Source organism: Limisphaera ngatamarikiensis (assembly GCF_011044775.1).
In the GTDB taxonomy this organism is placed as follows: Bacteria; Verrucomicrobiota; Verrucomicrobiia; order Limisphaerales; family Limisphaeraceae; genus Limisphaera; species Limisphaera ngatamarikiensis.
Window position 1 is genome coordinate 50,294 of the sequence record NZ_JAAKYA010000077.1, and the last position, 57,671, is coordinate 107,964.

Annotated in this window: 47 protein-coding genes (1 of these 47 cut by a window edge); 24 read left to right on the forward strand and 23 right to left on the reverse strand. The window is 64.4% G+C overall.

Annotated features, from left to right (window positions below):
- On the reverse strand, positions 1-1,415 hold a 1,415-nt coding region (locus G4L39_RS11250; RefSeq protein ID WP_205880969.1), incomplete at its 3' end, for a two-component regulator propeller domain-containing protein.
- Between the two features lie 135 nt (positions 1,416-1,550).
- Positions 1,551-2,927 carry an MFS transporter gene (locus tag G4L39_RS11255; RefSeq protein WP_165108276.1) on the reverse strand — a complete coding sequence of 459 codons (1,377 nt, stop codon included), beginning with the start codon at positions 2,925-2,927 and terminating at the stop codon, positions 1,551-1,553.
- Between the two features lie 309 nt (positions 2,928-3,236).
- Here G4L39_RS11255 and pheT point away from each other — a divergent pair, with 309 nt between their 5' ends.
- The 4 genes from pheT to gatA all read left to right on the forward strand — a co-directional run bounded on the left by pheT (position 3,237) and on the right by gatA (position 8,093).
- The gene (gene pheT, locus G4L39_RS11260) at positions 3,237-5,678 is read left to right on the forward strand and encodes a phenylalanine--tRNA ligase subunit beta (protein WP_165108277.1); all 2,442 of its coding nucleotides are present in this window, start codon (positions 3,237-3,239) and stop codon (positions 5,676-5,678) included.
- Between the two features lie 177 nt (positions 5,679-5,855).
- Entirely contained in the window at positions 5,856-6,020 is a 165-nt protein-coding gene (locus G4L39_RS11265; protein WP_165108278.1) for a hypothetical protein, read from the forward strand.
- A 31-nt stretch (positions 6,021-6,051) separates the two neighbouring features.
- Complete coding sequence (dtd, locus tag G4L39_RS11270; protein ID WP_165108279.1) at positions 6,052-6,504, forward strand: D-aminoacyl-tRNA deacylase; 453 nt, start codon at positions 6,052-6,054, stop codon at positions 6,502-6,504.
- A gap of 116 nt (positions 6,505-6,620) precedes the next feature.
- Positions 6,621-8,093 carry an Asp-tRNA(Asn)/Glu-tRNA(Gln) amidotransferase subunit GatA gene (gene gatA, locus G4L39_RS11275; protein ID WP_165108280.1) on the forward strand — a complete coding sequence of 491 codons (1,473 nt, stop codon included), beginning with the start codon at positions 6,621-6,623 and terminating at the stop codon, positions 8,091-8,093.
- A 94-nt stretch (positions 8,094-8,187) separates the two neighbouring features.
- Here gatA and lacZ read toward each other — a convergent pair whose 3' ends face one another.
- The 5 genes from lacZ to G4L39_RS11300 all read right to left on the reverse strand — a co-directional run bounded on the left by lacZ (position 8,188) and on the right by G4L39_RS11300 (position 17,096).
- Positions 8,188-11,424 carry a beta-galactosidase, LacZ type gene (gene lacZ, locus G4L39_RS11280; RefSeq protein ID WP_165108281.1) on the reverse strand — a complete coding sequence of 1,079 codons (3,237 nt, stop codon included), beginning with the start codon at positions 11,422-11,424 and terminating at the stop codon, positions 8,188-8,190.
- Positions 11,425-11,460: 36 nt separating this feature from the next.
- The gene (locus G4L39_RS11285; RefSeq protein ID WP_240893955.1) at positions 11,461-12,582 is read right to left on the reverse strand and encodes a UDP-glucose--hexose-1-phosphate uridylyltransferase; all 1,122 of its coding nucleotides are present in this window, start codon (positions 12,580-12,582) and stop codon (positions 11,461-11,463) included.
- 33 nt (positions 12,583-12,615) lie between these two features.
- On the reverse strand, positions 12,616-13,782 hold the full coding sequence (galK, locus tag G4L39_RS11290; protein ID WP_165108282.1) for a galactokinase: 1,167 nt from the start codon (positions 13,780-13,782) through the stop codon (positions 12,616-12,618).
- 63 nt (positions 13,783-13,845) lie between these two features.
- Entirely contained in the window at positions 13,846-14,997 is a 1,152-nt protein-coding gene (locus G4L39_RS11295) for a galactose-1-epimerase (RefSeq protein WP_165108283.1), read from the reverse strand.
- Positions 14,998-15,053: 56 nt separating this feature from the next.
- A complete protein-coding gene (locus G4L39_RS11300; RefSeq protein ID WP_165108284.1) occupies positions 15,054-17,096 on the reverse strand; it encodes a sodium:solute symporter family transporter in 2,043 nt (680 codons plus the stop codon).
- Positions 17,097-17,741: 645 nt separating this feature from the next.
- Between G4L39_RS11300 and G4L39_RS11305 the strand changes: the two genes are divergently transcribed.
- Positions 17,742-18,587: an RluA family pseudouridine synthase gene (locus G4L39_RS11305; RefSeq protein ID WP_165108285.1), complete on the forward strand. Its 846-nt coding sequence runs from the start codon at positions 17,742-17,744 to the stop codon at positions 18,585-18,587.
- A 21-nt stretch (positions 18,588-18,608) separates the two neighbouring features.
- On the opposite strand, the gene G4L39_RS11310 is transcribed toward G4L39_RS11305, so the two are convergent.
- Positions 18,609-19,607, reverse strand: coding sequence for a glycoside hydrolase family 5 protein (locus tag G4L39_RS11310; protein ID WP_165108286.1), 999 nt, complete (start codon positions 19,605-19,607; stop codon positions 18,609-18,611).
- Between the two features lie 185 nt (positions 19,608-19,792).
- Here G4L39_RS11310 and G4L39_RS11315 point away from each other — a divergent pair, with 185 nt between their 5' ends.
- A complete protein-coding gene (locus G4L39_RS11315; protein WP_165108287.1) occupies positions 19,793-20,596 on the forward strand; it encodes a TatD family hydrolase in 804 nt (267 codons plus the stop codon).
- Here G4L39_RS11315 and G4L39_RS15935 read toward each other — a convergent pair.
- The gene (locus G4L39_RS15935; RefSeq protein ID WP_165108288.1) at positions 20,520-21,053 is read right to left on the reverse strand and encodes a thiol-disulfide oxidoreductase DCC family protein; all 534 of its coding nucleotides are present in this window, start codon (positions 21,051-21,053) and stop codon (positions 20,520-20,522) included. The genes G4L39_RS11315 and G4L39_RS15935 overlap by 77 nt on opposite strands.
- A 262-nt stretch (positions 21,054-21,315) precedes the next feature.
- Positions 21,316-23,112, reverse strand: a complete 1,797-nt coding sequence (locus tag G4L39_RS11325; protein WP_165108289.1) for a YhjD/YihY/BrkB family envelope integrity protein — start codon at positions 23,110-23,112, stop codon at positions 21,316-21,318.
- A gap of 235 nt (positions 23,113-23,347) precedes the next feature.
- Here G4L39_RS11325 and G4L39_RS11330 point away from each other — a divergent pair, with 235 nt between their 5' ends.
- A complete protein-coding gene (locus G4L39_RS11330; RefSeq protein WP_165108290.1) occupies positions 23,348-24,142 on the forward strand; it encodes a ComF family protein in 795 nt (264 codons plus the stop codon).
- A gap of 4 nt (positions 24,143-24,146) precedes the next feature.
- Here G4L39_RS11330 and G4L39_RS15185 read toward each other — a convergent pair whose 3' ends face one another.
- Entirely contained in the window at positions 24,147-24,389 is a 243-nt protein-coding gene (locus G4L39_RS15185) for a hypothetical protein (protein WP_240893971.1), read from the reverse strand.
- On the opposite strand from G4L39_RS15185, the gene accD reads away from it, so the two are divergent.
- The 4 genes from accD to G4L39_RS11350 all read left to right on the forward strand — a co-directional run bounded on the left by accD (position 24,304) and on the right by G4L39_RS11350 (position 29,142).
- Positions 24,304-25,158 carry an acetyl-CoA carboxylase, carboxyltransferase subunit beta gene (gene accD / locus G4L39_RS11335; RefSeq protein ID WP_343203335.1) on the forward strand — a complete coding sequence of 285 codons (855 nt, stop codon included), beginning with the start codon at positions 24,304-24,306 and terminating at the stop codon, positions 25,156-25,158. The genes G4L39_RS15185 and accD overlap by 86 nt on opposite strands.
- A gap of 17 nt (positions 25,159-25,175) precedes the next feature.
- Positions 25,176-26,357 (forward strand): aldo/keto reductase, encoded by a 1,182-nt coding sequence (locus G4L39_RS11340; protein WP_165108292.1) that lies wholly within the window; start codon positions 25,176-25,178, stop codon positions 26,355-26,357.
- 88 nt (positions 26,358-26,445) lie between these two features.
- On the forward strand, positions 26,446-28,401 hold the full coding sequence (gene speA / locus G4L39_RS11345; protein WP_165108293.1) for a biosynthetic arginine decarboxylase: 1,956 nt from the start codon (positions 26,446-26,448) through the stop codon (positions 28,399-28,401).
- A 51-nt stretch (positions 28,402-28,452) separates the two neighbouring features.
- A complete protein-coding gene (locus G4L39_RS11350; protein WP_165108294.1) occupies positions 28,453-29,142 on the forward strand; it encodes a hypothetical protein in 690 nt (229 codons plus the stop codon).
- An 18-nt stretch (positions 29,143-29,160) separates the two neighbouring features.
- On the opposite strand, the gene G4L39_RS11355 is transcribed toward G4L39_RS11350, so the two are convergent.
- The 3 genes from G4L39_RS11355 to G4L39_RS11365 form a co-directional block, all read right to left on the reverse strand.
- A complete protein-coding gene (locus tag G4L39_RS11355; RefSeq protein ID WP_165108295.1) occupies positions 29,161-29,406 on the reverse strand; it encodes an FmdB family zinc ribbon protein in 246 nt (81 codons plus the stop codon).
- Between the two features lie 144 nt (positions 29,407-29,550).
- On the reverse strand, positions 29,551-30,336 hold the full coding sequence (locus G4L39_RS11360; protein ID WP_165108296.1) for a slipin family protein: 786 nt from the start codon (positions 30,334-30,336) through the stop codon (positions 29,551-29,553).
- A 69-nt stretch (positions 30,337-30,405) separates the two neighbouring features.
- Positions 30,406-31,713, reverse strand: coding sequence for an NfeD family protein (locus tag G4L39_RS11365; protein ID WP_240893957.1), 1,308 nt, complete (start codon positions 31,711-31,713; stop codon positions 30,406-30,408).
- 481 nt (positions 31,714-32,194) lie between these two features.
- Between G4L39_RS11365 and G4L39_RS11370 the strand changes: the two genes are divergently transcribed.
- From G4L39_RS11370 to aat, 5 genes are all read left to right on the forward strand, one after another.
- Positions 32,195-33,409 carry a glycosyl hydrolase gene (locus tag G4L39_RS11370; protein ID WP_165108297.1) on the forward strand — a complete coding sequence of 405 codons (1,215 nt, stop codon included), beginning with the start codon at positions 32,195-32,197 and terminating at the stop codon, positions 33,407-33,409.
- Between the two features lie 147 nt (positions 33,410-33,556).
- Positions 33,557-35,569 carry a SpoIIE family protein phosphatase gene (locus G4L39_RS11375; protein WP_165108298.1) on the forward strand — a complete coding sequence of 671 codons (2,013 nt, stop codon included), beginning with the start codon at positions 33,557-33,559 and terminating at the stop codon, positions 35,567-35,569.
- A 54-nt stretch (positions 35,570-35,623) separates the two neighbouring features.
- On the forward strand, positions 35,624-35,932 hold the full coding sequence (gene clpS, locus G4L39_RS11380) for an ATP-dependent Clp protease adapter ClpS (RefSeq protein WP_165108299.1): 309 nt from the start codon (positions 35,624-35,626) through the stop codon (positions 35,930-35,932).
- Positions 35,929-36,411, forward strand: a complete 483-nt coding sequence (locus G4L39_RS11385; RefSeq protein WP_165108300.1) for a DUF2017 family protein — start codon at positions 35,929-35,931, stop codon at positions 36,409-36,411. The genes clpS and G4L39_RS11385 overlap by 4 nt, the downstream gene beginning before the upstream one ends.
- Positions 36,412-36,430: 19 nt before the next feature.
- Positions 36,431-37,102 (forward strand): leucyl/phenylalanyl-tRNA--protein transferase, encoded by a 672-nt coding sequence (gene aat, locus G4L39_RS11390; protein ID WP_165108301.1) that lies wholly within the window; start codon positions 36,431-36,433, stop codon positions 37,100-37,102.
- 141 nt (positions 37,103-37,243) lie between these two features.
- Here aat and G4L39_RS11395 read toward each other — a convergent pair whose 3' ends face one another.
- The gene (locus G4L39_RS11395; RefSeq protein WP_165108302.1) at positions 37,244-37,906 is read right to left on the reverse strand and encodes a PEP-CTERM sorting domain-containing protein; all 663 of its coding nucleotides are present in this window, start codon (positions 37,904-37,906) and stop codon (positions 37,244-37,246) included.
- Between the two features lie 104 nt (positions 37,907-38,010).
- A complete protein-coding gene (locus G4L39_RS11400; RefSeq protein ID WP_165108303.1) occupies positions 38,011-39,222 on the reverse strand; it encodes an AGE family epimerase/isomerase in 1,212 nt (403 codons plus the stop codon).
- A gap of 175 nt (positions 39,223-39,397) precedes the next feature.
- Here G4L39_RS11400 and G4L39_RS11405 point away from each other — a divergent pair, with 175 nt between their 5' ends.
- Positions 39,398-40,537 (forward strand): phosphotransferase enzyme family protein, encoded by a 1,140-nt coding sequence (locus G4L39_RS11405; RefSeq protein WP_205880971.1) that lies wholly within the window; start codon positions 39,398-39,400, stop codon positions 40,535-40,537.
- Positions 40,538-40,587: 50 nt separating this feature from the next.
- Here the strand turns inward: G4L39_RS11405 and G4L39_RS11410 are convergent, their stop codons facing one another.
- Entirely contained in the window at positions 40,588-41,700 is a 1,113-nt protein-coding gene (locus G4L39_RS11410) for an ATP-binding response regulator (protein WP_165108304.1), read from the reverse strand.
- 193 nt (positions 41,701-41,893) lie between these two features.
- The gene (locus G4L39_RS11415) at positions 41,894-42,886 is read right to left on the reverse strand and encodes an FAD:protein FMN transferase (protein WP_240893970.1); all 993 of its coding nucleotides are present in this window, start codon (positions 42,884-42,886) and stop codon (positions 41,894-41,896) included.
- Between the two features lie 890 nt (positions 42,887-43,776).
- Between G4L39_RS11415 and leuS the strand changes: the two genes are divergently transcribed.
- From leuS to G4L39_RS11435, 4 genes are all read left to right on the forward strand, one after another.
- Positions 43,777-46,563: a leucine--tRNA ligase gene (leuS, locus tag G4L39_RS11420; protein ID WP_165108306.1), complete on the forward strand. Its 2,787-nt coding sequence runs from the start codon at positions 43,777-43,779 to the stop codon at positions 46,561-46,563.
- A gap of 22 nt (positions 46,564-46,585) precedes the next feature.
- Complete coding sequence (locus tag G4L39_RS11425) at positions 46,586-46,723, forward strand: hypothetical protein (protein ID WP_165108307.1); 138 nt, start codon at positions 46,586-46,588, stop codon at positions 46,721-46,723.
- A 5-nt stretch (positions 46,724-46,728) separates the two neighbouring features.
- Positions 46,729-47,172: a Minf_1886 family protein gene (locus G4L39_RS11430; protein ID WP_165108308.1), complete on the forward strand. Its 444-nt coding sequence runs from the start codon at positions 46,729-46,731 to the stop codon at positions 47,170-47,172.
- A 189-nt stretch (positions 47,173-47,361) separates the two neighbouring features.
- Positions 47,362-49,959 carry a M16 family metallopeptidase gene (locus G4L39_RS11435; RefSeq protein ID WP_205880972.1) on the forward strand — a complete coding sequence of 866 codons (2,598 nt, stop codon included), beginning with the start codon at positions 47,362-47,364 and terminating at the stop codon, positions 49,957-49,959.
- 13 nt (positions 49,960-49,972) lie between these two features.
- Here the strand turns inward: G4L39_RS11435 and G4L39_RS11440 are convergent, their stop codons facing one another.
- On the reverse strand, positions 49,973-51,652 hold the full coding sequence (locus G4L39_RS11440) for a FlgD immunoglobulin-like domain containing protein (RefSeq protein WP_165108310.1): 1,680 nt from the start codon (positions 51,650-51,652) through the stop codon (positions 49,973-49,975).
- A gap of 206 nt (positions 51,653-51,858) precedes the next feature.
- Here G4L39_RS11440 and trpS point away from each other — a divergent pair, with 206 nt between their 5' ends.
- The 3 genes from trpS (at position 51,859) to mnmA (ending at position 54,929) form a co-directional block, all read left to right on the forward strand.
- Positions 51,859-52,824: a tryptophan--tRNA ligase gene (gene trpS / locus G4L39_RS11445; RefSeq protein WP_165108311.1), complete on the forward strand. Its 966-nt coding sequence runs from the start codon at positions 51,859-51,861 to the stop codon at positions 52,822-52,824.
- Between the two features lie 25 nt (positions 52,825-52,849).
- Positions 52,850-53,731: an acetylglutamate kinase gene (argB, locus tag G4L39_RS11450; protein WP_165108312.1), complete on the forward strand. Its 882-nt coding sequence runs from the start codon at positions 52,850-52,852 to the stop codon at positions 53,729-53,731.
- Between the two features lie 112 nt (positions 53,732-53,843).
- Positions 53,844-54,929: a tRNA 2-thiouridine(34) synthase MnmA gene (gene mnmA / locus G4L39_RS11455; RefSeq protein WP_240893958.1), complete on the forward strand. Its 1,086-nt coding sequence runs from the start codon at positions 53,844-53,846 to the stop codon at positions 54,927-54,929.
- 94 nt (positions 54,930-55,023) lie between these two features.
- On the opposite strand, the gene rfbB is transcribed toward mnmA, so the two are convergent.
- The 4 genes in view from rfbB to rfbA are tightly spaced (at most 29 nt apart) and all read right to left on the reverse strand, a layout consistent with a single transcriptional unit that may run on beyond the window.
- Entirely contained in the window at positions 55,024-56,085 is a 1,062-nt protein-coding gene (gene rfbB / locus G4L39_RS11460; RefSeq protein ID WP_165108313.1) for a dTDP-glucose 4,6-dehydratase, read from the reverse strand.
- 29 nt (positions 56,086-56,114) lie between these two features.
- A complete protein-coding gene (rfbD, locus tag G4L39_RS11465) occupies positions 56,115-57,011 on the reverse strand; it encodes a dTDP-4-dehydrorhamnose reductase (protein ID WP_165108314.1) in 897 nt (298 codons plus the stop codon).
- Entirely contained in the window at positions 57,008-57,556 is a 549-nt protein-coding gene (gene rfbC / locus G4L39_RS11470; RefSeq protein WP_165108315.1) for a dTDP-4-dehydrorhamnose 3,5-epimerase, read from the reverse strand. Before rfbC ends, rfbD begins: the two co-directional genes overlap by 4 nt.
- Positions 57,553-57,671, reverse strand: the end of a protein-coding gene (rfbA, locus tag G4L39_RS11475; RefSeq protein WP_165108316.1) for a glucose-1-phosphate thymidylyltransferase RfbA. 760 nt of this gene lie beyond the right edge of the window; only the last 119 of its 879 coding nucleotides appear in the window; its start codon lies beyond the right edge, outside the window; its stop codon occupies positions 57,553-57,555. The genes rfbC and rfbA overlap by 4 nt, the downstream gene beginning before the upstream one ends.

The following is a 57,671-nucleotide window of genomic DNA, read 5'->3' on the forward strand; positions in this document are numbered from 1 at the left end:
GGTCCCTGCGGCGGGCGCCACCACTGCCAGTTGTTTCCCGAACGGCTCACCAGCCCTGCATGAGTCCCCACCCACAGCTGGCCCTTCCGGTCCTCGAAGATGACGTTGACAGCGGTCAACAAGGCCGGTGGCCCCGGTACGCGTTCAAACCGATTGCCGGTCCGGCGGAAAAGCCCACTACCGGTGCCCACCCAGAGCTGCTGCTGTTGGTCCAACCAGAGCGCGGACACGTTTTGTTCAAAGGGCGTGCGCAGGCCGTGTTCGGGACCGAACTCCTGCGGGCCGCCCGGTTGCCAGAGGACCAAACCACGCGTGAAACCCGTCCACACGCCGCCACTTGGATCGCTGCATACGGTTTGTGCCACCACGGCCCGCCCCAGCACATGGCGTTGGAACCGTTTTCGCTGCACCCGGTGCAGGCCGCCGCCGTCGGTTCCCACCCACAGATTGCCTTCGCGGTCCATGAGCAGCGCCAGGATGCCCTCCGTCGTCAACCCCTCCGCCCGACCGATGCGAGTGGCCCGGCCGGCTGGATCAAACCAATAGACCCCATCGCCACTCGTCTCATCCAGGGTGCCGACGATCAGGTTCCCATCCAGGTCTTCACAAGCGGCCGAGGGGCGGGCGTTGGATCGCCAGGGATAGGGTCCCAGGTCTTTTACCAGCTCGTTTCCCCGGCAGAGCAGTATTCGGCCGTTGAGCAGGCGCCAGTGCCCGCCCTTGCGGCTCGGGATTATGAGGTCCAACCGCGGCACGGGCAAAACCAACTGGATTGGCAGGCGGGGTGGTTCGATGGCCCTGAGCGGGCCCACCGCGGTGAGTTGCTGGTCCGAGCCCACCCACAGGAGATCTTCTTCGGCTGCCAGGGCACGGCACACGCCCGGCACCTCGGCCGGCATCCGCCAGACGTTCACCTGACCGGCTGTGTATCGTCCCAGGTAACCGTCCTCCGTGTAAAGCCATACCCCTCCATGAGGGTCCTCCACAACCGCACGCAGTCGGCCTTCGCGGGTTTTCTGGCCCACGTCCACCGGCCGCAAGCCGTCGGGCCGCGCAAGGAAGACGCCGGCCGTTTCGGTGCCGATCCACAGCTGGCCCTCCCGATCCTCGTACAGCAACACGATCCGGCTGCTTTCCAGTCCCGGGGTGTTGACTGCGTCGAACACGGTGAAACGAAGGCCGTCGAACCGGACCAGGCCGTTCAAGGTGCCGGCCCAGAGATATCCGTGGCGATCCTGCAACAACGTGAGGACGGAGCTTTGCGGCAGCCCTTCACTCGTGCTCCAGTTTTCCACCAGGAAGGGCGAGTCCGGCGGAGAAGTCACTGCAGCCTCCCCCGTACGAACCCCGGGGAGACCGTGGAGTCCTGCCCACACCGCCCATGCGATGGCACGATACCAACGGCCCAGACGCACAACGGACATTGTCCGGACCGGGCTTTCAATGTAAAGCCGGGTGCCGGCCAACCTCCCCTGCCCTGGCGTCGTCGCCGGGCTGAATGCCAAGGGCGCGGCTGTACGTCAGGGGAGGCCCATCCGGAGCTCGCTGGATCAGGTCTCGGCGAGCTTGGCGGGCTCAAGCCGGGGCACCAACAGGTGAATGATCAGCAGCGCCACCAAATACGTGCAGCCGGCCATGATAAAAACGGGGATGTAACTCTGGGTGGCCTGTAACACCGCGCCGACCAACATGGCGATAAACATCCCGCCCACGGCGCCGGCCGTGCCTCCGATGCCCACAACCGATCCCACCGCCTTGCGTGGGAACATGTCGGAAGTAAGCGTGAAGAGGTTGGCCGACCATCCCTGGTGCGCAGCGGCGGCCAGGGAGATGAGCCCCACGGCAAGCCACAGGTCCTTCACGTTGGCCGCAAATGCCACCGGCACCACGCAGGCAGCGCACAGGAACATGGCTGTTTTGCGCGCCCGGTTGGCGGTCCAGCCCTTCTTCATCAACCAGCCCGAGATCCAGCCTCCGCCGATGCTCCCCACGTCAGCGACCAGATAAATGATGACCAAGGGCAAACCGATCCGCTTCAAATCCAGCCCGTGGTTCCGGTGCAAAAAGTCCGGGATCCAGAACAGGTACAGCCACCAGATCGGGTCGGTCATGAACTTGCCGATCGCGAATGCCCAGGTTTGTCGGTGCGGCAGGAGCGTCCGCCACGGGATCCGCACCGGCAGGTCGGGAGGATCACTCCGAATATAGGCAAGCTCGGCGGGTTTGAGACGGGGATGATGAGCCGGGTCACGGTACAGCCACAACCAGGCAGCGACCCAGGTGAAGCCAATGGCTCCGGTGAGAATGAACGCCCACTGCCAACCCAGGTGTACCGTAATCCACGGCACGGCCAGAGGCGTGACCAGGGCGCCCACGTTCGTCCCCGCGTTGAAAATTCCGGTGGCCAGAGCCCGCTCGCGTCGGGGAAACCATTCGGCCACGGTTTTGATGGAAGCCGGAAAAGCTCCGGATTCACCAAGGCCGAGTGCAAAACGTGCCAGGGCCAGCCCCACCGCACCTCCCGTCAACGTCACCCAGGCAAACCCCGTATTGGCATCCAGGTTCAGCATGGGCAGCCGCCAACCTTCCGGAACCAGACCTGCGAAACCATGCGCCATGGCGGCAAGGCTCCAAAGAGAAACGGAGGTGGCGAAGCCCACCCGCACACCCACGGCATCCATGAAGCGTCCAGCCAGCACGAAGCCGACAGCATACGCCAATTGAAACGCGAACACGATGGACGAGTAGATTCGCTCGTCAGACCAGTGGAACACCTCGGTCAAGGTGGGTTTGAGAATGCCGATGACCTGTCGGTCCACGTAGTTGATGACGGCCGCAAAAAGAAGCAACGCACAGATCGTCCACCGAAAATAGCCCCCGCTGGTGGGCGATCCCTGCACGGATGCGGTCTGCGAAGCATCGTTCATACGGATTGCCTGATAAGGATCATTGGGGCCGGTGTCAAAACCTTGCACCCCGGGAAATGTGCACCGCGCCCCTCGAAATTTGCCCGGCCCGGCGGGGCGCATCCGAAAGCACCGGTAGCGACATTGAGCCTCCCGAATGGGCCTGCCCCACCCTGAGGCGGTGTGCCAAATCGGCCCCCGAACCGGACCCTGCGGCCGCGCCCGAACTTGCCCGCCGGTCCGGGGGCGCTTAGTTTGGCGTTCCCGGGTTCGGCACCCTTCGACCGGCAGCCGATGGCGCCAAGTCGGCGGGTGGACCCGGCCGATCCCATGAGAATCACGCTCAATTGGCTGCGACAGTACGTGGATGTGGAGGAAACGCCCGAGGCCCTCGCTGAGCGACTGACGATGCTCGGCCTGGAGGTCGAGGGTATCCGGCGCATTGCCGGCGAACTGGAAGGCGTGGTCATTGCCCAGATCCGAAGCCGCGATCCGGTGCCGGGCTCGGATAAATTGTCCGTGTGCCGCGTGTTTGACGGCCAGCAGGAGCGCACGATCATTTGCGGTGCGCAGAATCACAAGCCCGGCGACAAGGTGGCCCTGATCCTGCCGGGCCATGCCCTGCCGCTCAAACCCGGTGAGAAGGAACCCTTGGTGATCCGTGAACGGAAGGTATTTGGCATCCTGAGCCAGGGCATGATGTGTTCGCCCCGTGAGCTGGGGCTGTCGGAGGACGGTGAAGGGCTGCTCATCCTGCCCGAAGACGCTCCTGTGGGTAGGCCATTGGCGGAGTATCTCGGCCGCCCCGGCGGGGATGTGGTGTTTGATCTGGAGCTGACGCCGAACCGCCCGGACCTGGCCGGGGTGATCGGCATCGCGCGGGAATTGGCTGCCGCCACCGGTCGCGAGCTCCGGCTTCCTCCGGTGGGCGACCTGGGTGAATACCAACAAGACCCGTCCGCACAGGCACAGGTGGACCTGCAGGTGGAGGAGCCTGAACTCTGCCCCCGTTATGTGGCCCGGCTGATCCGCAACGTGCGCATCGGGCCCAGCCCGGACTGGCTTCGGCAGATGCTGGAACGGGTGGGCATGCGCAGCATCAACAACGTGGTGGATGTCACCAACTACGTGATGTTGGAATGCGGCCAGCCGCTGCATGCGTTCGATGCGGATTTGCTGGCAAGGGACGAGTCCGGTCGGATCACCCTGCGGGTACGACGGGCACGGCCGGGCGAGCGATTTGTCACCCTGGACGGTCAGGAACACGAACTTCAATCGGACATGCTCCTCATTGCCGACGCGGGCAAGGGGGTGGCCCTGGCGGGTATCATGGGCGGTCAGAATTCCGAGGTTCGCCCCGAGACCAAGCATATTCTGCTGGAGAGTGCCTGGTTCCTGCCGACCAACATCCGGCGGACCAGCAAGCGGCTGGGTTTGCGAAGCGAATCTAGCTATCGGTTCGAACGAGGGGCAGACCCGGGGATCACGGAATGGGCCAGCCGGCGCGCCGCCCAGTTGATCCTGCAACTGGCCGGGGGCGAACTGGCCCGGGGCCATGTGGAGTTCCATCCCTCCCCTGCCCCGCCCCGCCGGATTCGCCTGCGGTATGATCGCACCACCCGGATCCTGGGCGTCACCATCCCGCCCGAGCAACAACGGCGTCACCTCGAGGCGCTCCAGTTGCGGACCGTGGCCCACGACGAACAGTCGGCCACCTTCGAGATTCCGAGCTGGCGCCATGATCTCAAGCGGGAAATCGATCTCATCGAGGAGATCGAGCGCCTTTACGGCGTGGAACGTGTGCCGGCCACGCCGCCACGGGGCGCGCTCGGGTCCCACCCGGCGGACGAGGAATTCGACCAGCTCAGCCGGATCCGCCGCCTTTGTTGCGGCCTGGGACTGGATGAGGCCCAGGGCCAAACGTTGATTTCGGACAGGGCGGCGCTGTTGACCGGGGCGGAATCGGCCCTGGTCAAGCTGGCCAATCCGTTGAGCAGCGACATGAACACCCTGCGGCCCAGTCTGTTGCCGGGGTTGTTGGATTCGTTGCGGCACAACGTCACGCGGAAAAATCCGGACGTCGCCCTGTTTGAGATCGGCCGGGTGTTCTGTCGAGACAACGGTTCCGTACGCGAGGAACGGCGCCTGGGGCTGGCCCTCACCGGGCGACGGCACCCCGTCTTTTGGACCGGCGAGGGCCGTGAGGCAAAGTACGACCTTGCCGATGTGCGAGGGGTCCTTGACGAACTGTTTGATCATCTGGGCCTGCGCGGCATCAGCTTCCACCGCCGTGCCGAGATGACGCCGCTGTTTGTGGAGTCGGCGACCATTCAACAGGGCCGGCAGGTCGTGGGTGAACTGGGGTTGGTATCGCCGTTGGTGGCCCGAGAATACGACCTTCGGGACCCTGTAATCCTGGCCGAGGTCAACCTCGATTGGCTGCTGGCCCGGCGCTGCGATAAGCGCACGTTCCAACCGTTGCCGCTTTATCCCGCCATCCGCCGCGACGTCGCCATGGTGGTGCCCGAAACGGTCACGCATGCGGATGTGCTGCGCGTGGTGCAGCAGGCCCGGGTGGAACACCTGGAGCAGGTGCAGGTGTTCGATGTGTTCCGCGGCGGATCGATCCCGGCCGGCTGCAAGAGTCTGGCGTACGCGTTCACGTACCGTGCGGCCGATCGCACGCTCACCGACGCCGAGGCCAACGCACTGCATGCCCGGGTGGTGGAGGCGTTGCGGCGCGGCCTGCAGGCCACCATTCGGGAGGGTTGACGGCGCCCGGGCACACTCCCGCCGCGATCGCAGCCGCGCCAGGTCGGCCCCTTCCCGGGACATGGCGCAACTGTACCGGAAGGCCGGCAGCGGCATGTCCAATGACGCCCATCGGAAGCGAGCCGTGCGAGTTGTGGGTTCTTGCATTCCCACGCAGGCCGGTACATTTTCGCGGGCATGAAGTTTTGGCTGGCCTGGCTCGCATACGCGTTGTTTGCAGTCCTTCTGGCGGCAGGAATGATCCTGGCGCACGCGGGCAACTTTTGGTTGTTGCTGTTTGCCGTTGCGCTGTACGGGATCATGCTGTGGCGGTTCGGACTCACCCAGGGTCCCTCGCATTAGCCGCGTCGATCCCCTCATTCCGAGCCCAGCCATGCGGGCGGTGGTCCAACGCGTTCGCGAAGCAGCCGTCCAGATTGATGGACAATGGCACAGCCGGATCGGTCCCGGTCTGCTGGTGTTGCTCGGGGTGGAAAATGGCGATACCGCCGGGGACCTCGAATGGTTGGCGGGCAAGATTGCGCGGTTGCGCGTTTTTCCTGATGGCGAGGGAGTGATGAACCTTTCCGTGCAGGAAGCCGGCGGCCGGGTGATGGTGGTCAGTCAGTTTACCCTGTTGGCCAGCACGCGGAAGGGCAACCGGCCGTCGTACAGTCGCGCCGCGCCGCCGGAAACTGCCGAGCCGCTGTACGAACAATTCGTGCGGACCTTGTCCCAGTTGCTGGGCCAGTCGGTGGCCACCGGCAAGTTTGGAGCCATGATGCAAGTGCATCTGGTCAACGACGGTCCGGTAACTCTCATCATCGACAGCCGTCTCCGGGAATGAGTCGCCGAGCTGACAGGAGCGCTCTGTTTTCCGCATTTGTTCCCGGGTGCGGCCCCGGCCCGTCCGCCACACCGTATGAAAGGCTCCGGGTCTGACGAAGCCCTGCTTCCCCGGCCATGAACGAGCGATTGACCCTCAAACGTTGTCAGGAATTGCTCCGGCGCCGCGAGGTTTCGGCCCGGGACCTCACGCAACATTTTCTCCGACGGATCGAACGCCTGGAGCCCTCTGTCCATAGTTTTCTGGAGTGGGATGCAGCGGACGCACTGGCGCAGGCGGAAACTGCCGACCGGGCCCTTGCAGACGGTGCCACTCACCAAAAGCAGCCGCTGCTGGGGATCCCGGTGGCCATCAAGGACAACATCGCGGTCAAGGGACAGCCATTGCGCTGTGCCTCCCGCATCCTGGGCGACTTCCGTTCGCCCTATGACGCCACCGTGGTGGAAAGACTGCGCCAAGCGGGCGCGATCCTGCTGGGACGGCTGAACATGGATGAATTCGCCATGGGCAGCTCCACCGAAAACTCGGCGTTTGGGCCGACACGGAATCCCTGGGATCTTGACCGGACCCCGGGCGGCTCTTCCGGCGGATCGGCTGCGGCTGTGGCAGCCGAGGAGGTTCCGGCGGCCCTGGGCTCGGACACCGGTGGTTCCATCCGGCAGCCGGCGGCGTTTTGTGGCTGCGTGGGGTTGAAACCCACGTACGGAAGGGTCTCCCGTTACGGTTTGGTGGCCTTTGCCTCGTCCCTGGATCAGATCGGTCCCCTGACCGCCACCGTGGAGGACGCGGCGCTCTTGCTCGGGGTGATCGCCGGTCATGATCCCCGGGACGCCACCAGTCTTCCAGATCCGGCACTTGACCCGGACCTTGAAGGAGAACCCGGCCTGCGCGGGATTCGGCTCGGGCTTCCGCGCGAGTATTTCGGGAGCGGACTGGCCCCGGAGGTGGAACAGGCGGTCCATTCCGCCATTCGACATTTGGAGGGGTTGGGCGCGGAAATCCGGGAAGTGTCGTTGCCCCACACGCCCTATGCCCTGGCGACCTACTACGTCATTGCCACGGCCGAGGCGTCGGCCAACCTGGCCCGATTTGACGGGATCCGCTACGGACTGCGGGTGGACGGCCAGGACCCCATTGAACTGTACAAGCGCACCCGCGGTCGGGGCTTTGGGCCCGAGGTCAAGCGCCGCATCATTCTGGGGACCTTCGTCCTCAGCAGCGGTTATTACGACGCGTATTACCTGCGCGCGCAGAAGGTCCGAACCCTCATTCGAAACGATTTCCTTGATGCCTTTCGCCGGGTGGACCTGTTGGTGACACCGGTGACGCCAACCCCGGCCTTCCGGTTGGGAGAAAAGGTCTCGGATCCCTTGCAAATGTATCTCTCGGACGTGTTCACCCTGTCCTGCAACCTGGCGGGCATTTGCGGCATCAGTGTGCCATGCGGGTTCACGGAGTCACCGCGGCTGCCCATCGGCCTTCAACTGTTGGGGCCACCCCTGGGTGAAGCCACCCTGTTGCGTGTGGCGCATGCCTACCAACAGACCACCAATTGGCACAAAGAACGGTCCCCCTTGGCGCTGGCCTGAGGCCGAGCGGTGCCGCCCCGTCCGACCTGGCCGGGCCGGCGATGAGTAGGAGTCCCCCGTCCAACGGGGCGCGGCTGCACACCCGAACCAAGGTTCAATCCACACGCTGCCGTGCCCTTCGCCCCGGATCCTGGCCGGGCTCCAAGGGTTCGAGTCGGAATTGGTAGGACGCCGGCTGGCAGGGAATCAGGTACTGCGGATGCGGCCATGCGCCCCAACTGTTGTCTCCGCCCACCCCCTGCTGCATCAGGTCCACGTTCAACACCACAAAATCGCGCACCGGCAGCTCGAACGGATGCGCAACGGATTGCAGGTCATCGGTGGTGTGGTGCATGGCATTGAGGCTGAGCAGCGGTTGGGCCACCACCAGAATGCCACTGCCGCGACGATCGGTCAGAGCGGCCCAGCGCACGTCCACCTTGTTGCCGCTTTCACCCGGTTCGGTGTAGTCGTAGCAGAATTGCTCCCGTACGCTGCCACGGTAACGTCCCACCCGGGCGTCTTTGCGGTCGCAGTAGGTCTCCTGCGGCCCCGGCCCCAGCCATTGAATTTGGTTGAAACGGTTGGGCAGGGTCATTTGCAGACCGAGCCGTGGCAGTGGCGGCAGATTCGTGCGTCCGGGTTCAAAGGATGCCCTCACCTCCACGACGCCGTCGGCCAGCACGCGATAGGTCATGCCCCAGTGGGCCTCCACCGTTGGCAGGAACCAGCGTGCGGTGACGTCGACCGATTCCCCGCCGGGTTGCGATCGGACCTCGAACGCCCGGAGCTCCGCGTTTTCGTGTGCCCTGCGCCAGATGCCCTGGGACCGTTCCATGTTCCGGCCCCGGTCGTTGTCCGTGGGCGCCCGCCAGAAGTCAGGTCGCAACGGCGTGCGGATGCGTTCCATGCCGCGATGGTTCCACGAAATCCACTGGCCGTTGGTGCGGTCAAACACCAGCCGGAACCGGTCGCCCTCGATTTGGACCTGGTTCCCCTGCTCCATCACGCGCAGCGGGGCTTTGGCAACTGCGGGCCGTGGCGCGGCCGGTGCGGCTTCCGGCAGTCGGAACTGGTCCCATGCGACTTCATGGCCCCGGTCGGCCCACGCCGTTGCGCGTTTGAGAACGAATCGAACCTCCAGGAAGTACTCCACGCCGGGCTCGGGCTCCCACGGCCGGACCGGGATTTTGACGTGGGCAGAGGCACCCGGCGGTACATCCAGCTCCGGCAAGGTCCCTGACTGGAGCCGGCGCCCGTCGCCGCTCAGTTGCCATTCGCCCCTCAGCAGGTCTTTGAGGTTCAGAAAGTCGTAGCCGTTGTGGATTTCCACCTCTCTCTGGGCCGCATCCACCAGTCGCACGCGAACGGGCTGGTATACGTGCTTGACCTCGTACAAGGTGGGATGAGGCCGGCGATCGGGGCTGACCAGGCCATTGCAGCAGAAGTTCTGATCCGAAGGTGTGCCGGGCGGGCCGAAATCCCCGCCAAAAGCCCAAAAGGTGGGACGCCCCTTGCGCACCGGTTCGAATCGGGGCTTGGGCAACGGCCCCTGCTCCTGTCGCAGCCCCTGGTCCACCCAATCCCAGATGAAGCCTCCCTGGAGGTGTGGCCGGGAGTAGATGAGGTCCCAGTACAACCAAAGGTTTCCACAACTGTTGCCCATGGCATGCGCGTATTCGCACATGATCAGGGGTCGTGTTTGTGGCTGCGCGGCGTATCTGGCCAGTTCCGAGGGCGGCGGGTACATCGGGCACACGATGTCGGTGTGCGGCCGCAGGCCTGCCTGTTCGTAGTGGACCGGACGCGAGGGATCCCGTTGTTTGATCCAGGCGGAGGTGGCCTCAAAGTTGGGGCCGTCGCCGGCCTCGTTACCCAGCGACCAGATGATGACCGAAGGATGGTTCTTGTCCCGCTCGACCATGCGACGCGTCCGGTCGAGGTGCGCCTCCTTCCATTCCGGCCGCCGTGCCAGGGTGCGTTCGCCGTAACCCATGCCGTGGCTTTCGATGTTTGCCTCATCAATCAGGTACAGGCCGAACCGGTCGCAAAGGTCATACCAGGCGGGCTGGTTCGGGTAATGGCTGGTCCGGACGGCGTTGATGTTGTGCTGTTTCATGAGCCGGATGTCGCGGATCATGCTCTCCACGGTAATGGCCTGACCCCGATCCGGGTCGTGTTCGTGGCGGTTCACGCCCTTGATGAGGATCCGGCGGCCGTTGACCAGGAGGTTGCCGTCGCGGATTTCCACCTTCCGAAAGCCGACATTGGCGGGGATGACCTCGAGCACCCGGCCCTGTTCGTCTTTCAGGGTGAGCAACAGTTTGTAGAGCCAGGGAGTCTCGGCCGACCACAATCGCGGGCGGGTGATGGTTTGCGACAGCGTGGCCTGGCCGCCCCGGCCATCCGGTTCCACCGCGAGGCTCATCCGGGCCTGAGCCACGGGCCGGTCCTCGGGATCCAACAACTCCCACTCCGCGGTCACCGGCGCGGTCCGCCCCGAATGATTCTCCACCTCAAGGATGACCTGCAGGGTGGCGTCCCGGTACTGATCGTCCAGGTCCGTTCGGATTTCGAAATCCCGCACGTGCACCAGGGGCGGTGACCACAGGTAAACATCCCGGAAAATGCCGCTCAGGCGCCAGAAATCCTGATCTTCCAGATACGACGCGTCGCACCAGCGATAGTTCTCGACCGCCAGCAGGTTTTTGCCGGGTTTGACATGGGCCGTGATATCGAACTCCACCGGGGTGCGACTGTCCTTGCCCAGGCCGACCCAGTGGCCGTTCACCCAGACCTGGAAACCGCTGTTGACGCCGTCAAAGGTCAGAACGACCCTGCGTCCCTGCCACGAGGCCGGCACGGTGAACTCGCGCCGGTATTGGTTTACGGTGTTGTTTGGGTCCTCGCGGGGTACCTCGGGCGGATTCCAGGGTTCCGGCCACGGATAACGGATGTTGACGTAAATGGGGATGCCGTACCCGTGCATTTCCACGTTGGAAGGCACCGGCAGCTCGGGCCAGGTGCGGTCGTCAAAGTCCGGCTTCCAAAAATCCGGGATTCTGGCCAGGTGATTCGAGGCGTAATGGTACTTCCACCGACCGTTGAGGGACCGGTACCAGGGGGACTTGACCCGTTCGTCGTTGCCCACCGGCCCGATTTGGAGGGCCGTACGGCGGTCGGGGCAGATGACCATGGTCGCGTGCGGGGGCAGATGATTGCGCCCGGTCACCTGCGGATTTTGGAAATCGGCCCAGTAGTCCGACCCGGGCTGTGCCCGGCCGACGACCGCAGTCATCCCCATGACCGGGATCCACCACAGGCGGGATACGGTACGGAACTGTGTTTTCATACGCTGGCCCCAAGGATTGTTTCTACCTGCCACGGGTCAGCCCTGCACGGGGGCAAAACTCGCGGAGGACTCCCACTGCTGCCGCCGTTTATAATACACCGTGGGCAGGGAACGCAAACGTTCCGCCGCCTGTTCCGGCGTCAGATCCCGTTGCGGCTCGGCCAGCATTTCGTAGCCGACCATGAACTTTTTGACCGTGGCGGACCGCAGCAGGGGCGGGTAAAAGTGCGCGTGCAACTGCCAGTGGGGCTGCGGTCGATCCTGATCCGGTCCGGTCGGTGCCCCGTGCCATCCCATCGAATAGGGGAAGGATACCTCGAAAAGGTTGTCATATCGGATCAGCAGGTCTTGCAAGATCTCCGCCAGGGCCCGCCGCTCCTCGTCGGTGAGGTCCGGCAGCCGTTGGACGGGCCGCAGCGGCATCAGCAGGACCTCAAAGGGCCACACCGCCCACCACGGCACCACCCCCACCCAGTGCGCATTGACCGCCACCACACGTTCTCCCGAGTCCAGCTCGCGCCGGGCGTAGTCCAGCAGCAGGGGCCGTCCGTGTGTTTCATACCATCGGCCCTGCTGTTCGTCCTCCGCAGCCGCCTCGCGGGGCAGGAAATCGCCGGCCCAAACCTGCCCGTGGGGGTGCGGATTTGAACATCCCATGATGGCACCCTTGTTTTCGAACACTTGCACCCAGCGATACCGCGTCCCCAGGTCGGTGATTTGATCCGACCACATGTCCACCACCCGGGCGATTTCCTCCACGGTCATCTCCGCCAGGGTCAAATCGTGCCGCGGCGAGAAACAGAGAACGCGGCATTCGCCACGGACCGGCATGGCACGCAGCAAGGGGTCGGCGCTCTCTTCCAATCCGGGCGCGTCCGGCAACAGGGCGGCAAAATCGTTGGGAAAGACAAACGTGCCCGTGTACGGCGGATTGACCGCCCCGGAGGCGCGGCGGTTGCCCGGGCAGAGGTAACAGTGCGGATCGTACGCCGGTCGTTCCTCGGCCGGCGGTTTCTCGGTTTGTCCCAACCACGGCCGCCGGGTCCGGTGTGGCGATACAAGCACCCAACGGCCCTGCAACAGGTCGAAGCGGCGGTGCGGCCAGTCCGCCAATTTCGGCCGCGTGTGTTCCCCCATCATGCCCCTGCTCTGGTCCATGTATCCACCAGTGCCCATGCGGTCGCCGTGTTCTCAGGAAACAATCCGCGCACCCTCGCCCGGGCGCGACACAAACAGCATGGGCTCGATCCCGGTGCGCCGTTTGTATGCGTCGTGGATGTGCGTTTGCACAGCCGCCACCGCATCGGTCCGCACCAGGGCCACGGCGCACCCGCCAAAGCCGCCCCCGGTCATCCGGCAGCCGTAAACCCCCGCCTCCAAGCCGAGCTGTTGCGCGAGTTCCACCACCAGGTCCAGCTCCTGACAACTCACCTCGTAATCGTCACGCAGGGAGGCGTGGCTGGCGTACATCAATTGGCCGGCGCGAACCCAGTCGCCCTGACGGAATGCCTCGGCCGCCTGGAGCGTACGTTCGATTTCGCCGATGACGTGCCGGGCGCGCCGGTAGACCACCGGATCCAAACGTGACCGTGCGCCTTCAAGCTGCTCGCGGGTGGCATCGCGCAGGGACGGCACACCCAGCGCGGCGGCGGCCGTTTCACACTGTTTGCGACGCGTGGGATACTCACTGCCGGTCAACTCGTGTTTAACCTGTGTGTTGATGATCAGGACGGACACGTTCGGGTCCTCCATCGGCACGTGTTCGTACCAGCGACTCCGGCAGTCCAGCAGCAGCGCGTGATTGGCGCGTCCCAACACCGCGATGAACTGGTCCATGATTCCGCAGGGCATACCGGCGAAGCGGTGCTCCGCCTGTTGACACAGCAGCGCCTTTTCCACGGGATCGAGTCGGACACCGAGAGCGGCCTCCAACAGTGTGGCCATCGCCACCTCCAGGGCCGCGCTGCTGGACAACCCGCCGCCCAGTGGCACGGAGGAGTGCACCAACACGTTCATGCCCGGCAGGCGTTGCACCCTCTCGCGGAACCCGGCCAGAACACCCAGGGAATAGTTGCCCCAAAAACCGCGCGGTCCGGGTTCCAGCGGGCCATGGGCCGCCACGTCCACCGATGGAGCTGCTTCCAGACTGGCGATCTGGATACGGTCATCAGGGCGGGGAGCCCCCAGCGCCACGGTGTACCGCTCCAACGCCATCGGAAACACGAACCCGTCATTGTAATCCGTGTGTTCCCCGATCAGATTGACCCGGCCCGGTGCAACCGCCGTCCATCGGGGCCGGCTGCCGTATCGGGCCTGAAACGCCGCGTTCGCTTCTGCCAACAACTGGTCCCAGTGCATAAAGCCGCTTGAAGTACCTCCCTGATTCTCCGGGCCCGCCGTTGCCCCTGTCGGCGACCCTGATCAAGAGCCCTCGTCCACCGTGCCAAACCGATAAATTGTGGTTTGACGGTAGATCCGACCCGGCCGGAGGATGACGCCGGGGAAGTGTGGGAGGTTCACTGCATTCGGAAAGTGCTGGGTTTCCAGACACAGTCCGGCGTGGCGTTCGTATCGCCAGCCGCCCTTCCCCACGAGTGAGCCGTCCAGCCAGTTGCCGGTGTACAATTGCACGCCCGGCTCCGTGGTCCACACTTCCATCACACGTCCACTGTGCGGTTCTTCCACCCTCGCGCAGAAGGCCGGGCAGTCGGGTCTGCCGCCCCAAACCTCCGTATGATTCCAACCCTCGGGATCACCCCGCAGGACGAAGTTATGGTCATACCCGGGGGGCTGTTCACCCAGCTGGTCCAATCGTGCCCCGATGCAGGTCGGTTCGCGGAAATCCAGTGGGGTGCCCGCCACGGACCGAATCTCGCCGGTGGGCACGTGGTCAGGCCGCTTGGGCGTGTAAAAATCCGCGGCGATCATCAGCCGGTGCTGCAGCACCGTGCCCTGCCCTGCCAGATTGAAATAGCCGTGGTGCGTCAGGTTGACAGGGGTGGGCCGGTCGGTCCGGGCGCGGTACTCAAACCGCAATGCGTTGTCCTCGGTCAGGGTGAGCGTCAGGATCACGTCCAATCTTCCGGGAAACCCCTGATCCCCATCCGGGCTGATGTGGCGGAAGCGAACCGACGCCGGGCCGACAACCCGCGCCCGCCAGAGTGCCTTGTCAAATCCTATGGGCCCCCCATGCAGGCAATTGCGGCCCTCATTGGCCGGCAATTCGAAGACCTGACCGTCCAGGACAAACCGGGCTCCGGCAATCCGGTTGGCCACGCGCCCCACCGTGCATCCGAAATAGGGATGGCCGGCCAGATACGACTCCAACCGGTCAAACCCCAAAACCACGTCGGCCAGCCGACCTCGCGAGTCGGGCACGTGCAACTCGGTCACGATGGTGCCGTAGTTGGTGACCTTGACGACCATACCGCGCCGGTTGCGCAACGTGAACAACCTGGCCACGCGGCCATCCGGCAATCGGCCAAACGTCTCTGTTTCCACCTTCCTTTCAGCGTGCGTTGTTCCCGCCCGGCCGGAACCGACCGCGGCAGCGCTCATTCCCCGATTCTTCATCCATCCTCCCTGGCATTGGGTGCAGGAACCGGAACGGTCGCCCCCCGATCCGGCCATCAGCGGGCCACGCCCCATGGACTGAACACCGCGTACAATGTGAGGGTGATCAAAACCACGACCAGCCCCGCGACCTTGGCGCCCCGTGAAGTCTCCAGTGCAATGGCCGACTGTTGTTTGAACTCCACCGGCTGCGGGAGGGGCCGTGCGGCTGTGATCAACCCCATCACCAAGAGACACAGGCCGAAGCAAACCGCCATCCGATTGAGAAACTGCAGGTCGGGCACCAGCCATTTCAAGGCTCCATAAGCCACGATGTTCGTGACCAGGCCCGTCGCGCCGCAGATGGCCGGCCCGCGCCGCACGATCAGACCAAACACAAACACCGCCAGGATGCCGGGCGAGATGAATCCCTGGCTTTCCTGGATGATGGTAAAAATGCTGTTGCTGATCCTGGGATTGCCCAACTGCGGGGCCACCAGCACCGCCACGGCGGTAAAGACCACCACCGACACGCGACCCACCCACACAACCCTTTCCTGCGGAGCCTGCGGGGCCAGGAACTTCTTGAAAACGTCCATGGCGAAGATCGTCGAAGCCGCATTGAGCATGGCCGCCAGCGAACTGACCACCGCTCCCAGCAACGCGGCCATGACGAATCCCACCAGGCCCACCCCTTGGGGCAGGACGTGACCGAGCAATTGCGCCAGTGCGGTGTCGTACTTGAACGCGATCAGCTTGTCCACGGCCACTGGCTGGCCCGCCTGCCGGGCTTCCTGCACCACCCGGGCGTTGTATTCGTCCAGCTCCCGGGCCAGCTCCGGATGAACCGCCCGCCACGAGTGATCCTCCGTGGTGAAGATTTGGTACCGGGCCGGTCGAACGGCCTCAAAACGCTCCTTCGCCAACGGCAACACCCACGGGTTTTGAACCCGGAGCTGGCGGATGTCGGCTTCATCCGGATAAATGGCCAGCAGATAGCGGCCGGCCGGCCAGGAGGCGAGCTGCTCGGGCGCCGGTGCCTCCGCCACCTGCACAAACCGCGTTTGCGGGTTGGCCTTGTAGTAAAGGGCCATGGACCTGGCCGTGTCGGCCACCGCAGCAAGTCGCATCTCCGTGCTGTACAGGTTGAAGGCAATGATCCCCGGGATGACAATCACGAAGGGAATCAACAACTTCATGAAGGCGGCGAACACGATGCCCTTCTGTCCCTGGGCCAGCGAGGCCGACCCCAATGTCCTCTGGGTGATGTACTGGTTGAGCCCCCAGTAATAGAAGTTCGGAATCCAGAGCCCCAGGAGCAGCGCCGTCCACGGAAGGACATTGTCCGTGGCGGGAAGAAACATGTTCATGCGCGGACGGTTGAGTTCCCAGAACCTTTCCACCGGTCCCGCTTCGGGGCTCAGAGTCACCATGGCCACCGCACCCGTTTCCGGACTGACCACTGTGGCAGCCTCCGTGACCATCCCGAGCTTCTGAAAGGCAAAGACCATGATTACCGCGCCCCCGATGATCAGGGCGCTACCCTGGATCAGGTCGGCCCAGGCACAGGCTTTCAGCCCACCTGCCGTCACATAAAGCATGGCGATCAGCCCGATGATCAGGGCCCCCGTCGCCAGGGTCAGGTGATAACCGGCTTGGGCGGCCAACGTCTGGATGGTCAATGCCCCCGAGTAGGTCACCGAACCCAGGAGAAGCAGGTAGATGAAGATGGTGGCCACCGCCATGATGGTGCGAGCGGCGGCGTTGTAACGGTACTCCAGGAACTCCGGCATGGTGTAGATGCCGGCGCGCAGGAAATACGGGAGGAACCCAAACGCCACCACCACCAGCGTGATCGCGGCCATCCACTCATAACTGGCAATGGCCAGGCCCACGTGGCTGGCCGCGTTGCCGCTCATTCCGACGAACTGCTCCGTCGAAATGTTCGCTGCGATCAGGGAAAATCCAATCAACCACCACCGGAGGCCGCGTCCGGCCAGGAAGTAATCTTCACTCCCCTTTTCATCGCGGCTTTTCCAGAGACCCACCCCGACCACGGCCACGACGAAGAGAACGAAAATTGTCAAGTCCAACCAGGTGATTTGGAATCCGCCGCTCATAATCTGTCCTCTTCGGCCGCAAGCCCCACCTGCCGGCATGTCAATGTCTGGCGTGCGGTTCACTCCCGTCCCAGCTGCCGGCCGGCTGCCCGCCCGGGTGAACCGTTCCGTTAAGTTGAGCGGGGGCGCCCGAAGGGGTGGACGCCCCCGCCGAACCAGTTAGTCCTCAACCATTAACCTCCTTGGCAAATCCGCTCTGTGCGCTGTGGCAATTCCAAGCTGCGCACCGGATCGGGGCTCGGAGCCCACGCGCAGCTCCGGGCGGTCTTGAGCTGCCTGGGCCAACCGACCTCGAATCCTTCGACGCGATTATTCTACTGGGCCGGGTTCCGGCCGCAAGGTGTCCTTTTGTTCCTTTTTTTGAAGAAATCAGGTCAACCCCAGGCGCGTCGGCTGGTGCGCTCCCGGTCTCAAAAACCGGCGATGACGGAGCCGCTGCGGTTGTATCATGCTGATTGCCAACGGGTTGTGGATCATCTTCGGAGAGCCGTTCGTTTGCAGGCCACGGGGCAACGCATTCTTCGGAACGGCCCATGAGATCCCGCCCACAGCCCGGAGAGCAGCCGGAAACGGAGTTGGAACGATCAAGCGTGGTCCGGCCCGGCTTGACACCGGGACGATCGGTTGCGACGAACTTCGCGGGCGATGAGCACAACCATAAAACTTTCAGCTCCCGGGTCCGGTTATTGGGAGGTTCAGGTGCTTTACGAGGACGACCACTTGCTGGCCATTGACAAGCCGGCGGGGCTGTTGACGTCGCCCGATCGGTACGATCCCAACCGACCGAATCTGATGCGGCTGTTGCACGAGGGGATTGCCCAGAGGAAGCCGTGGGCGGCGGCTCGTGGTTTGGAATACCTGGCCAATGTGCATCGGCTGGATTTTGAGACGAGCGGGGTTTTGCTGCTGACGAAGGACAAGGCGTCGCTGACGCATCTGACCCGCCAGTTTGAGTCCGGTCAAACGGAGAAACAGTACGTGGCCCTGGTGGAAGGGGCGGTTTCGGACGAAGAGTTCCGCGTCTCGGCGCGGTTGGCGCCCGATCCTGCCCGACCCGAACGCATGTGTGTGGTCCGGAAACGGGGCAAGGAATCCGTCACGGAGTTTTCCGTGTTGGAGCGGTTTCTCGGCTACACGTTGCTGCAGTGCCGGCCCTTGACGGGCAGGACCCATCAGATCCGGGTGCATTTGGCGCATCGCGGGTGTCCGGTGGTTGGGGACAAACTGTATGGCGGTTCCCCCTTGTGGCTCTCCCGGATCAAGGTGGGGTACCGATTGAGGAAGGGCGAAACCGAGCGGCCGCTTCTGGAGCGGCTGGCGTTGCATGCGGAGCGGCTCGTGGTGTTGCATCCGGTGACCGGCCAAACCGTGGAGATTGTGGCGCCCTGGCCCAAAGACCTGCAGGCAGCGGTCAAACAGCTGCGTCGGCACGCCCCGATGCCCGGATCGGCGTACCGGCCGGCCTCTCAAAAAGCCGGGGGCGATCTGTGATGAGTTCTCCGGCAGGTGGATTCAGCGCGCGGGCGGGATCAGGGCGTCCAGGATCGGTTGAACCCACGCATCGCGCTGCATGTCCCATACGATGAAGTCTCCGTCGAACTGCCAATACGCCCAACTCCATCCCCGGGCTTCCGCCTCTCGTGCCACGGTGCGAATGTATCGAACCCGTGCGTCCATCGGGGCGCGGTCGTACGCGCCAAATTCGCCCAGGAACACAGGAAGGTTGCGGCGTCGCGCCCAGTCGGCGACCTTGTCGAAGTCCTGTCGGATGGCGTTCACCTCCTCCTCCGTGCCGCGCCAGTCGATGCCGACCTTGTCCTGTTGACCTGTCCAGGCGGCCCCCTGATGGGTGAACGCCATGGGCTTGTAATAATGGACGGTCAGGATGAGGGCGCGGTCTTCCGGGGGAAGGTCGAGTTCCTCCAAATGGTCCACGGAGTTCCAAAACGCCGGTCCGATGATGACCGGGCGCTGTGGATGCCGGTTCCGGACGATGGCCAGCCCTTCGCGCAACCACTGGTTCCACATTGCAGGTGTCAGCTTTTTGCACGGCTCGTTCAGCAGCTCGAAATAAACGGTGTCCGGCCACGATTGCGCGCTGATCTGGCGCCAGAAGGACAAAAACCGGTCCTTGTGTCCATCGGGATCGTCTCCGATGGCGTTGAATTCGTGAAGGTCGAGGATCACGGTCAGGCCCCGGGCGGTGGCGTTGCTGACGGCCCAGTGCAAGGTGGCCCACCATTCCGGGCGCAGGGCCCAGTCACGGTCGCGGTCCATGTGCCGAAACGGATGCAGGTTGATCCGCACGGAGTGAAATCCGGCGTCGCGGATCAACTGGAAGTGACGTTCCTGGAAGCGGGCGCGGGCGCGGTCCCGCCAGATGGGGTCGTAACCCAGGATGTTCACGCCCCGGCCGAGGCGCTTGTTCTGGTCAAACACGTCTGCCCCGGCGTAGGGCACGGCCAGGCAGAGACCCAGCAGGATCCACGTGAAAAGGCTGGTCGGTTTCATCTCAACGCACGACGTACCGCGTCCGGCTGGCATTCAAACCGCCGGCAGCGCCCACGGGCTGAATTCGGAATTGCCAAACGGCGGCATGGGGCGCGCGGCCGCCACGGTCTCTCGTCAGACCCGAAGCCGGTCATTGCCTTGCCGCCTGCCCCGCCCCATGTTGACGGGCGGAACGAGCACCGAACATGGCGACGTTTTACGACACACACGCACATTTGGCAGACGGGGCGTTTGCCTCCGACCTTGAAGCCGTGCTGAATCGCGCCCGCTCTGCGGGCGTCAGCCGGATTGTGGTGATTGCCACGGATTTCGACGACAGCCGCCGTTGCATCGAATTGGCCGAGAAGCATGCCGAGCTGTATGCCACGGTGGGGTGGCATCCCAACGAAGCGCTGCGCGCACCTGCCGATTTGAGGCCGCAACTGCGCGATTGGGCCCGGCATCCCAAGGTGGTGGGCCTGGGCGAGACCGGGATGGACGCCTTTCGGTTGCCCGTCGACCCGGCCCGGCGCGAGCCGGTTTTGCAGGTGCAGGAGCGACTGTTCCGGCAACATCTGGAGGTGGCGGCCGAGACGGGGCTGGCATGTGTCATCCATCAGCGTGCCGTGTTTGAACGCACGCTGGCCGTGTACAGCGAATATGCCCCCCATGTGCGGGCCGTGTTCCATTGCTTTGCCGAGAGTCCGGCTCACCTGCAGAAGGTCCTGGCAACCGGCGCCCTCGTGAGTTTCACCGGGCTGGTCACGTTCCGCAACGGCCAGGCGATTCGGGAAACCGTGGCCGCCACGCCCGTGACGGTCTTCATGCTTGAAACGGATTCACCCTATTTGGCGCCGGAACCGTACCGGGGCCGGCGCTGCGAACCGGCTCACGTGGTGGAAACGGCCAAAACAATCGCCGCGGTCAAAGGGATCACCCTGGAGCAGCTAGCCCGGGAGACCTGTCAGGTGGCGGAACGGTTTTTCCCTCGGATGGCCCCTGCGGCCTGATCGGCTCCACTGCCCCCGGGCGTTCGGGCGGATGCAGTTCGCACGCGACTGTATCCCGGAACCGGTGTCGGGCCCACATCCGGTAGACGACGCCGCTCAGAGCTCGGAGCCCGGGAATGCCCAACAAGAGACCGACCGGCCATAACCACCAGACGCGTCGGCAGAGATAGCCCAGGGCATCCACACCGCCGAGGCAGCGGCCATCGGGCAGGAGGAGTTTCATTTCGTCGGGTTCTCCGCAAACTTCCAGTTGCGGGACGTGGCGTACCCAAGCCTCGTGGAATGCAGCCAGGACGAAGCCGCGCCGGGTCCAAATCGGCCCCCAACGGGCGGCCCAACCACGGCAGCTCGGGCATTGTCCGTCATAAATGATCCATCCACGGGATCCCGCACTGGACGCAACGGCGCCCCACTCCCCCGGACCTGGCCGGGGCCGGCCGCGCGAGGGATTGGGCATCCCTGCGCACGGGGGAGAACTCCGCGGACATGGCGATTGCTCCCTGTCGGGTGGTGCGTCAGCTGGCCACGCGCATTGCACGTACCAACGCTGGCACGGAACGGGTTTGTGTGCAAACGGCGCGGGGACGAACCGAATGAGGTGCGGACTGATTGGGGTAACTTCCCATTTCGTGGACAAAGCACCGGAGGAGCTCACCTCCCCGGGAGCGGGCGATGGACCCAACACGAACCAGAGCTTCTACAAGCGGGCTTCTGGCCGGCTAAAGGGGGAAGTCCGGCTCGGAAGGAGCGGCAGGGCGCGGGTTTGGTTTTTCGGAGGCCGCAGGTTGAACCTCGCGGGCGTCGTGCGTGGGCTCGGGCCCGGCATCGGCAGGATCCACAGAGACGGAGGCCGCGTGTTCTGCAGCGGGGAAACCGGTCTGATTCGGCGGGTGCATGGCTGCGCCATCCTCCAGCTGGCGGGTGGCACCGGGCATCAGTACCGGCCGGGAACCCATGCGTGCGACCAGCTCCCGCAGGGTCACGGCGGAGGCCACCTGTTCTTCGGCGGCCAGAACGCGTTCGTACTCGCTCCACACCTCGTGGGTCGGATCGGGCCGGATCGATGTCCACTCCGACCCGTTGCCGGACCGAAGCGCGCGCAACACATCGTGGAGTGTGATGGTCTCGAGGGGGCGCGCGGGGACGTACGCGGGTTCTGTACCCGCCAGCTCCAGGATCAATCCGGCGCGTTTGAGCTGGTCCAGGACCTCGCTGCAGATTCGCGGGACGGCTCCGGAGGCGCGGGCAAGGTCATCCACCGATGGTGGAGGCTCGGCTTGTTGGAAGGCGCGGCCAACCAGGGCCATCACCCGCAGCGCCAACAACTCGCGGCCGCGTTGATCCAGCGCTCCCACCAGGCTGCCCTGCAACACGTGTGCGCGGTGCTGCCATGTGTAGGCGACCTGGGCGCCCAACAGCACGATCACCCACGCCACATACAGCCCGACCATGAACACGGGCACCAGGCCGAGGCTGCCGTAGATTTTGAAGTTGGTCACCACCCGTGAGACGTAGAGCACATTCAGCAGGTTGTTCAGGTGCCAGAGCGAGGCGGCAAAAGCGCCACCGACCAGGGCGGCGGACCACTCCACATGAGTGTTGGGTACCAGACGATACAGCCCCATGAATAAAACCCAGAGCATCAGCAATGGAAGCGCGCGGAAAACAAGCTCGCCCACCACCGGCGTCCGCAACAGCCATTCCCTGGGGGTTTCCCAATACGGACCGGATGCCAGGGCCACCGCCCCCACGATCAGCAGCGGCGCCAGCGTCAGGCAGGCCCAGTACAGCACCACCCGCATGAACCACGGGCGCCCCTCGGGCACGCCCCAGATATCGTTCATGGTGTTTTCCACCCGTGCCAGAAGAAGAATGGCCATGAGCAGCAGGCCGATGCTGCCGCTGACGCCCAGCTCGGCACTGCGCGTGTGCTGGATGAATTCGCGCAGTCGCGCGGCCACCACCCGCCGCAGATCCTGCTGTGGGACAACTGACGCTTGAACCGTTGGCTTTTCGGCTGCGGCGGCGGGTCCGGTGCCGGTCGGCACCGGCCCGTTGGTGTTCCCGGGATCCGAGTCCGAGCCGGGCGGCCTGGTGGGCAGCGCAAGGGTCAGTCCCGGTGCCCACCACTGTGCGTGCATCTCGTGAATCCAGAACTCGGCCTGCAGGGCCGGCGGCAGGTTGGTGGGCGCGGCAGGAGGAACGACCACCTGGACCAGCCGGTCCACAAAGGCCTCGATCTGGGCTTCGGTTCGGCCTTTCAGCACGGTGCTGGTCACCCCGAGGACCAGTGCCAACAAGGGAACCAGCGAAAGCAATGTGGCGTAGGACAGCGCGGCCGCCCGGACAAATCCCCGGTTGCGGTTGAAGTCACGCAGCACGGCGCCGCAAAACCGCAGCGCCCGCCAACCGAGAGACTCCCGGGCGTCGGCCTCCCCGACTTCGCCTTGCCACGCCCGCCACAGGTGCCGGTACCAGACCGTCTGCCGGGCGCCTCTTCCCTCCGGGCTTCGCACACCGGGACGCTAACAAACGCCCCTGCCGTGTCAATGGCACGACCCGGGGTTATGGGTTTGGGCCCGCGATACGGCGGATTTCGTTCCTGCGATGGGCTCGCAACCGCGCGGATCGGCCGGCGCCGGTTGGGCCTTGCCCTGCACCGCGCCGCCCCGGCTGTTGTCCCGTGCGCATCACCTTGCTGCAGGGGCACGTACGTGGAACAATCCGGTGCCACCACAGGGCTTTCGGCACATGAAACAGGCACCAGCCGGGCTGCAGGACCCTGACGGGGCAGATGGGTTCGCGAGGGGTCGGACCCCACGATGGGTTCGATGGTGGGAGGCGTGGCTCGGCTTGTTTTTTCCCCGCGTTTGTCAGATCTGCCTTCGCGAGCCGGCCCTGCCACGATGGGGCTGGGTGGGTCGGAGGTGCCGGCGGCATGTGCGAATCGTGCGACCGCCGTGGTGCGATCGGTGCGGGCTGCCGATTGTCGGCGAGGCGACCGTCCGTTTCGAATGCAGCAATTGTCGGGGATTGGACCTGCCATTCCTGTTCGCTCGTGCGGCGGTCGTGGCCGAGGGCGTGGTATTGGAGGTGATCCACCGCTACAAGTATCAGGGGGCGCTCTGGTTCGAACCGTTTTTGGCGGGTTGGCTGGTTCATGCGGCCGCGGCCTCCGTACGGGAAGGCGGCTGGGATGCAATTGTGCCGGTGCCGCTGCATCCGGTGCGCGAACGCGAGCGCGAATTCAACCAGGCGGTCCGGCTGGGCCGGCATCTGGCCCGGGCGACCGGTCTGCCGCTGGAAACCGACTGGGTGCGGCGCGTGCGCGCGACGCAAACCCAGACCTTGCTGAGCCGGGAGGAACGGATCCGCAACGTGCGCAACGCGTTCCAGGTCCGGACCGCATCGGAGGTCCGGGGTCGAAGGGTGGTGCTGGTGGATGACGTATTCACCACCGGGGCCACGACCGGGGCTTGTGCGGAGGCGTTGCGGAAGGCCGGAGCAGCCGACATCTGTGTCTGGACAGTTGCACGCGGTCTGTGATCGGTTAGAATGCGGCCGAACGCGAGGATTCCAGCATCGTGACAAAACCAAAGCGCAACAAGTCCATGGCAGACACCGCGTTCACGCGCAAATCGGGCTCGACGGAAACCGACGGATCCAGGTCCGGCCCGGCGCCGTCCTCGGAGCCGGGCACCACTTTTGTGCGCAAGCCGAAGCTGGCCGGGCATGCGCGCAAGCGCGACATTCCCGAAGGGCTCTGGACCAAGTGCCCGAAATGCGCGGTCATGGTCTTCGACAAGGAACTGGACGAGAACCTGAAGGTCTGCCCCAAATGCGGGCATCATTTCCCCATGAGCGCCCGCGAACGCATCCATTCGCTGGTGGAAACGTGCTCTTTTGAGGAGATGGATGCGGATCTGGTGAGCGTGGACGTGCTGGGGTTCACCGGCACGGCCAGCTACACGGCCAAGCTGGAGGAATACCAGCGCGCCACGGGCCTGAAGGACGCCATTGTGACCGGATTGGGCCGGATCGGACCGCACCTGGTGGGTCTGGGGGTGATGGATTTCGGTTTCCTGGGCGGTTCGATGGGTTCCGTTGTCGGCGAAAAGGTCACACGGCTGGTGGAGGTTTGCACGGACCGCGAACTGCCGGTGATTCTGATTTCCAGCAGCGGCGGGGCGCGGATGTACGAGGGCCTGTTCAGCCTGATGCAGATGGCCAAAACGTGTGGTGCACTGGCTTATCATGCACGGGCGCGGTTGCCCTTCATCAGCGTGCTCACCCACCCCACCACCGCCGGTGTGATGGCCAGCTTCGCCACGGTGGGGGATTTGATTCTGGCCGAGCCGGGGGCCATGATCGGCTTTGCCGGTCCGCGTGTGATCAAGGACACCACCCAGAGTGAACTGCCCCCGGGGTTTCAAACGGCGGAGTTTTTGTTGGAGCATGGGTTGATTGACGCGGTTGTGCCGCGCCCACAGCTTCGCACCAAATTGATCACGTACCTGAACTACCTGACGGCGGGCCGGCGTGTGGCCACGCTGGCGGTTTGAAACCACCCTTTGCCCGGATGATTTATCGCCGTTTCGGTCGGACCGGCTTGTCCATGCCCGTGCTCTCCTGCGGGGGCATGCGGTTCCAGCATTCGTGGAAGGACGCCGATGCGCCCGGGATCACGCCCGCCAACCAGGAAAACCTGGAGGCCTGTGTATGGCGGGCTTTCGAACTGGGGATCAACCACTTCGAGACCGCCCGGGGCTACGGCACCTCCGAGGTCCAACTGGGCCGCGTGCTGCCCCGGCTGCCACGGGACCGCATCCTGGTCCAGACCAAGGTGGCTCCGAAAGCGTCCCCCCAGGATTTCCTCCGCGACTTTGACACCTCGCTGCGCAATCTGCGCCTGGAGTACGTGGATCTCCTGGCGATCCACGGCATCAACAACCGGCAGTTGCTCGATTGGACTTTGCGTCCGCACGGGTGCCTGGCCGCCGCACGACAATTGCAGCGGGAGGGCCGGGTGCGGTATGTCGGGTTTTCCACCCATGCCCCCACCGACCTCATCGTTGAGGCCATTGAGACGGGCGAATTCGATTACGTCAACCTGCATTGGTATTTTGTGAATCCGCTGACCTGGCCCGCGGTTCGGGCGGCGGCAGAACACGACCTGGGCGTGTTCATCATCAGCCCCAACGACAAGGGCGGCAAATTGTACGAGGCCTCGGAGCGCATGCGCACCCTTTGCGCGCCGCTGACGCCCATGCAGTTCAACGACCTCTACTGTCTGGCGCGAACGGAGGTGCACACCCTGAGCTGCGGCGTGGCGCGTCCGTCGGACTTCGACGAACACGTACAAGCGCTGGACCACCTTTCGCGTGTCCACGAGGTGATCGCCCCCATCGAGGCACGGTTGCGGGCCGCGATGAAATCCGAGTTGGGCGCCGACTGGTGCGCCCGCTGGTTTGAAGGAATCCCCGAATACACGGACGTCCCCGGCGGGATCAACATCCTGGAGATTCTGCGCTTGTGGACCTTCGCAAAACCCCTGGACCTGATTGCATGGGCGCGGATGCGCTACAACTTGCTGGGACGGGCGGATCACTGGTTTCCGGGAGAAAACGCGGCCCGGGTGGACGAGGTGGACCTGACCTCCTGCCTGTCCAAAAGCCCGTTTGCCGACCGCATTCCCGGGATCCTGCGCGAGGCCCACCGTCTGTTTGCCGACCGCCCGGTGCATCGCCTGGGCAGCCATTGAGGAGAGGGCAATGGAAAACAACTCTGCTCTGGATTGCGTTCTGCCCACAGCCTTCTATAGTGCCAGCCATTTCGAACGAGGGGAGCCAATGAGCCAGCCGACCGATGGAAGGCAGTCCTGGGACATCGCCCGTGCCCGGGAGCTGTACCACATTGATCGTTGGGGGGCGAAGTACTTCGACATCAACGACGAGGGACACGTCGTGGTGCGGCCTCTGCAGGAGGCCGGCGCCACGGTGGACCTTACCGACGTGGTCGAGGAAGCCCGCGCGCGCGGGCTGAAATTCCCGCTGTTGATCCGGTTCCAGGACATCCTTCGCCACCGCGTGGAAGCGCTCAACAAGGCGTTCCAGCAATCCATCCAGGAATTCAACTACCAGGGGCGCTACCGGGGGGTCTTCCCGGTCAAGGTCAATCAGCTCCGCGAAGTAGTCGAGGAAATCCTCGACGCCGGCCGACCCTACGGTTTCGGTCTCGAAGTGGGCAGCAAACCCGAACTCTACGCCGGGTTGGCACTTCAGCCGGCCGTGGGGAGCCTGATTGTGTGCAACGGCTACAAGGACGCCGGTTTCATCCGCATGGCCCTGTTGGGGACCAAGCTCGGTAAGACGGTTATCCTGGTGGTGGAGAAGCTGGAGGAACTGCGCCACATTATCGCCCAGTCACGTCAGGCCGGCGTGGAACCCATCATTGGCCTGCGGGTCCGATTGCTGGCCAAGGGCTCCGGCCGCTGGGCCGGCAGCGGCGGCGAAAACGCCAAGTTCGGCCTCAGCACCGCGGAAATCCTGGCCGCTTGCGAAATCCTACGCTCGGAAGGCCTCGCCCACTGCCTCAAGCTCATCCATTTTCACATCGGGTCTCAGGTCACCGACATCCTCACCATTAAACGCGCGGTGCAGGAGGCAGCCCGCTATTACGCCAAACTCCGCAAGATGGGCTTCCCGCTGCAATACCTGGACGTCGGCGGCGGACTCGGCGTCGACTACGACGGCAGCCGTTCCACCTTCGACAGCTCCACCAATTACACCCTGCAGGAATACACCAACGACGTCGTGTACTACATCGCCGACGTGTGTGACGCCGAGGGCGTGCCCCACCCGGACATCATCAGCGAAAGCGGCCGGGCCATCGTGGCCCACCACAGCGTGCTGGTGGTGGAGGTGTTTGGCGCCATTCAGAAGTGTCCGCCCGAAGCGCGATTCGAGTTCGGTGAAAACGAGCATCCCCTGGTGCGCGAACTGCTCGACATCAGGCACAACCTCGATCACCTCAACAAGCTGGAGGCCTACCACGACGCCCAGGAACGCCGCGAGGACGCCCATCACATGTTCATCCTGGGTCTCTTGGACCTGCCCGACAAGGCCAAGATCGAGACGCTTTACTGGGACATCAGCCGGGCCGTCGTGGCCCATTACAAGGGCCGGCCGCACGTGCCCGAGGAAATCCGGAAACTGGAAGACAGCCTCAGTGACCAGTACCTGTGCAATTTCTCCGTCTTTCAATCGCTGCTGGATCATTGGGCGCTGGGGCACCTGTTCCCAATCATGCCCATCAGCCGGCTGAACGAACCACCCACGCGCGAGGCGACCCTGGTGGACATCACCTGCGATTCCGACGGGCAGGTCAACCAGTTCATTGACCTGGAGGATGTTCGCGACACGCTGCCCCTTCACCCGCTGCAGCGCCGCGCCAACGGCAACGGGCAGCCGGGCGCAGTTGAACCCTATTATCTCGGCTTCTTCCTCATGGGCGCCTACCAGGACATCATGGGCGACCTTCACAACCTGTTCGGCCGGGTCAACGAGGTGCATGTGTTCCTCGACCCGGATGAGCCGGCCGGCTACTACATCGAGGAAATCATCGAGGGCACCACCATCGTCCAGTCCCTCGCGGCCGTGCAATACGACGAAAACGAGCTCAAACGCCAGATGAAGGCCCAGGTGGACGAAGCCATTCGGTCCGACCGCATGAAACCCTCCGAGGCCATGCGCCTGTTGGACGAGTACGAGCGGGGATTGCGCGAGTACACCTACCTGTCGTTCTGATCCCTGGGACGGACCGCCCTTGGTGCTGGACCACCGGAATGCACCGCGCCCATGGATGCACCTGCCCAGCCATGCAGACTCCCCACCCGTTGCCTGGCCGGGCTGATTCAGGGTCTTTCCGCCCTCTTGTGGGTTCTACCCGTGGCGGTGGTGGTATGTGTGCAAACGGCGCGGCATATCGCATGGCAGGGTCACGGCCCGTGGCCCGTCGTGGTGGTTACCGGGTGGCTCTGGTGGACTCTGACGCGACTGGTCCGGGCGGCTGAGGCCCCACAGGCCCTGGCCCGGTCCGTGCGACGCGGTCGACTGCTGGCTCTCATGCTCTGGGGGTTGAGCCCGTTTCTCCACTGGCACGCGCGCGTGCCGGATCACCCGTGGTTCAGCTTCATGACCTTGGCGGCCGGCCTGACCGGTTGGCTGTTGCTCATCGAATGCAACCGCATCATCCCCCGGGTGGTGGACGCCTGTCCGGATCTCGCCGTCATGCACGAGGTCAACGCCTTCTGCCGACTGAACCGTGCGCTCTTCGTGAGCGGGGGAATCCTCTGGGCCGGGCTCCAGATTCTTTCCCGGGCCATGCCCACGTGGGAGGGCATGGAACGATGGCCGCCCGCGTGGCGCCACGTGGAAGCCCCGCTGTGGATGTTGTTTCTGGTCACGCCACTGGCGCTGACGCTGGTCGGTCTCTGGAAGACGCGCCAGACCCTGTGGGCCGAGCTGTGCCGGCGAGCCGGTGACTAACGCGCGACAGTGGCCGCCTCACTGCCGCTCGTACTCTCCCTTGCCGATCCGCTTGAAAACCGTGAAACCGGCTTTCTTGGCGTCGGTGATGGACAAGGGCTTGAGCTTCTGCGGCGTGTTGAACGTGCTGATGACCTTGCGGACCGGCCGCTTGCAGGCCGGGCACTTCGTCAACTCCGGCGCATTCACCGGCCGCATCAGGGTGAAGCGGCCACCACAAACCGCACAGTCCCCTTCGCACAACTCGTACTCGTAGAGCGGCATGGCGTCGTTTCCCCTTTGCTACCCCGGTATAAATACTCGGCCGGGACTGCAACATTTGCAACCGGATCCGGCCGGCGGGTAACGCCCGGTGGGGGCGCGGACGGCCGCCGTGTACGGTTTGCGGCTCCGGATGCGGCGACCCGATCAGGCGCCGCCGTCCTTGCGCCGGGTAAACGCCTGGAAGAACTCCAACGGCAGAGGAATGAACGTCGTGGTGCTGTGTTCGCTGGCGATCTCCCGCATGGTTTGCAGGTAACGCAGCTGGAGGGCGATTGGTTCCTTGGCGATCATCTGGGCGGCCTGCACCATTTTCTCCGCGGCTTGGAACTCGCCCTCGGCATTGACGATCTTGGCGCGCCGTTCGCGTTCCGCCTCGGCCTGCTTGGCCATGGCGCGTTTCATACCGTCCGGCAAGGCCACGTCCTTGACCTCCACGGCCGTGACCTTCACACCCCAGGGGTCGGTCTGCCGGTCAATGATCTCCTGCAGTTGCTGGTTGATCTTCTCCCGGTGGGCCAGCAGGTCGTCCAGTTCGGCCTGACCCAGGACACTGCGCAGGGTCGTCTGGCCCAACAGGGCCGTTGCCTTCCAGAAATTCTCCACCTTGACCACCGCTGCCACGGGATCCACCACCCGGAAATACAGCACCGCGTCCACCGTGACCGGCACATTGTCCCGGGTCATGATCTCCTGTCGGGCCACATCCAGGGTCACCACCCGGAGGTCAATCTTCACCATGCGATCGATGATCGGGATCAGGATGATCAGTCCGGGCCCCTTGGCGCCGATCAATTTCCCCAATCGGAATATGACGCCCCGTTCGTACTCCCGGAGCACCCGGAACATCTGGGGCAGGGCCAGCGCGCCCAAAATAATGATGGGGACGATCCACGATCCCAGGTTGAACAACTGTTGAATGAGCTTTTCCATAATTGGGTTCCTTTCCTGTTGGTTTTGTGCTGCCCGGTCTTACCGGCCCGGCGGCACCCGGGCTGCCGTTTACCTTGCCGGTTCGGACGAGACCGGTTTGACCTTCAACGTCAACCCCTCTACCGCGACGACCTCCACCCGTGTGCCTTCCGGGATTGGCACGTCGCTCACGGCAGTCCAGTATTCGCCTTCCACAAAGACCTTGCCGCCCTGGGGGTTGATCGGGGACAGAGCGGTGGTCCTAAGCCCGATCATGCTCTCCTTCCCCACCCGCGCCGGCAACCACTGCGCCCGCAGCCCCTTGGCCACCACCCACGTGAAGAAGGCCGTGGTCACGATAACCCCGGGGATGATGTAGCCGAGTGACAGCCGGAACCCGGGTTCGACGCCCCGGAAGAGCATCAGCGCTCCCAACAGAAATGAGACCACACCGCCCGCGGTGAGGACCCCGTGCGACGGCGAAAACACGTCCGCAATGAACAGGATGATGGCCAGCACAATCAACGCCACTCCGGCCAGATTGATGGGCAAAATGGATGCCATGTACAACACCAAAATGAGGGCAATGGCGCCCACCACACCCGGGAAAATCGCCCCCGGATTGCTCAACTCTCCGATGATCCCATAGATCGCGATCAACATCAGGATGAACATCACCTCCGGGCGCCACAAGCGCTGGAAGAGCCGTTCCCGCAGGATCATTGGGATTTCCCGCACCTCGGCCCCGGCGGTCCGGAGCGTGCGACCTTCCACGGTACGGCCGTCCAATTGTCGGAGGAGGTCCTCCCTGTCCCTGGCGATGATCTCGATCACGTTCAGCTCCAGCGCCTTTTCGGCGGTGATGGAGGCGCTTTCGCGGACGGACGCCCGGGCCCACTCCACGTTCCGTCCCCGCTTTTGGGCAATGGCCTCGATGTAGCTGGTGGCGAAGTTCTCCAACTTTTGTTTCATGACCTCGTCGGTCCCCTGCCCGCCGCCCAAGGGGTTCAGTGCCACGGGATGGGCCGCGCCAATGCTGGTGTTGGGGGCCATGGCAGCCACGTGCGCCGCCAGGGTGATGAAGCAGCCGGCACTGCCGGCGTTGGCCCCTTCAGGAGCCACGTACACCACCACGGGCACCTTGGAGGCGTAAAAGGCCTGAACGATCTCCTTGGTGGAGTCCAGCAAACCGCCGGGGGTGTCCAGCTGAAGCACCAGGCATTCGTGGCCCGCTTCCATCGACTCCTGAATGGCCCGTTCGATGTAAGTGACCGTCGCCGGGCCGATGGGGCCGTTTACGCGAATCCACCCCACGGTCGTGGCGCCGGCGGCCATGGCCCCGACCAGCCACGCCGCCCCCAAAACCCAGAACCACCGCCGATGCGACCTGCAGTTCATTGGCATTCTCTTTCCTGAGCAACATTAAGCCCCGGCCCGAACGGAGCAAGAGCATTCGGCCGGCAACCCGATGAAACTCCCGGCTCGTGCCGGGCCTGATCGGGCCATTCCATCCGAAGTGAGGGTGCCATGAGACGATCCGATGGCCCCGCCCCTGCACGATGTACCATGGGTTGCTGTCCGCCCGACCGTCCACAATCCGGCATGGACAAACCGGCAGCAGGTCGTAATTGTCACCCACGCCATGCTGTCCTTCTCGCCACGTGTCGCCCGGGCCCGGAGGCTTCCCCATGGAGGACCGCCCCGCCCTTCACATCCGCTGCACCCGACGGCCCGGAGGACAGGCCGGTTCAGGCCCCCTCCAAAATGTCGGCACTGCTTGCCGGGTGCTGCGGTGCTCGCCCTGCTCCTAGGGGCGCCTTCTTCGCAAGCCGCACCACACCCGGCCGCCAGCTCGGAAGCATTTCTCAATTCCCTCGGTGTGGGCACGGCCGTGTCACGCCGCGGCGAACAACTCGACCGGACCATCGAGGCCCTTCGGTTTCTCGGCCTTCGCTGGGTGCGATCGGGGTACGAAAGCGACGTGCCGGTGCGGAACCTCCTGGAGGTCCATCGGCAGACCGGCGTTCGTTTCAGTTACGGTCTCCTGAGCGGCGGCAACGATTTGAAACGTCTGCTGGACGGCGCGCAACGCCTGGCTGAAGCCGGCGCTCTACTGGCGTTGGAGGGAAACAACGAACCCAACAACTGGCCCGTCAGGTACCAGGGCCGTCTCGGGGGCGGAACCAGTTCCTGGGCCCCGGTGGCCGTTCTGCAGCGCGATCTCTATCGGGCTGTCAGGTCGCACCCGAAACTGCGCGATTACCCCGTGTGGACCGTTTCCGAACCCGGAGCGCAAACCGACAATGCCGGACTTCAGTTCCTGGAGGTTCCGCCCGGGGCCAACACCCTTCTACCGCCCGGCACACGCTTTGGCGATGCCGCCAATGTGCACAACTACATCTACCATCCATCAGCGCCCCACCTGACGGACAACAAGTGTTGGCAGGCTGCTGATCCGTCGCCGGACTGTCCGGTGGACGGCCTGTACAAGAACTTCGGACGGACCTGGCTCAAAGGGTTTCACGGATACAGCCCGAAGGAACTGGAAACCCTCCCCCGGGTGACCACCGAAACCGGGGTCACGGTCCACGCCGACGTTACGGAAGAGGTCCATGGCTGGCATCTGCTGACCATGTACCTGGCCCAGTTCAAGCGTGGCTGGCAATACACCGCGGTCTACCTGCTTCGGGACCGCACGGACGAGAGTGGGAACCAACGATTCGGTTTTTACCGGCCCGACTACAGTCCACGGCCGGCCGCGTGGTACCTGCACCGGCTGACCCGTTTGCTCCAGGCGCCCGCCCCTGGCAGAGCCGGTTTTCGTCCGGAACCATTGGATTACGACCTGACCCCGCAGCCGCCCACGGTCCACGACCTGTTGCTCCAGCGCCCGGACGGCGCCTGGGTGTTGATTCTTTGGAACGAGCGGGTCCAGGGCACCGACCGAGTGTCTGTGCGGTTGGGTCGGTTCGCCGGCAAGGTGCAGATCCACGATCCGATGGCGGACCCGACCTTGTTGGAGACGCACTCGAGCGTGCGGGAACTGGGCTTCGACCTGGATCGTCACCCCAGGGTGCTCGTCATCACCGACTGACCTGCCGCCCGCACGCGGTCCGGAAGGGTGGGCCCGGTTGAACGGGCCCGCGCCAGCTTGCGTTTGATGCATCGACCTGACATGTTGGCTTGAGCCGGCGGGGCGTCACATTCGGCGGCCCGGCGCCGGCGCAAGGACGGTTCCCGAATGCCCGAACGACCGTTGCGCATCCTGGTCGTAGAACACGACCCGCCCACTGCCGAGAAGCTCACTGCACTGCTCCGGCAGGCATGGGACACGGCCCCGGAGATCGTTGTCGTTCCCTCGCTGGGCGAGGCGGTACAACGACTGGGCAGGGAGTCCTTTGACGTGGCGCTGGTGGACTTCGCCCTGCCCGACGGAGCGGGACTGGCCAATTTGCCGCTGCTCAAAAACGCCGCCCCGCGCGTACCGCTGGTGGTGGTGGGCGACGCCGACGACGAATCCGTCGCAAGCGAGGCCGTTCACGCAGGTGCACAGGACTACCTGCTCAAGTCGCAGCTGGACATGCGCTGGTTGCGGCGTTCCCTGCGCTACGCCATGGAACGCCATGCGGCAGAAATGGCCCTGTTGGACGCCGAGGCAAGGTACCGGGAGGTGTTCGATCATTTGACCGAGGGGATCTTCCGCACCACGCCGGATGGACGGTATCTCATGGCCAACCGGGCGCTGGCCCGCATCTACGGATACTCAAGCCCGGAGGAATTGATGCGTTCCATCACCGACATCGGCTCCACCCTGTACGTTCAACCCGGGCGGCGGGAGGAGTTCATGCGTCTGATGGAACAACACGACGTGCTGACCAATTTCGAATCACCCGTCTTCCGCCGGGACGGCCGCATCATCTGGATCAGCGAAAACTGCCGGGCTGTGCGCGACGCTTCCGGCAGGTTGCTCTACTACGAAGGCACGGTGCGGGACATCACGGAGCGACGAATCGCCGAGGAACGACTGCGCAATTCCGAGGCGCTGTACCACTCCCTGGTGGAAACGCTGCCCCAAAACATCTTCCGCAAGGACATCCAGGGGCGGTTCACCTTCGCCAACCAGCAATTCTGCCGGACGCTGGGCCGGCCTTTGGAGGCAATCCTGGGCAAAACCGACTTCGATTTCTACCCGCCGGAACTGGCCAGCAAATACCAGCGGGACGATGCCCGGGTCATCGCCACCGGTCAAACGCTCAATCTGGTGGAGGAACATCGGCTGCCCGACGGCCGCACCCTTTACGTCCAGGTGGTCAAAACCCCGCTCCGCGGTGCCCACAACCAGATCATCGGACTGCAGGGCATCTTCTGGGACATCACCGAACAGCGGCTGGCCGAGCAGCGCATCCGCCAGGCCAACGAGGAACTGGCCCGCAGTCAGGCCGAACTCAAACGGAAAAATGCCCAGATGGCCGAAGAACTCCGCATGGCCCGGGAGATCCAGATGAGCCTGCTCCCCCAGCACACCCCGGTGTTCCCGCCCGGGGCAACACCGGAACGGCAGGCGCTGATGTTCACCCAGCGCTACCAGCCCACGGGCGAGGTGGGTGGCGACTTTTACTACGTTTCGGCCCTGTCCGAAACCGAGGCCTCGGTGTTCCTCTGTGATGTTGCGGGGCACGGCGTCCGATCCGCCCTGATCACCGCTGTCATCCGGGCGTTGTTGGAGGAGCTCAAACCGTTGGCACGGGACCCGGGCGCCCTTCTGACGCGGCTGAACCAGGAACTGCTCAACATCCTGCGGCACGCCGATGCCAGCATCCTCACCACAGCCTGTTGCCTGGTCGCGGATGCGGCCACCGGCACCCTGCGCTACGCCAATGCCGGTCATCCCCGACCCTTCCACGTGCAACGGGCGGCCGGGGAGGTCCGTCCCCTGCCCCGGGCCACACCGCGTCCGCAACCGGCGCTCGGGCTTGTCGAAACGGCGACCTACCAAAACGCGGAAGTGACCCTTCAACCTTCCGACCTGGTAATGTTGTACACCGACGGCCTTTACGAGGTGCACAACGCAGCCCAGGAACTCTACTCCACCGAACAGTTGGAGGCCGCCGTCCGCGCCCGGTTGCAGGAACCCACGCCGGAGCTCTTCGACCATCTACTGGCCGAGGTGCGGACCTTTGCGGAAAAGCAGGAGTTCGAAGACGACGTCTGCCTCCTGGGCGTGGACTTCATCCAATACCTGTCCCTACGCTGACCCCGCCCGCCAGCCCCCTCGACAACCCGAACCGCCCGGCCTATCGTTCCCTCGATGAACCATCCAGTTGCATCCACGGAAAAGGTGCAGCCGGCACCGGACGTGTCGGATCGCCCGGCTCCGGAAACGGATCCGGGCTGGTTGGTCGTCTGCTGGAACGACCCGGTCAACTACATGGACTACGTGACCCATGTCTTTCAGGTGGTGTTCGGGTGGCCCCGATCCAAGGCCGAGTACCACATGCTCCAGGTTCATCACCAGGGCCGGAGCGTGCTCACCCGGGAAACGCTGGAGAAGGCCGAACATTACGTCCACCAGCTGCAGAGTTACAACCTCCACGCCACCCTGGAACGCGCCGAATGAAACTCATCGAGGCCGGTGACAACCAGCTCAGTTTTTATCTGACACCCACCGAACGGGCGGTGTTGTTGGAATTGCTCGAGGCGTATCCGTGTGTCCCGCCGGCTCATGCGCGGTTCCAGGCGGTTTCACAGGGCGTTGACGAATCGGCCGAGATCCAACAGCTGCTGGAAGAGGCCCTGGCGGAGCGGCGCGACGCCCTGCGGCGCCAGATTCGGCAATGGATTCGCAGCCCTGAAACCCTGCAGCGACACGGACACGGCTGGAAGCTCCAGATGCGGCCGGGGGAGTGGGAAACCCTGCTCCAGGTGCTCAACGACGTCCGCGTTGGCAGTTGGATCTCTCTGGGCAGCCCCGACCCCCTGCCGGAAGAACTGCCCAAGGACCCCGAGCGCGCCCGTGCAATGGCCACCATGGAACTGGCCGGTTGGTTTGAAATGAGCCTGCTGGAACAGTTGCGAAATCATTCCCCGGGCTCGTAACCGCCATTCGCGAGGCACCATGCGCGCCTGGCCGGTCCTGCCAGCTTTGCTCGGTCAACGTCTCTGGTTCCCCGATCCCAGGTTGGCCGATGCCGAGGGTTTGGTGGCCATTGGCGGTGACTTTTCACCCCAACGACTGCTGCTGGCCTACCGGTCAGGGATCTTTCCCTGGACCGATAACCCCATCACCTGGTGGTCACCGGATCCGCGGGCGATCTTTGAGTTTGACCGGGTCCACATCCCGCGCAGCTTGCGCCGGCTCCTCCGAAAGAACCCGTTCACCATCACGCGCGACCGGGCCTTCCGCCAGGTCATGGAAGGTTGCGCCCAACCGGCACCCGGTCGGGAGGAAAGCTGGGTCACCCCGGCTTTCATCATGGCCTACACGCGCCTGCACGAGCTCGGTCATGCCCACAGTGTGGAAGTGTGGCAGAATGGCGAGCTGGTCGGCGGCGTCTACGGGGTGGCCATTGGCGGATTCTTCGCCGGTGAATCCATGTTCCACCGGGTCCGGGACGCTTCCAAGGTGGCTCTCATTCATCTGCTCCAGCACTTGCGAGAACGGGGTTTTGTACTGTTTGACACCCAGATGGCAACGCCCGTCACCCGGTTGCTCGGCGCCGTTGAAATTCCACGGGAGGAATACCTGAGGCGTCTGGCCGACGCCCTGCGGAAGGATTGCCGGTTCTGACGTCTCCCGTCCGCATGCCCCCTTGCATCAGAGCGGTCGGCCCGGCCACGACAGCGTCCCCAAAAAGCAAACGGGCCGTTCCACCCCTTGGAACGGCCCGTGCCGCCGGGTAACCTTTTCCCGGCGACCAACCCTGCTTCCCTACCCTCGCCTGCGTGACCAAAGCCAGAATCCGCCCCAGAGGAACAGTCCCAAAGCCCCCGGCTCGGGCACCACATACAGCCGCACGTTGTCGAAGTAAAAATTGACCGGCATGTCAGAGGGCGAATTGGCGCCCGCCCACAACTGGAACCACGTATCGCCGGGTTCCCATCCCAGCCAGGAGAACGGCTGGTCGATGTGCAGCGTGTACAGGGTGCTGTCGTTGGCATTATGCCAACCGGTCACTGTGAACTGGTTCTCCCGCTGCGTCCAACCGTTGGGACCATCGCTGTTGCCCACGATGGTCAGCTGAAACCAACCCGATACATCAGGCGGGAAACTGCCCCCGTCCACCATCACATCGAAGCTGATGCGGGCCAGATCGCCATAATTGGCCAGCTCCTGCATGGCCAACTGTTGGTTGTCCACACCCCCGCCCGGGCCCCACGAAAACTCCTTGATCAGCCGGTTCTGCCACCCACCCGCCGTGTGGTTTTGCTGGATCGTGGCTCCCCCGGCCCAGCCGGCCGGTGCGTTCGGGCGCCAGACCACATTTTGGAAGCCCTCCACCCCGGAGTCAAAGGTGTACAACAACTGCGGTTGCGCCTGCAGCGTCCACGCTGCCGTGCAGAGACCGGCCCAGATCCAGAATCGCGTTTTCATGGTTTTTGCACGCCTACAGGGTTGCCTCACACGCCTACGATGTATGGCCCTACTTTGACCCGGCATTAGGCAACCGTCATGTCATGAAAACATATGACAGGGCCTCACCCGGGAAGCTTGCGCAGCCGCCGAACGGTCTCCATACATGCCCGTGCCGAGTGGTAGGGCCCCTTCCATTCGCTCAGTTTGGGCAACGACCGGTCGGGTTCGCCCCGCTCACTCACCCGCCAGAACCAATCGCCGTGAACACGATCCGCGACCCGGGTCAGGATGAAATCCCACACCGCGCGGGCCGCTTTCAGAAACTCCTCGCGGCGGCTCAGTTCCCATGCGTGCAAAAAGCCCACCAACGCCTCGGCCTGCACCCACCAATCGCGGTGGGGCCCGATGACCCTTCCATCCCTGCCCTCGTAGGCGACCCCGCCGTCCGACCCCACAGCCTCCTTCAGCACGGCCTCGGCGATCCGAACGGCCACGCGTTCCAGGCGCTGTTTGAGGTCGGCATCGCCCAACGCATCCGCCGCCTCGCAGAGAAGCCACGCCGCCTCGATGTCGTGTCCGTACGTGTATGTGTTTTCGCCCAGTGGCCGCCAGTCAGCCGAGAAATAGGGCCGCAAATGGTGGGTTTGCCCATCCAGGATCTTGTCGAGGAACAACGTCAGCAACTCCCTGACCCGGCGGCCCAGCCCGTCGTCGGGCCGGGCTCGATACAGCGTGGCCCATGCTTCAAGGACATGCAGATGCGTGTTCATGGATTTCACCGCGCCGACCTCGGTACCGCCCACCAGCGACGGTGCAGGGCGCGACCAGTCGCGCACGAAGGCTTCACGGTACCCACCGTGCTCCTCGTCATGGGCATGGGCCTCCACCGTTCGATACCATTGCCGGGCACGTTCCAGCACCGCCGGATCCCCAAACGCCAGATGATACTGAGCCAGCGAGTACACTCCGAACGCCTGGCCGTAAACCTGTTTGGTGTCGTTCCGCACCTGACCGGCGCGATCCACATGCCAGAAACCGCCCCCATGCTCTGCATCCCAAAACCGGCCCCGAACCCATTCAAGGGCACGGTCGGCCAACGTGTGAAACTCCGCCTCGGGTCGGAGGTCCGTCACCGCGGCAAACGTCCAGAGAATCCGCGTGTTCAGCACCAGGCCACGCGGGCGCGCAGGGTCGGGCTGGCCCGTGTCCGACAACCAGCCGTGGAACCCGCCCTGATCCCGGTCCACGGCCGGTCCGCTCCAAAACGGCAGGATATGGCGGAAGAGGTGTCGCTCCACCTCCTCGGCCCACTGGATTCGCTCCTTTTCGTTCATGGATTACCCTTCGGCCCGACCGGTCCGACCGGGCGCCTCTCGCATGCGTCCACGGCAGCCTCCAGAAGTCGCGCCGTCAAGTCCGGACACGCGGCCCAACATCCGGCGACCCGGACGGGGCCGGCTTTCCCATTGCCGGGGAACGGCGGCTTTTGCAGTCTGATTCCACCGGACCATGATGCAGGGAAGCGAACTCGAGACGCTGCGACAGGTGGCCCGACAGTTTCGGGTCTGCGGCGAGCTGGTTCAGGTCGAACCCGTGGGCATCGGCCACATCAACCGGACCTACACGGCCACCTACGCCGACAACGGCCGCCGGACCCGTTACGTGCACCAGCGGATCAACCGCAACGTTTTCCGCAATCCACGGGCCCTGATGGAGAACCTCGAGCGGGTCTGCCGACACCTGCAGAACAAGCTGCAGGAACGGGGCGAACCGGATCCGGGCCGGCGTTGTTTGACCCTGGTGCCGACGCACGACGGCGCGTCCTACTGGGTGGATGCCGAGGGTGAGTTCTGGCGAACCTATGTCTGCATCGAAGGCGTCCGTTCCTGCGAGGCCGTCAGCAGACCTGAACAGGCCTGGGAAGTGGGACGGGCCTTCGGCGAGTTCCAGGCCCTGTTGGCCGATCTTCCCGGACCCCGGCTCCACGATACCATCCCGGACTTCCATCACACCCGCAAGCGGTTCGAGGCCTTTTGTCGGGCCCTCGAACGCGACCCGGTGAATCGCGCCCGACACGCACGGCGCGAAATCGAATTCGCTCTGGCCCACGAACCGCTCGCCGGCGTGGTGCTGGATGCCCTTGAACAGGGCCGGATCCCGGAACGCATCACCCACAACGACACCAAAATCAACAACGTGCTCCTGGACGAACAAACCCATCGCGCCGTGGCGGTGGTGGATCTGGACACGGTCATGACCGGTTCCGTGCTGTACGACTTTGGCGACATGGTCCGCACCGCCACAAGCCCCACGCCGGAGGATGAACGCGACCTGACGCGCGTCCGGGTTCAGCTGCCGTTCTTTGAGAAACTGGTGGAGGGCTACCTCTCCACCGCAGGTTCGTTTCTCACGCCTGCCGAACGCAATCTTTTGGTGGCTTCTGGTAAACTGATCACCTTCGAAACGGGCCTGCGGTTCCTCACCGACTACCTCCTGGGCGACACTTATTTCAGGGTCCATCGCCCCGACCACAACCTCGACCGCTGCCGGGCGCAGTTCCAACTGTTGGCCTCGCTCGAAGCCGGGGAGGAGGCGCTCCAAGCCATCGTCCGTCGCATGGACAACCTCCTTCCGGTGCACCGGCCGTAGTCCTCAGCGGACGTGGCACCCGCGGGCGCCCAACAGCGCGGCAGGGAGGCTCAATTCCCGTTGTCCGTCGTCTCCGACCCGGGCCAGCGCACCGTCACCTCCGTGCCCTCCCCGGGCCGGCTTTCCAATAGTAGCCCGCCTCCGTGAACCTCGGCCAGGCGCCGGCAAATCGTCAGCCCCAACCCCAAACCCTGCTGCTCCCGTACCTTGCGATTGAACTGCACGTAGGCGCCAATACGGGAAATCTGCTCCGGACTCATCCCGCAACCACGATCTCGCACCCGCAAAAAAATCCCCTGCGAGTCCCGGCCCAGCTGGACCACCACGGGAGTGCCGCCGGTCGAAAATTTCACCGCGTTGCCGGTCAGTTCCTCCACGAGGCGGGCCAGGTACTCCTCAGCCATGGGAACGGTCACCGATTCCAGCTGAAGTTGCAGATCCGACCCACGACCCGCCTGGGCCGCCACCTCGCGCGCCCGCGCCTCCACAACGTCACGTGCATGCGGCGTCCGCTTTTCCCGCAACGCCTGAATCCGGGCGGGATCGGTCCCCAGCAGCTCCAACTGGGCGTAAATGAGGAAGTTCTCGACCAGGCGCACCAAACGGCGGCCCGACTCGAGAATCACCTGGCCCATTTCCGCAACCTCCTCGGGCTGCAGCGACGCCGCGTCCGTCGCCAGCAGCTCTGCATACGCCAGGATGCCGTTCAGGGGTGTGCGCAGCTCGTGCGGCAGGGCCAGGCTGATGCTGTCCCGCAAATCCGCCAGTTTACGCTCCGCCGCTTCCCGGATCTGCTGGGCCTTTCGCAGGCGGGCCTCCACGGCCGCGTGGAGTTGTTCCGGTGTGAAAGGCTTGGGAAGATAATCATCGGCGCCCAGCTCCATCCCATGGCGCATCCCGGCCGGGTCGGCATACCCGGTCATGAGGATGAAGGGGATGGCGGCCGTGGCCGGGTCATCGCGCAGCGCCGCCAGGGTCAGGTACCCGTTCATGTGCTGCATGTTGATATCGCACAGGATCAGGTCGGGATGCTGTTGCCGCGCCAGTTCCACCCCTTCCCGGCCGTCCGGCGCCTCAATGACCACATAACCCCGGCGGGTAAGCACGGCGTTGACCATCTCCCGCAACCCGGGTTCGTCGTCAATGACCAGAATCTTTTTCATCCTCCTGTCGCCACCGGGCCGAGCGCCTCTCGCAAATCCGATCTCCGCCGTTTGGGAACCGGCCCCAACCACCCTGCTCAACCACAGCGCTCATCAACTTAATCTGATCGGCGGCATTCCAGCAACCTCGGGACTCCTTCCAGTGGCGTTCGGGTTGCGCCCACTCGATCCGGCCGGCCGCCCAACCCGCGCCTTACAGTTCCCTGTATCGGCTCCATCGGCGGGTTTCCCAAGTCCGGGTTTCGCCGGAAACGTTCATCACCACGCGGGCCGCCGCTCCGGCTGTCGAATCAACAAGCCGGAGCCCCGCCTCAGGTCCCAGGACACTGACCGCGGTGGACAACGCGTCGGCCGTCATACCGCGCGACGCAATAACGAACACCAGCGCGTGGTTGGTCAAACCCACGCCGGTCCGCGGATCCACAATGTGCGAGTAACGGACCCCGTTGATCTCAACGAATTGGAAAAGGTCTCCGGACGTGGCCAATGCGCACCGTTTGAGCAGCACGTGTGAGGGTTCGGCCTCCGGCAAGGTTTCCCAACCCATCAATCGCACCCGCCACGCCGACCGCCCCGGCGGCGGATCCCCCACCGCCAAATCGCCACCCGCCTGCACCATCGCCCGCGTCAAGCCACGCCGCCGCAACACCGCCAGCGCCTCGTCCATCACATAACCCTTGGCCACACCTCCAAGGTCCAGGCGCATGCCCGACCGCCGCAGGCGGACCCGCCGACCCTCCGGATCCAGCTCCAACAGCCGCCAGTTCACCGCTGCCAACGCACGCTGCAGTCGGTCGGGATCGGGCAGCTCCCGTTGACGCCGCGCACGCCGCCAGAGCTGAACCACAGGACCCACCGTCACGTCAAATGCACCCCCGCTCAAGGCCGCCATCTTCTGCCCGTGCTCCAGGACCTCCCACAGCTCCCGGCTCACCGGCACCCACCGGCCCGTCCCCGCGGTGCGATTCAACCGGCTCAACTCGCTCTCCTCCTCATAGTCACTCAGCACATTGTTGAGCTGTTCCACCCGCTCAAACACCGCCGCGGCCGCATCTTCCGCATCCCTCCGCGTCGGGGCGTAGATCACCAGCCGAAACTCCATCCCCATCTGCGGTCGGGCGAACTCATACCGGGACCCCACCGGGACGGCGTTCGAATCCGTCGCACAGCCCGCCAGCCAACCCATGCACACGGCTAGCCATGCCAGAACCAGCGCGGCCAAAACCGGTGGGACAACACCTCTGCGTCGTCGCCTCACAACGTCAATCACGAGTCCAGTTTCCAGGAACGGTGAGCGCGGCACAATCCCGCGCAACCCACGCATCCGACCAGCATGGCGATGTCAGCCGCCCGAAGCACCTCCACCGTGGTTTCGACCTTTTCAGCGCCCGCACCGGCCCCAAAACCGCCCGGCCACGGACCCGACCCGGCCGCGGACGGAAAAGAAAACAAGGGCGGCAGGCCTGAAACGAGGAGTTTTCCGGCCTGCCGCCCCGTCCCACGAGCAACGTCGAGCCGTTCCCGTCGTCCTCACCGGGAACCACCACCGGTTCGCTTGCGGCCGTTTTGGATTGTTGGCAGTGATCCCGGCGCCCTTCGGGACACGGGCAAACCGCCCGACGCGGTTGGTTGAGGACAAAGTCAGGTCAAAGAACCACTCAACCAAACAGTTGGCACTCCAGCCAGCTGTGGGGCACCAGGCCCCGGGGGCTGGGGCCTTGTGCCTTGGCCGACGCGCCTGCATCCCTACCCCGCGCACTGTCACCGGCGCTTCAGCCTGCCACCTCGGTCCGCCGGCTCGGAGCCTGTGCGCCGAGGATCAGTCTGCCACCTCTTTAACGGGCTCGGGTCCACCTGTCATGTGGCATGAATTGGGGACACGCTTCCCGGGGGCCCACACCGGGCGCTTCCAGGCCCGGAATGCGTTCCCTGCGCCCGACCGGGAGCAGGCTTCACACCCAAAACCTCCGAGCAGAATCGTCCGTTTCCTCCCATATCGGCCCCCGCGCATCTCGGCCCGTGTGAAACTCCACCGTTGCTTCCCGGCCTTCGGTTGGCACAAACTTCCGCCCCTGTATGAGCAACGTGCGCAAGCTCTATCCGTTCCACCTCATTGAACCCAAGTGGCAACGGATTTGGGAGGAGACGGGCGTGTTTCGAGCCTTCAACCCGGGGGACGAAATCCCGGCACAGCACCCGTTCGCCCGTCGTCATGGTTTATCCGGAAGGGCGGATGGGGCCCGGTTGCCCCGGAAGTATTACATCCTGGACATGTTCCCCTACCCGTCGGGCGCCGGACTCCACGTGGGGCACCCCGAAGGCTACACCGCCACCGACATTCTCGCACGATACCAACGGGCCCGCGGCTTGCACGTGTTGCATCCCATGGGCTGGGACGCCTTCGGCCTGCCCGCCGAACAGTACGCCATCAAAACCGGTCAGCACCCGCGCATCACCACCGAACGCAACATCGCCACCTTCCGCCGCCAGATCAAAAGCCTCGGTTTCAGTTACGACTGGACGCGTGAGGTGGACACCACCGATCCGCGCTATTTCCGGTGGACCCAGTGGATCTTCCTCCAGCTTTACAACTCCTGGTTCAACCCCGAAACCCGCAAGGCCGAGCCGATCGAAACCCTCCCCTATCCGCCCGAACTGCAGGTGCCCCCGGGCACCCGGCCCGATCCGGAACTGGAAGCGCGCCGCCGCGCATGGCGCGATGCGCATCGGCTGGCCTACGTGGCCGAAGCGCCCGTCTGGTGGTGCCCCGCCCTCGGCACCGTCCTGGCCAATGAGGAGGTCGTCAATGGACGCAGCGAAGTCGGCGGTCATCCGGTGGTCCGCCGCCCCATGCGCCAGTGGATGCTCCGCATCACCGCCTATGCCGACCGACTCCTGCAAGATTTGGATCTGATCGACTGGAGCCCTTCGCTCAAGGAAATGCAACGCAACTGGATCGGCCGGAGCGAGGGCGCCGAGGTCGTGTTCACCATTGACGATCCATCGCTGTCACCGGAAGAGCGTCGTCTCCGCGTGTTCACCACCCGCCCCGACACCCTCTTCGGTGCCACCTACATGGTGCTGGCCCCGGAGCATCCCCTCGTGCCAAAGATCACCCGACCGGAACAACGTGCCGCCGTGGAAGCCTACCAGGCCGAGGTCCAGCGAAAATCCGACCTCGAACGCACCGAGCTGGCCCGGGAAAAAACCGGCGTCTTTACCGGCGCATATGCCATCAACCCCGTCAACGGCCGTCGCATTCCGATTTGGATCGCCGATTATGTCCTCCTGAGCTATGGCACCGGCGCCATCATGGCCGTGCCGGCTCATGACACGCGCGACCTCGAATTCGCCGAGAAATTCAAGCTGCCGATCGTCCAGGTGGTACAACCCCCGGACCCGACCATCCCCTGGCGTGGGTTTGTGGGCGACGGCATCGCAGTCAACTCCACCGGACCCGACCTTTCCCTGGACGGCTTGCCCACCCCCCGGGCCAAGGAACGCGTCATTCAATGGCTCGAAGCCCGCGGGTTGGGCCGTCGCACCGTCCAATACAAGCTCCGCGACTGGTTGTTCAGCCGCCAACGATACTGGGGCGAGCCGTTCCCCATCATCTGGCGCCGGGATCCGCGCGGCGAGTGGTACCACGAGGCCGTACCGGAGTCGGAACTACCCGTCCTGCCTCCCGAACTGGACGACTACAAACCCACGCCGGACGGTCAGCCACCGTTGGCCCGCGCCCGTGACTGGGTGGAACTTCCCGACGGCAGTCGCCGCGAGACCAACACCATGCCCCAATGGGCGGGCAGCTGCTGGTATTATCTCCGGTATCTGGACCCACGCAACGACACCCGCTTTGTGGATCCCAGGGCCGAACGATACTGGATGGGCACCGATCCCGCAGAAGGCCGCACCCGGGGCGTGGACCTCTACGTGGGTGGCACCGAACACGCCGTGCTGCACCTCCTCTACGCCCGGTTTTGGCACAAGGTCCTCTACGACCTCGGCCACGTCTCCACGCCGGAACCCTTCTACAAGCTCGTCAACCAGGGCCTGATCCTTGGCGAAGACGGCCAGAAGATGTCGAAGTCACGCGGAAACGTGGTCAATCCGGACGACATCCTTGCCCAATACGGGGCCGATTCATTCCGGTTATATGAAATGTTCATGGGCCCTCTGCAGGACACCAAGCCCTGGAGCACCCGCGGCGTCGAAGGGGTGTACCGGTTCCTGGGCCGCGTGTGGCGCCTGTTCATTGACGAGGCCGCCGAAACCGAGTTCGAACAGAAGCTCTCCGTCACACCGCGGGACCGGCAGGAAACGTTGTTGGACCTGCTCCGCCTCCACCCTGCCATCCGGGACGTCGAACCGGACCCGGCCCAAAACAAGGCGTTGCATGCCTGCATCAAAAAAGTCACCGAGGACCTCGAAGCACTGCGCTTCAACACCGCCATCTCGGCCATGATGATCTTCGTCAATCAGGCCACGGACTGGCAGGTCCGGCCCGCCCGGGTCTTGCGCGCCTTCCTGCAACTGTTGGCCCCCTTCGCGCCGCACCTGGCGGAGGAGCTCTGGGCCCTGTGGCACCGGACCTTCGCCCCGAACCTCCAGCCGGTCCCGTGCCTGACCTATGAGCCCTGGCCCACGTGGGACCCGGCCCTGCTGGTGGAAGAAACCGTCGAGATTGTTGTCCAGGTCAACGGCCGCGTCCGGGATGTGCTCCGGTTGCCGCGCGATCTTGATCGCGAGGGATTGGAAAAGGCCGCACTCGCCTCGGAAAAGGTCCGGGCCCAGCTGGCCGGCAAAACCATCCGGAAGATCATCGTGGTACCGGGCCGGCTGGTGAACATTGCAGCCGGCTGAGTCCTCGGCTATCGTTGAAGCCATGGGGTTCCTGACCCGCCGCGAACAAAAGGTCCTGTGCGTGGTGATCGGATTGTTGCTGGTGGGTTGGGCCGTCCGCACCTGGCGCCTCAGTCAGGTGCCGACCGAACCGGTGGCGGTTCAAACCACCCCGGAATGAGTCGTATGCGCGAACCAACGCTCGAACAGGCTCTGGACCAGATTCTGGCCTCGGACCCGCGATATCCGCGGGACGCTTACCATTTCGTTCGTGAAGCGCTGGAGTATACCCAGCGCATGGTCAGCCGCGGCCAGCGCGGCCGACTCCGCCATGTCACCGGCCAGGAATTGCTGGAGGGCATCCGGGCCTACGCCCTCGAACAATTCGGCCCCATGGCCCTCACCGTCTTCGAGGAATGGAACATCCGATCCTGCCGCGACTTCGGCGAAATCGTGTTCAACATGGTCGACGCCGGAATCCTGGCCAAAACCGAACAGGACAGTCGGGCCGATTTCGAACACGGCTACGACTTCGAGGAGGCTTTCCGGAAACCTTTCCTGCCCCCGAGCAAACAGGCCGCGTGGGAAAGGGAAAAGGCCCGAAACAAAGCCGCGTCGGCCGGGCATTGAGCGCCTCTTGCGCCGCGTTCGCATGGCAAAACTCCGCTTCACCGGCCGACTCCCGCAGACCCGGAACCACCGGGGATCCATGTCCCGAGGGGGACCCGCCGCCGGCCTGAATTGCCTTCTGTTCACCCATCCGTGAAAAGCACCGTGAAACGTACCTCCCAGCGATCTTCCCGAGTCACTGCAACCCGCATGCCCCGCGTGGCCACCCCTGCCTCCCAGCCCGCAGCCGAATGGACTCATGTCCCCCCGGACGTTCACCTCACCCACCTGGAAAACGGCCTGGTCATCATTGTTCGCCAGGATCGCAGTGCCCCGGTCGTTTCGGCGCAGGCGTGGTGCATGTCCGGCAGCGTCCACGAGGGACGCTGGCTCGGCGCCGGCCTTTCCCACCTGCTCGAGCACATGCTCTTCAAAGGCACCCGCACCCGCCCCGCCTCCCGAATCGATCAGGAGGTCCAGGAAGCCGGAGGTTACATCAACGCCTACACCTCCTTCGACCGCACCGTCTTTTACATCGACGTCCCCTCCACCGGAGCCCGGGTGGCCGTCGACATCCTCTGCGACATCATGCAAAACGCCACCCTCCCCGCCGACGAGCTGGCCAAGGAACAGGACGTCATCCGGCGCGAAATGGACATGTGCCATGACGATCCCCATCGGCGGTCGAGCCAGCGTTTGTTCGAAGTCGCCTACACGCGAAGCCCGCTCCGCTACACCGTCATCGGCTATCCCGACCTCTTCAACGCGGTCCGCCGCGAGGACGTGGTCGCTTATTACCGCGAAAAATACGTCCCCAACAACATCTTCTACGTCGTTGTGGGCGATGTGGACCCTGAGGCCGTCGTCCGGCAGATCCGCGACGCCTATGCGCAAACACCGGCTCGTCCCCTGCCTCCCGAGGTCCTGCCCGAGGAACCCCGGCAGACCGCGCCCCGGGAAATCCTCGAAGAAACCACCACCGAGCTCGGCCATCTCCACATCGCATGGCACATCCCTGACGCGCGCCACCCCGACCTGCCCGCGCTCGAGGTCCTCGCCACCATCCTGGGGCAGGGCCGCAGCTCGCGCCTGTTCCAACAGGTCCGCGAAAAGCTGCGCCTGGTCACCAGCGTGGACGCATGGACCTACACCACCAGCCTGCCCGGCCTGTTCGGCATCAGCGCCATCATGGAACCCGATCGCCTTCATGCCGCGCGTCAGGCGCTGCTCGACGAGGTCCGGCGCCTCCAGGACCGCCTCATCCCGGAGGCCGAACTCCAGAAGGCCATCAAACAATGCACCACCGCCCTGCTCAGCAGCCGCAAAACCATGGCCGGCCAGGCCCAGGACCTCGGCGGCTGCTGGTTGCTGGCCAGCGACCTGGCCTTCTCCCAACGCTATCTGGAGGCCATCCGGCGCCTGACCCCCGAACAGCTTCGCGAGGTCGCCCGGACCTACCTGGTCCCCGAAAACCGCACCCTGTACGGACTCTGGCCCAAAGGGCGGCTCCCCCAGAACCCGCGGGTCGCCGCCGCACACGTCTCTCGCCCGATCCAAAAAATTGAACTGCCCGGCGGCCTCCGGCTGCTCGTCAAAGAGGATCATCGGCTGCCTTTCGTGGAAATCCGGGCCGTGTTCCGTGGCGGTGTACTGGCCGAAACCCCGGAAACCAACGGCCTCACCGCCCTCACCGCCCGGCTCCTGCTCAAGGGCACCAAACGCCGCTCGGGCGAGGCCGTCGCACGCACCATCGAGTCCGTCGGCGGTTACCTCGACAGCTACGGCGGCAACAACAGCTTCGGTCTCAGCGCCGAGGTCCTCCACGAAGACCTCGACCTCGGACTTGAATTACTGGCGGAGATCCTGCAACAACCCGCCTTCCCCGTATCCGCCCTGGAACACGAACGCGAGGTGCTCCTGACCAAACTCCGCGCCCGCAAGGACGACCTCCTGACCCGTGCCTTCCTGGCCATGCGGCGGGCCATGTTTGGAACCCGGGGCTACGGTCTGGACACCCTCGGCAATGAAACCAGCCTGCCCGCGCTCGATGTGGAGGCCGTACGCACCTTTCATCACCGCTGGACTGTCCCCCGGAACTGCGTGCTGGCCCTCTTCGGCCACGTGCAGGCGGACGCCGCCGCAGCCGCCGTCCAAAAGTGGCTCAACCGATGGAACGGCACCTCACAGCCGCCCTCCCTGTCCGGCCCCGAGCCCCGCTGCCCCGACCGGCCGGAACGGGTTCGCGAAACCCATGACAAACGTCAGGCTGTCCTGGTCATGGGCTGGCCCGGCGTACGGTTGGACAGCCCGGACCGTTTCGCCCTCGAGGTGATCGAGGAACTCTGCAGCGACCTCGGATCCAGGCTGTTCCTTCGCGTCCGCGAGAAACTCGGACTCGCCTACTACGTCGGCGCCCAGAACTTCATGGGCCTGGCACCCGGCTACTTTGCCTTCTACGCCGGAACCGAACCCTCCAAAGTGGCACGCGTCGAAAAGGAGTTCCGCGAAGAAGCCCGGATCCTCCAAACCCGCGGCGTCACCGCCGCCGAACTCCAACGCGCCAAGTCCAAACTGCTCGGCCAAAAGAAAATCGCTCGACAAGAACTCGGCAGCCTCGCCCAGCAAACCGCCCTGGACGAATTGTACGGGCTGGGCTACGAGAACTTCGACGCCGAAGACGCCCGGATTGAAGCGGTTACGCTCGAAGACATCCGGTCCGTCGCCAACCGCTACCTCAACCCGGACCGCTACATCCTGGCCGTGGTGGAACCCGAATCCGGACGCCGATCCCGCGGACGTGGGACCTGAACTCCCGACCCTTTCAAGGCCCACTCCGGGTTCGATAAAACCTGCGCGGCCCGGAAATCGGGACCGTGACCTCCTGCCGCCCCGCTTCACCAACGGTCACGGTGCCCACCACCAACCACGTGGAAAGGTCCGACGAAGCCTCGATCTCATACACCGTCTGCGGACGCCCGGTCACCATCAACACCAGCCCCCCACCCTCGAACCGTAACACCTGCAGATAGGGCCTTGGGGAGCCCTCCCCCAACTCCACAGCCGCCACGGAAACCGTGGTCGCTGCATTCGACCCCGGCGGTGAATACACCCGCCACACCGACTCACTCAGATTGGCCACGTACAGATTCCCCACGGCATCCCAATCCACGTCCGTGTACTGCTGATCCGCGCCGGGCAACGTCGTCACCCAGGCACCCGTAACCGCATCAAGAACAATGACCCGGCCACCCACAAAGAATCCGCCCGACACAGCCCCGCGAAATGCCACGGCCACGTACCGACCGGTCGGATCCACCGCCACCGACGTCGCGCCTCGCAGCAGGTCCAGTCCACTGCCCATGGCCCAGAGCCCCTGCTCCAACGGCGCAGCTTGATTCGTCCATGCAGGAAAGGCCACCACCCGCGGGGCGGCATCCCCGGCGGCCGTGCGCGACTGGATCACAAACAACCCTCCCCCCGGACCCACGGCCACGTCCCAGGGCGCTACCGTCAAATCCGATCCAGCGCCCGCACGCACCACCAGACGTCCCTGGTCACCCGCCATAGCAGTACCATCCGGGTTCAACACCCACAGATACACACCCGGGTCCGAGGCCACCGCACTCTGGGCCATCCACAAACCCGGCCCGGCCGGACCCTCGCCAACCGCGAAACCGGTCATCACCGTACCGGTTGCAGGACGCTGGTCTGGTCCCCAGGCCCGACGGACGCTGGCGGCCGCCGCCGTGGGGTCCATGACCAGGAGTTCCTGACGGGTCCGATCCAACACGTAAACCCGATCCCCCGTCGCCACCTCCAGCTCCGCCGGACTCGCACCGTCCCCCAGCCAGGACCGACCGGCATCGCTCCAGCTCCCCTCCTCCACCTCCGAACCATCCGCATGAAACTTCAAAATCCCCGGCCGATCCCCCGGCAGAAACTCGGCATTGGGCCCCGGCACCCCGTTGGCCACCAAAACCCGACCGTAGTACGGACTGGCAGAGTCCCGAACCACCGCGATGCCGGTCGGCGCATACACGTACTGGCCCGGGGCAAAGTCATCGCTGATTTGCGCCCAATCTTGGAAACCCTGCGCCGCCGCCGTGATCCGAACGCGGTAAGGACCACAGCACACCGGCGTACCCGCTGCATCCCGACCGTCCCAAATCACCTCGTTTTCGCCCCTCAGAGCCCCCGGGTCACCGGCCTTCACCGTCAGGGTTCGGACCACCTGCGTCCCGTCCCAGACTTCAATTTCCACACCTGCCGTCGCCGGCTCATTCAAAATGTAACGGATCGCCACACCGCCACCCGCGCCATCGGGCCGTTTCTCCAGCCGAACGTGCGTCGCGTAGACCCGCGCCTGAGCCTCCGACACCCAGCCGGCCCCCACCACCTGCAACAGCCAGACCATCCAAACCCGGCCACACCACCACGACAGCCTCCGCTTGCCCCCACAACCCCGATGCCAGCCTTCCAACAGCCCGGTTTCCGCACCCATGTGCCTTCTCCTCGGTTGCATGGTTCTGTCGTCGCAGCGTCCGGCCACCGTTGGCCGGGACCGAACGGACTGCCCGACAGTAGTGACGGGTCACCTCCTGCGCAAGAACGACATCCTCACGGCGCCGCGGCCGCGTCCCGCGCTCCGCGCCAGAGCGGCCCCTCGCCACTTGCCTCATCGGCCACACTCTCACTACGGTATGGGGCATGCGGATTCTGTCCGGTATCCAGCCCTCGGGCGCTCTGCACCTGGGCAACTACTTCGGAATGATGAAACCTGCGATCGAACTCCAGTCGCAGGGTGAGGCCTACTATTTCATCGCGGATTACCATTCCATGACCTCCCTGTTCGATCCGGAGGCCCGCCGCCGTTACACGCTCGAGGTGGCACTGGACTTTCTGGCCTGCGGACTCGACCCCCGGCGCGCCGTCTTCTTCCGGCAGTCCGACGTGCCCGAGGTCTGCGAACTGACCTGGTTGCTCGGCACCGTGACCCCCATGGGGCTGCTCGAACGCTGCCACAGCTACAAGGACAAAATCGCCAAGGGAATCTCCCCCAACTTCGGCCTCTTTGCCTACCCCGTGCTCATGGCCGCCGACATTCTGATCTACGACTCCAATCTCGTGCCCGTCGGGCAGGACCAAAAACAGCACGTCGAGGTCACCCGGGACATCGCCGCCAAGTTCAACGACACCTACGGGCCCACCTTCGTCATCCCCGAGCCGCTCATCCGGGCCGAGGTCGCCAAGGTCCCGGGCATCGACGGTGAAAAAATGAGCAAGAGCTACGGCAACACGATCGAAATCTTCGGCGACGAAAACGTGCTCCGCAAAAAGATCATGAGCATCAAAATGGACAGCCGCACGCCGGAGGAGCCCAAGCCCGATGCCGATCGCAACCTCGCCATCCAACTCATGAAGCTGGTGGCACCGCCCGAGGAAGCCCAACGCTACGAGGAACGTCTCCGCGCCGGCGGTCTTGGCTACGCCGAACTCAAACGGGCCCTGTTCGGCTTTTACTGGGAGTACTTCGCCCCGGCTCGCAAAAAGCGTGCCGAACTGGCGGCCAACCTCGACTACGTCGAGCAGGTGCTGCGGGAAGGCGCGGCCAGGGCCAGGGCCAAGGCCCGCGAGGTCCTCGATCGCGCCCGCCGGGCCTGCGGCCTTTCCTGAAAACCCCGCACCCTCCGCATCACCCATGCAGGATCTGATCGCCAAAGCGGCCACCCTCTTGGAGGCCCTGCCCTATATCCAAAAGTACAGCGGCGCCACCTTCGTCGTGAAATACGGGGGCTCCTTCATGGACTCGCCCGACCCGACCGTGCGAACCAGCGTGGCCCGCGACATCGTCTTCCTCGAAGCCGTGGAGATCAATCCCGTGGTCGTCCATGGCGGTGGCAAGGCCATCAGCCGTGCCATGGAACGAGCCGGCCTGACCCCGAAGTTCATCCAGGGCCAGCGCCTCACCGACGAAGCCACCGCGGCCATCGTGGATGAAGTGCTGTCCCGCCAAATCAATCCCGAAATTGTCCAGACCATCAATCAGCTGGGTGGCCTGGCCCGTGGCATTCCCGGACCGGACGTCTTCCAATGTCGCAAGCTCCTTGTGGAAGACCGCCAGCAGCCCGGCCGAATGCTGGACATCGGTTACGTGGGTGAAGTAACCCGCGTGGACACCGCGCCCATCCTCGAATGCCTCGAGCAGGGCATCACGCCCGTAATCAGCCCCACCGCCCGGGGCGAGGACGGACATATCTACAACTGCAACGCCGACATCGCCGCGGCCCAAACCGCCATCGCCCTCAAAGCACGGCGACTGGTCTTCATGAGCGATGTCCCCGGCATCCTCCGCAACCCCAATGACCCGGACTCGGTCATCCCCTGTCTCCGCGTCGCTGAGGTGGAGGAACTCAAGCGCACCGGCGTCATTGACCGGGGGATGATCCCCAAGGTCGACAGCGCCGTGGCCGCCCTCCGGGCCGGGGTGGAAAAGGTTTCCTTTGTGGACGGCCGCGTTCCCCACGCCGTGCTCTTGGAGATCTTCACCGACGAAGGCGTGGGCACCATCCTCGTCCCTTGAACCCTCCGGCGGGCGGGGGCAACCCCCTACCCGCAAGGTCGCACACACCCGCCCCCGTACAGGCCCCGCACACTTTGCCCGGGAAGTCCGATCGGGCTATATTGCGGTCTCCATGGCGCATAACGGACGCATTCGGGTCGTCGTTGGTATGAGCGGAGGAGTGGACTCCTCCGCAACCGCCGCGCTGTTGCTCGAGCAGGGTTACGAGGTCATCGGCATCACCCTCAAACTCTGGCCTCAGGACTGCCGTTACCGTGCCGAAGACAAGTGCTGCGGTCCCCAGGCCGTCAGCGACGCCCGGGCGGTCTGCGATCGCCTCGGCATCCCCTACTACCTCATTGACGAATCCGCAGAGTTCCACCAGATCGTCATTCGATATTTCGCCGAGGAGTACAAGGCCGGCCGCACACCCAATCCCTGCGTCATCTGCAATCAGGAACTCAAATTCGGCCGGCTGCTCGAACGTGCCTCCCGACTCGGTGCCCATTACGTGGCCACCGGTCACTACGCCCGGCTCGAACGCCGGTCGGACGGGCGTACGCTCCTTTACCGGGGACGCGACCCCCGCAAGGACCAGAGCTATTTCCTGTTCTCGCTACGACAGGACCAACTGGCCCGCGCCATGTTCCCCCTGGGGGACAGGACCAAAACCGAAACCCGCGAAGTGGCCCGACATTGCCGGCTCAAGACCGCGGACAAGGTCGAAAGCCAGGAGATCTGTTTCGTCCCCGACAACGATTACGGGCGGTTTCTGCGTGAATCAAACCTCGTGGAACCCCGCCGGGGCGAAATTGTGGACCTGCAGGGCCGGGTCCTGGGTTATCACGAGGGCGTGGCATTTTACACCATTGGCCAGCGCCGGGGGCTCCGTGTCGCGGCCGGCCGCCCGCTCTATGTCGTGGACCTGGATCCCGAGAACAACCGCGTCATCGTGGGCGAGGACACCCACCTGCTGGCTGACACGTTTGTCATCGAGCGCTGCAACTGGATCCCGTTCGATCAGTTGACCGCGCCCACTGAGGCCGTGGTAAAAATCCGGTACAATCACCCCGGCACACCGGCGGTTGTGGAACCCCTGGAGGGAGGCCGTGCCCGGGTCCGATTGCGGGAACCCCAGCGGGCCATCACGCCGGGTCAGGCCGCCGTGTTCTATCAGGGCGACCTGGTACTGGGCGGAGGCTGGATCTGCCGCGGCTGACCCCTCCGGGGTACGCGGCCCCGCCCGCATGCGCCCGCGCCGTGTTTCTGGTGGGTCTCCGCGTACCCTTCGCGGATCGGCCCGCGGCGCAGGTCTACGCCCGGGTCTCCGTCCCCGACCGAGACGCTTTTGCCAGAACCTTTCGTACCCAATCCTGGTTATCGAGGTACCAACGGACCGTCTTGCGCAGTCCTTCATCAAACGAGTGTGCCGGCGTCCAACCCAGTTCGCGGCGGATCTTGCCGGCGTCAATCGCGTAGCGGCGGTCGTGGCCGGGTCGGTCCTTCACAAAGGTGATCAGTCGGCGGGAATTGCCGCCCAAATCCGGCCGGAACTCATCCACCAGATCACAAATCCGCTCCACAATCCGCAGGTTCGGCCACTCGTTGTTCCCGCCAATGTTGTAGGTTTCACCCACCCGACCCCGGGTCAGGACCTGCCACAACGCCTCCGCATGATCCAGCACATACAGCCAATCCCGAACATTCATTCCATCCCCGTACACCGGAATCGGCCGCCGATTCAACGCGCTCAGGATCACCACCGGAATCAGCTTTTCTGGAAACTGGTACGGACCGTAGTTGTTCGAGCAGTTCGTGATCAGCGTGGGCAGGCCATAGGTATGATGATACGCCCGCACCAGCATGTCCGACGCCGCCTTGCTGGCCGAATAGGGCGAGTTCGGGGCGTACGGGGTCGTTTCGGTAAAATAGCCCGTCGGGCCCAGGGACCCGTACACCTCGTCCGTGCTCACATGATGGAAACGAAACCCACCCGGCGGCGGTTCCACCTCCCCCTGCCCTTCCAGCCAGCAAAGCCGGCACGCCTCCAGTAAATGAAACGTGCCCACAATGTTCGTATGGATGAAATCGCCGGGCCCGGTGATCGAGCGGTCCACGTGGGATTCCGCCGCCAGATGCAGCACGTGCGTGATCCGATGCCGTTTCACCACCTCGAACACCGCCGCCTTGTCCCGCAGGTCCACCTTTTCAAACACGTACTTCGGATGACCCGCCACGCGCTCGAGGTTCTCCAGGTGCCCTGCGTAGGTTAAACAGTCGAGATTTACCAGGACCCGGATTTCCGGCCGGTCAATGATGTGATGGATCAGGTTCGATCCAATGAAACCGGCACCACCGGTCACCAACAGATTCATCATCGCACCTCCGTCTCCTGATTGCGGGTTCATTCCCGGTCCAGGGCCAGCCGCAATGCCGTTTCCCAATCCGGCAACACCAGCCCGAACGCCCGCTCCAGTTTTTCACAGGACATCACCGACCAGGCCGGCCGCCGGGCCGGTGCAGGGTATTCCTCCGACCGGATGGGTACCACTTCCCGACATTTTCGCTCCTGCTCCGGCACCGACTCGACAATCCGCCGGGCAAACTCGTACCAGGAGGTTTCCCCGGCGCACCGCAAATGATAAACGCCGCTCCACAAGGCCGGATCCGGCCGGTTCAACACCTGCTGCAACGCCAGCGCCGTCGCCTCGGCAATCAAGCGGCACCAGGTGGGACTGCCAATCTGGTCCGAAACCACCCGCAGGGTCTCCCGCTCCCTGGCCAGCCGGAGCATGGTCAGCAGGAAATTGTTCCCGCGCATCCCGTACACCCAGCAGAGACGAAAAATCAAATGCGGACAGCCCGAGGCCGCCACCGCCCGGTCCCCTTCCAGTTTGCTCCGGCCATAGGCGTTCAAGGGCGCCGTGGGATCGGTCTCCACATAGGGTGTCCGTTTGTTGCCGTCGTACACATAATCGGTCGAATAATGCACTAGCCACGCGGCCCGTGTCCGCGCCCAGCGAGCCAGCCGCTCCGGAGCAACCGCATTGATCTGCCAGGCCCGTTCGGGCTCCGACTCCGCACGGTCCACCGCCGTGTAGGCCGCGGCGTTCACAATCACCGATGGCGCCACCTCTTCCACCACGCGCTCCACCGCGGCAGCGTCCGCAAAATCCACCTCCGGATAATCAAACGCGTACACCCGCCCCAGCGGAGCCAGCGTGCGCCGCAGTTCCCAGCCCACCTGGCCCCGATGGCCAAAGAGCAGGATCCGACGTTGTCCCTCCTTCTCCGGGTTCATGGGAAAAGTTTCTCCGGCGGCAACTCGCGCAACCGGATGCCCTGCCGATCCTTTTCCGACAGCACCGGTTCCTCCACCGGCCAGGGAATGCCCAGGTCCGGATCGTTCCAGAGCAGCGTGGTCTCATGCTCCGGCGCGTAAAACTCGGTGCATTTGTAGGCAAACAGGGCCGTTTCACTGACCACCGCAAAGCCATGGGCAAACCCCGGCGGTATGTAAAGCTGCCGCTTGTTCTCCGCGGAGAGCCGTACGCCGTACCAGCGACCGAACGTGGGTGAGCTGCGCCGCAGATCCACCGCCACATCGAACACCTCGCCCTGCAGGACGTACACCAGTTTCCCCTGCGCCGCCGGATTCTGAAAATGCAGCCCCCGCACCGCGCCCCGCCGGGAAAAGGATAGGTTGTCCTGGACAAACGGGCCGGGAATGCCGGCGTCGCGGTACCGGCGCTCGTTCCAGGTTTCCATAAAAAACCCGCGTGCATCCCCGAACACGCGAGGTTCGATCAGCAACAACCCCTCCAAATCACACGGAATTACGTTCATGCAGGACGCCGTGCCTCCGCGATCACTTCCTGCTCCAGATAATCGCGATACTCACATCGTGGCATGCGGGCCACCAGCGCCTCCAACTGCTCCAGGGAGATGAATCCCTGTCGAA

Bases quoted from the DNA above. Each gene is read 5' to 3' on its own strand.
- G4L39_RS11255 (WP_165108276.1), bottom strand. From the start codon at position 2,927: ATGAACGATGCTTCGCAGACCGCATCCGTGCAGGGATCGCCCACCAGC.
- pheT (WP_165108277.1), top strand. From the start codon at position 3,237: ATGAGAATCACGCTCAATTGGCTGCGACAGTACGTGGATGTGGAGGAA.
- G4L39_RS11265 (WP_165108278.1), top strand. From the start codon at position 5,856: ATGAAGTTTTGGCTGGCCTGGCTCGCATACGCGTTGTTTGCAGTCCTT.
- dtd (WP_165108279.1), top strand. From the start codon at position 6,052: ATGCGGGCGGTGGTCCAACGCGTTCGCGAAGCAGCCGTCCAGATTGAT.
- gatA (WP_165108280.1), top strand. From the start codon at position 6,621: ATGAACGAGCGATTGACCCTCAAACGTTGTCAGGAATTGCTCCGGCGC.
- lacZ (WP_165108281.1), bottom strand. From the start codon at position 11,424: ATGAAAACACAGTTCCGTACCGTATCCCGCCTGTGGTGGATCCCGGTC.
- G4L39_RS11285 (WP_240893955.1), bottom strand. From the start codon at position 12,582: ATGGACCAGAGCAGGGGCATGATGGGGGAACACACGCGGCCGAAATTG.
- galK (WP_165108282.1), bottom strand. From the start codon at position 13,782: ATGCACTGGGACCAGTTGTTGGCAGAAGCGAACGCGGCGTTTCAGGCC.
- G4L39_RS11295 (WP_165108283.1), bottom strand. From the start codon at position 14,997: ATGAAGAATCGGGGAATGAGCGCTGCCGCGGTCGGTTCCGGCCGGGCG.
- G4L39_RS11300 (WP_165108284.1), bottom strand. From the start codon at position 17,096: ATGAGCGGCGGATTCCAAATCACCTGGTTGGACTTGACAATTTTCGTT.
- G4L39_RS11305 (WP_165108285.1), top strand. From the start codon at position 17,742: ATGAGCACAACCATAAAACTTTCAGCTCCCGGGTCCGGTTATTGGGAG.
- G4L39_RS11310 (WP_165108286.1), bottom strand. From the start codon at position 19,607: ATGAAACCGACCAGCCTTTTCACGTGGATCCTGCTGGGTCTCTGCCTG.
- G4L39_RS11315 (WP_165108287.1), top strand. From the start codon at position 19,793: ATGGCGACGTTTTACGACACACACGCACATTTGGCAGACGGGGCGTTT.
- G4L39_RS15935 (WP_165108288.1), bottom strand. From the start codon at position 21,053: ATGCCCAATCCCTCGCGCGGCCGGCCCCGGCCAGGTCCGGGGGAGTGG.
- G4L39_RS11330 (WP_165108290.1), top strand. From the start codon at position 23,348: ATGAAACAGGCACCAGCCGGGCTGCAGGACCCTGACGGGGCAGATGGG.
- G4L39_RS15185 (WP_240893971.1), bottom strand. From the start codon at position 24,389: ATGACCGCGCATTTCGGGCACTTGGTCCAGAGCCCTTCGGGAATGTCG.
- G4L39_RS11340 (WP_165108292.1), top strand. From the start codon at position 25,176: ATGATTTATCGCCGTTTCGGTCGGACCGGCTTGTCCATGCCCGTGCTC.
- speA (WP_165108293.1), top strand. From the start codon at position 26,446: ATGAGCCAGCCGACCGATGGAAGGCAGTCCTGGGACATCGCCCGTGCC.
- G4L39_RS11350 (WP_165108294.1), top strand. From the start codon at position 28,453: ATGGATGCACCTGCCCAGCCATGCAGACTCCCCACCCGTTGCCTGGCC.
- G4L39_RS11355 (WP_165108295.1), bottom strand. From the start codon at position 29,406: ATGCCGCTCTACGAGTACGAGTTGTGCGAAGGGGACTGTGCGGTTTGT.
- G4L39_RS11360 (WP_165108296.1), bottom strand. From the start codon at position 30,336: ATGGAAAAGCTCATTCAACAGTTGTTCAACCTGGGATCGTGGATCGTC.
- G4L39_RS11365 (WP_240893957.1), bottom strand. From the start codon at position 31,713: ATGAACTGCAGGTCGCATCGGCGGTGGTTCTGGGTTTTGGGGGCGGCG.
- G4L39_RS11375 (WP_165108298.1), top strand. From the start codon at position 33,557: ATGCCCGAACGACCGTTGCGCATCCTGGTCGTAGAACACGACCCGCCC.
- clpS (WP_165108299.1), top strand. From the start codon at position 35,624: ATGAACCATCCAGTTGCATCCACGGAAAAGGTGCAGCCGGCACCGGAC.
- G4L39_RS11385 (WP_165108300.1), top strand. From the start codon at position 35,929: ATGAAACTCATCGAGGCCGGTGACAACCAGCTCAGTTTTTATCTGACA.
- aat (WP_165108301.1), top strand. From the start codon at position 36,431: ATGCGCGCCTGGCCGGTCCTGCCAGCTTTGCTCGGTCAACGTCTCTGG.
- G4L39_RS11395 (WP_165108302.1), bottom strand. From the start codon at position 37,906: ATGAAAACGCGATTCTGGATCTGGGCCGGTCTCTGCACGGCAGCGTGG.
- G4L39_RS11400 (WP_165108303.1), bottom strand. From the start codon at position 39,222: ATGAACGAAAAGGAGCGAATCCAGTGGGCCGAGGAGGTGGAGCGACAC.
- G4L39_RS11405 (WP_205880971.1), top strand. From the start codon at position 39,398: ATGATGCAGGGAAGCGAACTCGAGACGCTGCGACAGGTGGCCCGACAG.
- G4L39_RS11410 (WP_165108304.1), bottom strand. From the start codon at position 41,700: ATGAAAAAGATTCTGGTCATTGACGACGAACCCGGGTTGCGGGAGATG.
- G4L39_RS11415 (WP_240893970.1), bottom strand. From the start codon at position 42,886: ATGGGTTGGCTGGCGGGCTGTGCGACGGATTCGAACGCCGTCCCGGTG.
- leuS (WP_165108306.1), top strand. From the start codon at position 43,777: ATGAGCAACGTGCGCAAGCTCTATCCGTTCCACCTCATTGAACCCAAG.
- G4L39_RS11425 (WP_165108307.1), top strand. From the start codon at position 46,586: ATGGGGTTCCTGACCCGCCGCGAACAAAAGGTCCTGTGCGTGGTGATC.
- G4L39_RS11430 (WP_165108308.1), top strand. From the start codon at position 46,729: ATGCGCGAACCAACGCTCGAACAGGCTCTGGACCAGATTCTGGCCTCG.
- G4L39_RS11435 (WP_205880972.1), top strand. From the start codon at position 47,362: ATGCCCCGCGTGGCCACCCCTGCCTCCCAGCCCGCAGCCGAATGGACT.
- G4L39_RS11440 (WP_165108310.1), bottom strand. From the start codon at position 51,652: ATGGGTGCGGAAACCGGGCTGTTGGAAGGCTGGCATCGGGGTTGTGGG.
- trpS (WP_165108311.1), top strand. From the start codon at position 51,859: ATGCGGATTCTGTCCGGTATCCAGCCCTCGGGCGCTCTGCACCTGGGC.
- argB (WP_165108312.1), top strand. From the start codon at position 52,850: ATGCAGGATCTGATCGCCAAAGCGGCCACCCTCTTGGAGGCCCTGCCC.
- mnmA (WP_240893958.1), top strand. From the start codon at position 53,844: ATGGCGCATAACGGACGCATTCGGGTCGTCGTTGGTATGAGCGGAGGA.
- rfbB (WP_165108313.1), bottom strand. From the start codon at position 56,085: ATGAATCTGTTGGTGACCGGTGGTGCCGGTTTCATTGGATCGAACCTG.
- rfbD (WP_165108314.1), bottom strand. From the start codon at position 57,011: ATGAACCCGGAGAAGGAGGGACAACGTCGGATCCTGCTCTTTGGCCAT.
- rfbC (WP_165108315.1), bottom strand. From the start codon at position 57,556: ATGAACGTAATTCCGTGTGATTTGGAGGGGTTGTTGCTGATCGAACCT.